We start from the raw sequence: 55243 nt of genomic DNA, 5'->3' as shown, positions 1-55243 counted from the left end.
CAGGCGGTCGCCCACGCGCAATCCGGAGGTGCGGATGTACTCCAGCGTGCGAGGCAGCAGATCGCGCTGGAGGCGCGAGGGGCCAGCGGAATCGGCAACGATTTCTTGCATATCCTTATGCTGCATCATATAGTCTCAAAAAACAATCCAGTCTTCGCTGACTACCCGGAACCGCACCATGTCCGATCGGCCCCTTGCCCGCTCTACCTCCTCGTCGCCTGTCCATCGATCGGAGGCGGCCCCGTCGGAGGCGCTTCACAGGCTCGATGCTGCCACCATGGCAGCCCGGGTGGCCAAACGGGAGCTGACCGCTGCGGCGCTGGTGGAGGCCGCGTTGGCGCGCATCGAAGAGGTGAATCCGGCGGTGAACGCCGTGGTCCGGCGGATGGACGACGAGGCGCGGCGGGCGGCCGAACTCGCGGACCGCGCAGCGGCCGACGGGCAGCCATTGGGGGCCCTGCATGGGGTGCCGGTGACGGTGAAGATCAACATCGATCAGCGGGGGCATCCCACCGACAACGGCACGGCGCTCTATCAGGACCTGGTCGCTGCCGCCGACAACCCCGTGGTTGCCAACCTGCGCGCAGCGGGGGCCATTGTCGTGGGCCGCACCAATGCGCCGGTGTACTCGATGCGCTGGTTCACCGACAACACGCTGCATGGCGCCACCTACAACCCCTGGCACCGCGAATACACGGTGGGCGGCTCCTCGGGTGGCGCCGCGGCGTCCGTGTCCAGCGGCATGGTTCCCATCGCCCATGGCAACGACATCGGCGGCTCGGTGCGCTATCCCGCCTTCTGCAATGGCCTGGTGGGCCTGCGGCCCTCGTACGGGCGCGTGCCTTCGTTCAACGCCACGGCCAAGGGAGCGGGCTCCGTGGCGTCTCAACTGATGGCGGTGCAGGGGCCCATCGCGCGGACCGTGCGGGACGTGGAGCTGGCATTCGCCGCGATGGCGGTGCCGCATATCGACGATCCCCGCACAGGGTCGATGCCTGCGCCGCTCCACCCCGCACCACGCCGGGCCGCAGTGCTCGCGCGCAGCGCCTGGCCCGACTGCCATCCCACCGCGGTTCGCGCGGTGGAACAGGCGGCGCAGGCGCTGGCCGCCGCCGGCTGGGACGTGGTGGAGGCGGTGCCGCCCGGCCTGGATGAACTCCACCGGATGTGGGCCGCCATCACCATCCCGGATCTCATGGGTGCGCTGGATCCCGTGCTTCCTGCGGCGGGCGATCCGAACATCGTGACGGCGGTCGCGTACTGGCGCCAGGCGCTCGGAGAGTTCACGGCCGCCGATGGCCTTGCCGCGGTCGCTCGACGGCATGGCCTGCTGCGGCAATGGCAGCGCTTTCTGGCCGAATGGCCGGTGATCGTGATGCCGACTTCGCTGCAGCCGCCCTTTGCCCGACTGGCGGATGTGGAGTCGCCCGCCATGGCGGCACAGGTCATGCGTGCACAGGCCCCGCTGCTGGCGATCTCGGTGCTGGGCCTGCCCGCGCTGTCGGTGCCCACCGGACTGGCGGGTGTCGATGCCGTGCACGGCCGCATCGACCTGCCCACCGGTGTGCAGCTGGTGGCCGCCCCGGGGCGCGAAGACCTGTGCTTTGCCGCCGGCTTCGTGATCGAAGCGGCCATGCCGCGGCTGTGCCCCATCGATCCGCGCTGAGCTGCCCCAGAGAGAGGCCTTGCACCATGCACAAGCGAACCGGGCACGGCGCCCAGCTGTCCTACTACGACATCGGCCGCACGGCCGTCCAGGTCTGCGCCGCCGACCCGCGCTTCTCGTACTGCGCCTACGTGCCCGAAAGCTATGACGAGCGCGGCACGGAGCGCCTGCGCCTGCTGGTGGTGGTGCATGGCACCCGCCGCGACAACGGCGCCTGCAGGGACGACTTCATCGACCTGGCCGAACGCCACCGGCTCCTGGTGCTGGCGCCGCTTTTTCCTGCCGGCATCACCTCGCCGCGCGAGCTGTCGAGCTACAAGCGGCTGCGTGGTGCGAGCGGTGAAGGGCCTGCGTACGACCTGGTCCTGCTGTCGATGATCGAGGAGGTGTCCCGCATCTACCGGCTCGACGCACGGCGTTTCCATCTCTTCGGCTTTTCGGGCGGCGGGCACTTTGCCCATCGCTTTCTCTATGCCCATCCGCAGCGGCTGGCCGCGGTGTCCATCGGTGCCCCGGGCATCGTGACGCTTCTGGATGCACAGACCCCCTGGCTGGCGGGCGTGGGCGACTTCGAGCGAATCTTCGGCAGGCCCCTCGATCTGGACGCCATCCGCAAAGTCGCGGTCCATATGGTCGTCGGTGGCGAGGACACCGAGACCTGGGAGATCGCGCTCTCGCCGCATCACCCGTGGTGGCAGCCGGCGTTCGATACCCACGGCCACAACCGACTCGAACGCATGGTGGCGCTGAAGACGAGTCTGCAGACGCAGGGCGTCGAGGTCCGCCACGACATCGTGGCCGGTGCGGATCACCAGCAGAAGCCATTGCTGCCGTCGGTGAAGGCCTTCTTCGCCAGCTGTCTCGGATCGCCCCCGTCGGACGGGTGACTGCCCGGCTGACGCCTCCTGTTGCTCTCTTCCACAGGTGCGTTGCCTGTGCCCATCCCCACCCCACCATAGGAACACGGACACCATGAAATCACCCATCTCGATCGGGCTTCGCTGCGTGCTGCTCGCCGCCAGCGTGTGGGTCGCGCTCGCGCCCGCTGCGGCCCGGGCGGCGGATGCCCCGAAGCGGGGCGGTACCTTGGTCATCGCCGTCAATGCCGATCCGCGCAGCCTGGAGCCCGGTATCAATCGCGACTCCAATTCGGACATCGTGGTGAATCACCTCTTCGAAGGCCTGGTCGGCTATCGGACCGATCTGAGCGTGGGGCCGGCGCTGGCGAGCAGTTGGTCGATCTCGCCGGACGGCCTGAGCTACACCTTCAAGCTGCGTGAAGGCGTGAGCTTCCACAACGGCGAGAAGCTGAGCTCGGCGGCCGTGAAGTGGAGCTGGGAGCGCAAGATGTCCCAGGCGAACTGGCTGTGCGCCCGCTTCTTCAATGGCCAGGCGGGCCTCAAGGTCGAGGCGGTCGAGACCCCCGATCCATCGACCGTCGTTTTCAGACTGGCGAAGCCTTCCGGGCTGTTCCTCACGCAACTGGCCAATGTGCAGTGCGGCGTGCTGGTCGCCAGCCCGGCGAGTGCAGGTGCCGATGGCAGCTGGACGCCGATCGGGACCGGGCCATTCAAGATGGGCACCTGGAAGCGCGGCGATGCCTTGAGCCTGAGCCGTTATGAAGGCTATGTTCCCTCCAGGGAGCCCGCCAGCGGCTATTCGGGGGCCCGCATCGCCTATGTGGATGCCGTGCGCTTCCAGGTGATCCCCGATGCCGATGCGGCTTCGGCAGCGGTGAAGACCGGTGCCGTGGACATCGTTCCGGATCTCGACTCGAGCAAGATGGCGGAGCTCAAGGCCGCTGGTGTCAAGGTGATGACGGCGCCTGGCCTGACCTGGTCGGCGCTGCTGATCCAGACCGACGATCCGCTGCTGAAGAACCAGAACCTCCGGCAGGCCATTGCCCACGGCATCGATCTGGCGCAGCTCACCGCCGTGCGCAGCAACGGCCTGGCCAAGCCCAACCCTTCGGGCGTCGCAGAGAGCATGCGGGCGTTCTCGCCGGAATTCCTCGAATGGCCCAAGTACGACCCCGCCGCCGCCGCGGCATTGATCCGCAAGGCGGGCTACAAGGGCGAGGTGATCAAGCTGCAGACCAACAAGCGCACGGTGGGCATGTACGACAGCGCCGTGATGATCCAGGCGATGCTCAGCGCCGTCGGGCTCAATGTGCAGCTCGAGGTGCTGGACTGGTCTGCGCAGCTCGACAACTATGTCAATGGCCGCTTTCAGCTGTCCTCCTTTGCGTTCTCGCCGCGTTTCGACCCGAGCCTGATGTATGCGGCGTTCGTTGCAGACAAGGCCACGGCCAAGTGGGCCCAGTGGGGCAGCCAGAGCGCTCGCGAGTTGCTGGAAGAGAGCTCGTCCATCACCGACCAGGACGCCCGGGCCGCCATCTTCCGTCGCATGCACGCGCAGATGCGCGTCGAGGTACCCATCATCGGCCTGTTCTACGCACCGACGGTCGAAGCGGTGGGGCGGTCCGTTCGCGGTTATCAGCCGTGGGCTTCTGGCCGCCCGCTGGCCTGGACGGCGTGGAAGGAGTAGGGGCGCCGGCTGCTCGCCGGCTCGAGGAGGAGAGCCGCCAACCCCAGCGGAAGAGCCAGCGGACTCACGGCGGCCACGCCGCCGGTCCGGCTACATCATCCGCGCATGCAGATTCCCCAGGATCCACAGCGTGCCGCCCACCATCAGCACGATGATCAGCGCGGTGAACAGGATCAGCTGCAGGTCGTCGCGCGTGGAGCGGCCCAGGCCGATGTGCAGGAAGAAGCGGAAGTGCACGGCCACCTGCACCAGCGCGGCTGCGCCGATGACGGCATAGGCGCGCAGCCCGGTGGCCCAGCCGCCGGCCACCAGCGCGAAGGGCAGGGCGGTCAGCAGCACCGAGATGACGAAGCCGCTGAGGTAGGCGCGCAGCTCGCGGCGCTTCTCCTGCCGCACGTCCTCGCCTTGCGCGAATGCCCGCCCGGCCTCACCGGCGTCGCGCGGGGCGTCCGAATCGGACGGGTGTCCGCTCATGCCAGGCCCCCCAGGTAGACGACCGAGAACAGGAAGATCCACACCACGTCCAGCATGTGCCAGAAAAGGCCCAGCCGCAGCAGGCGCAGCTTGACGGGCCGCTGCACGCCGAACACGCGCACCTGCACCATCATCACGCCGATCCAGAAGCACCCCAGGGCCACGTGCAGGCCATGGGTGCCCACGAGCGCGAAGAAGGACGACAGCCAGCCGCTGTGCTGCGGCACGGCACCCTCTGCCGCCAGATGCGCGGACTCGCGCAGCGACAGGCCCAGGAAGGCCAGCCCGAGCAGCAGCGTGAGCCCCAGCCACAGCTGGAGGCGGCGCACCGGCGCGCCGTACTTCATGGCGATGGAGGCCATGCCGAAGCTCAGGCTCGACAGCAGCAGCAGCGCGGTCTGCGCGCCGACGCTGCGCAGCTCCAGCACGTCGCGCGGGCCGGGGCCGCCATTCGTCGCGCCGAGCATGGCCGCGTAGGTCGCGAAGAGCAGGGCGAACAGCACCAGGTCGCTCATCAGGAAGATCCAGAAGCCGAAGACCGTCTCTTCCGCCTCGCGATGGGCCGGTGCGTCGGTCTGGCCGAGGTTGATGCCGGGATGCCGGCTGGGCGGCGCGGCGCTCATACGCCGGCCGCCTCGGCCATGCCGCGGTTGGCGGGGCTCGCCTCGGCCTCGCGGCCCGTGCACGGCAATGCGCGGGCGAAGGCGAGCCAGGCCTGGTCCTGCCGGCGCACCTCGGCGGCGGGGATGCGGTGCAGGGTGTCGGTGGCAAAGCTGCGCGCGACCACGGCCCCGACCGCCACGACGAGGCCCGCCACGGCCAGCCACCACATCCACCAGACCAGGCCGAAGCAGGCCGCCGCCAGCGCCACGCCCATCACCACGCCGGTGCCGGTGTTGCGGGGCATCTCGATGTCTTCGTAATCGCGCGTGAGCGGGTAGGCGGTGTCCGCGGCCTTGGCGGCATGGAAGGCGTCACGAGCGTGCACGACCGGCAGCACCGCATAGTTGTAGTGCGGCGCCGGACAGGGAATGGACCACTCCAGCGTGCGCGCATTCCAGGGGTCGCCGCCCGGCACGGCCAGGGCGGCGCGCTGGCGGACGGAGACGATCAGCCGCAGGCGATGCGGCCCCAGCCCTCGTGCAGCCGGAAGCCGAAGGCCTTGGGGAACCAGTAGGTGTAGGCAGCCAGCAGGCCGTAGAGCAGGCCGGGGATCAGCATGTTGTGGAAGTGCGCGACCAGGAACACCGAGTTGTGCACCTGGTAGTCGATGGCCGGGTTGGCCAGCAGCACGCCGGTGAGGCCGCCCATGACGAACAGCACCATGAAGGCCAGGGCATAGAGCATGGGCACCGACAGGCGCACCCGGCCGCGGAACATGGTGAGGATCCAGTCGAACACCTTCACGCCGGTGGGAATGCCGATGGCCATGGTGGCGATGCCGAACACGGCGTTGAGCTTGGCGCTCTGGCCCATGGTGAAGAAGTGGTGCACCCACACGGTGAACGAGAGCACGGCGATGCACATGGTGGCCGCGATCAGCGAGTCGTAGCCGTAGAGCACCTTGGACGAGAAGTTGGAGATGACCTGCGAATACACGCCGAAGGCCGGCAGGATGAGGATGTAGACCTCCGGATGCCCGAACAGCCAGAACAGATTGGCAAAGTTCATCATGTTGCCGCCGGCATCGTTGGTGAAGAAGTGCATGCCGGCGTAGCGGTCCAGCGCCAGCAGCCCGGTGGCCACGGTGAGCGGTGGCATGGCGAAGATCATCAGGATGGCGGTGCACAACGCCGTCCAGCAGAACAGCGGCATGCGCATCAGCGTCATGCCCGGGCAGCGCCGCTTGTAGACCGTGACCGCCACGTTGATGCCCGTCATGGTGGAGGCGATGGAGCCGAGCGTGACGGCCCAGATCCAGTAGTCCGGCCCCACGCCCGGGTTGAACGCGGCCTCGGTGTACGGCGGATAGCCGCTCCAGCCGCCGGTGGAGAACTTGCCGAGGACCAGCGACACCATCATCAGCCCGGCGCCGCCCGCCGTGAGCCACAGCGACATCGAATTGAGCAGCGGAAAGGACACGTCCCGCGCGCCCAGCTGCAGCGGCAGCACGAAGTTGATGAGGCCCGTCAGGAAGGGCATGGCCATGAAGAAGACCATGATCGAGCCGTGCGTAGAGAAGAGCTGGGCGAAATGCTCCGGCGGCAGAAAGCCGGGGCTGTCCAGGGCCACCGCCTGCTGCGCCCGCATCAGCGCGCCCTCGATCACGCCGCGCGACAGCATGACCAGCGACAGCACCACGTACATCATGCCGATCTTCTTGTGGTCCAGGCTGGTGAGCCATTCGCGCCAGAGCCAGCCCCAGCGGCCCAGCCAGGTGAGCAGGCCGGCGACGCCCAGGGCACCGAGCACGACGAGCGAGGCCGCGGCCGTGGCGATGGCACTGTAGAAAGGCAGGGCGTCGAAGGACAGGCGTCCCAGCACGACGCCCCACCAGCCGTCATGGATGGGCATGGGCCGCTCCGGTGTGAGGATGGGGAAGGGCCGGCCGCGATTGCGCGACCACGCCGTCGAAGAGGCCCGGCGGAACGGCCGAGAAGACGAGGCCCTGCGCCGGGTCGACGCCGAAGTGCCGTCGAAGGTCGGCGAGCTGGCCGGGCCGGGCCACGCGGGCATAGGCCGCGGCGTCGAGGGGCCGGCCTGCGGCGCGGGCCTGCACGATCCAGCGGGCGAAGTCCGCGGGCGGCATGGCGCGCGCCTGGAACTTCTGCGCCTGGAAGCCGCTGCCGTTGAACTGGGTGTTCTGGCCCAGCAGCACGCCGGGCCGGTCGGCCAGCAGGTTCAGCTCGGTCACCATGCCGGCCATGGCGTAGATCCGACTGCCCAGCGCGGGAATGGCGAAGGACTGCATCACGGTGCCACTGGTGAGGCGGAAGTGCACCGGCCGCCCCACCGGCAGCGGCAACACGCCGATGGCGGCCACCTGCTCCTGTGGATAGACGAACAGCCACTTGTCATCGAGGCCGATCACCTCGACCTCCAGCGGCGGCTGGCCCGACGCGATGGGTGCATAGGGGTCGAGCGCGACAGCCTTGCGGACGATGAGCGTCGCCAGGATGACGACCAGCAGCACCGGCACCCCCCCCAGCGCGATCTCGATCGGCCACGAGAACTTCCAGTCCGGTTGGCAGGCCGAGCGGCGCGCACTGCGCCGGTAGCGCCAGGCCATGACGGGCACGAGCAGGATGGCCGGCAGCACCACCACCATCATCCAGCCCGTGACCTCGAAGAAGAGATCGCGCTGCGTGGCGGCCACCGGCCCGTGTGGATGCAGGAAGCCGATGCTGCCGCAGCCCCCCAGCAGCAGCGCCAGGGCTGCCAGCACCGCGCGTCGAAGCGTGCCGGGCACGGCCAGTCGATGGCACCCAGGGCGCAGGCCCGCACGACCCTCTCGCCGTCTCTCCCGACTGCACCGCATCCAAAGGCGAAGTGCCATCGAAGGCAGTCTCCATCGCGCAGCTTCAGCACCAGCTCCTGACCGCACAGCCCTACCACTTCACCAGCGACGACCTGCTGTTCGAAGTCCACGCCATCCGCCACGCCGTTGCCCCGGAAGATCGCGGGCAGGCACGCACAGCGTTCTTTTCCAAGCCCCAGGCCTGCCTGCGCGCTTCGCCCCTGGTCAAGCAGTTCGGTTGGGGCCTCCACCATGACGCCGAATCGAAGGTCGCTGCCTACGACGTGGCCACCGAGGCCTACCGCGAACTGATCACGCGCAAGAACCTGAAGATCGTGGCCGGAATGCGCAATCACCGGGCCGCCGGGCTTCCTCGCCAGGGGGAACCCTCGGGACGTGAGGGCACGGACTCCTGCCCTGCGGGCGATAGCTCCACGCCGCGGCCAGGTTGAATCTTGCGCAGCACGCGCCGAAGGCAGTGTTTGCCTCGGCCGGCTTGTAGGCAAACGTTTCCATGGACGCAGCAATGTCGGGCCGGGCGCATGAAGACGCAGCGCCCGCCGGGTCAGCTTCAGGAAGCACCAGCCTGTGTCGGTCGCCCAGTGCATCGATTGATCTGCTGTCCTGGCTCCGGGCGGTCCAGCGAAGTACCGGGCTGGAGCCAGCGTGACACAAAAAAAGACCTGCGAGCGCAGGTCTTCATGGAGCTTGGAGTACCTCGCCCGGCTTACCAAGGGGAGGTGAGAGGGGGGATCACCTTGCAGCCGGGCAATGAGACATCAGCTCAGGTGTTTCCCGACAAGGCCGGTCATCTCGAACATCGTGACCTCGTCCTTCCCCATCACAGCCTTGAGCTTGGCGTCGCACAGGATGTTCCGCTTGTTGGCGGGGTTCTGTAGGTTGTTTGCCTTGATGTAGTCCCAGATCAACTTGGTGACTTGCGTGCGCGGCTGCGGCTGCGAGCCGATGATGGCCGCCAGTTCTGCGCTGGGGGTCATGGGACGTGCGAAGCCGCTCTTGGGTTCTGCCATTGGATTCCTTTGTAAAGGTCCAGAGTCTACGAAAGCCTGGCATGCCGACCTTGCGGGCATCGCTTGTGCGGCTGCAACTCGCGCGGCGTACCGGCCGGCTGCCGCTCTGCCATACCGCGGCCGACGGCTGCGCACCGCCCAGCCTGCGGCTTGCGACGGGTGAGGGAGGTGCTATCGTTTCCGGCCCATCCCCATCGCGCCTCCACGACCGACCATGCCTGTCGATGCCTCGTCCCGTCCCGCCGCGCCCGCGCCGCGCAAGCGGCCTGTCCGCAAGGCCACCGTGCCTGCGCCGTCGGTGGATGCGGAGACGGAGAACATGGACGCCGAAATGGACGAGGGCGCTGGCGGCGGCGGGGCGCGGATGACGCAGGCCGAGCGCCGCGCGCTGGCCGAGCGGCGCATCCTGGACGCGGCGCTGGAGCTGGTCGCGCGCCGGGGCTCGGTGCGCATGACGCTGGCCGAAGTGGGCGAGGCCGCCGGCTACAGCCGCGGCCTGCCGGCGCACCGCTTCGGCAACAAGGCCGGCCTGCTGCAGCGGGTGGTGCTCAACATCGGCGCGCGCTTCGAGGCCCGCCGGCTCGCGCTGCCGCAGCACCGCCCGGGGCTCGACGCGGTGCGCAGTCTGGTCTCCACCTATTTCGTCCGCGACGACACCCGCTGGATCGAGACGCGCGCCCTGCTGGTGATGATGACCGAGGGCTTCATGGAGGACTCGGAACTCAACCCCTACATCGGCGAATACATCCGCAGCAGCATCTCGCGCCTGGAGCAGCACATCCGCGACGGCATCGCGCTGGGCGAGATCCGCGCCGACATCGATCCGACCACCGCCGCCACGCTGCTGCTCGGCGCGCTACGCGGCGTGCTGCACCAGCGGCTGGTGCTGGGCGACCTGCGCCTGGACAAGGTGCGGGACCTCGCCCTGCAGATGGTCGACAGGACCCTGGCCGCGCATTGAGTGCGGTTGCACGGACTCAGCCGCCGCGCCCCGCCCGTGCGCGGGCCCAGTCGTCGGGCCCCCAGCCCAGCAGGTCTTCGGCGCCGGAAGTGCGCAGGTGCTGGCCGCCGTCGATGGCGATCATCTCGCCGTTGATGTAGGCGGCACTGTCGCTCACCAGGAAGGCGGCCAGCTCGGCCAGCTCCGGCGGCCGACCGACGCGGCCGAGCGGGTTGGCGGGATAAGGAGCGGCTGCCCCGGCACTTGGTGCCACATTGGCGAACGCCCGCCCCGCCGTCGGGTCGAGCGCCTGGCCGGCGCCCGCTGTCGGGAAGGGCCCGGGCGCGATGGCCACGCTGCGGATGCCGTGCGGGCCCCATTCCACGGCCAGGCTGCGCGTCATGGCCAGCAGCCCCGACTTGGCCATGGCCGAGGGCACGGTGAAGGCGCGGCCGGTGCGGGTGGAGGTCGAGAGGATGCTGAGCACCACGCCCGGGCGGCCGCCGTCGATCCAGCGTCGACCGGCCTGCAGCGTGCAGTACAGCGCGCCGTGCAGCGTCGGCCCCAGGATGGCGTCGGCCGCGCGGGCGCTCAGGCGTTCGGTCTGCGCGATGAAGGTGGCGGCGGCGTTGTTGACCAGCACGTCAAGCGGTCCCTGCTGCCATGCCGCATCGAACATCGCCTCGACGGCGGCCGCATCGCGCACATCGCAGGTCAGGGTCTGCACGCTGGCGCCATGGCGCGCCACGAGGCCGTCGCGCGCGGCGGCCAGCACCTCGGCTCGGCGGCCGGACAGCACCAGCTGTGCGCCCAGCGCCGCGAAGCGATCGGCCATGGCGAGCCCGAGGCCTGTGCCGCCACCGGTGATGAGGATGCGCCGTCCGCGCAGCAGTCCGTCTTGAAGCATGGGGGTTCCTTGGCCCGCGAGGCGGGCGTTGTGGCGGAAGAGGTGGGGGCGACGCGGGCAGCCGCCTCACCGGCCGCTGAACTTCGGCGGCCGGCGTTCGGACATGGCCTGCACACCTTCGCGGAAGTCCTCGCTGCGGAAGTGCGCGAACTGCATCTCGCTTTCGTGGGCCACGGCTTCACGCAGTTCCGGCAGCAGGTCGCGCCGGAGCGTGGCGCGGGTGGCCTGCACGGCGACGGGCGCCGACAGCGCGATCTCCTGCGCGAGTTCCAGGGCCGCGCCACGCACGGCCTCGGGCGTGTCGACCAGCGCATCGACGAGGCCCAACGCCTGTGCCTGCGTGCCGTCGATGCGTCGGCCGGTATAGAAGAGCAGGGCCGCCTGTTGCGGACCCACCAGCCGCGGCAGCGTGACCGACAGGCCGAAGCCCGGATGGAAGCCCAGCCGGTTGAAGTTGGCGCTGAAGCGCGCCTGCGGACAGCTCACGCGGAAGTCCGCCGCAAGGGCCAGGCCCAGCCCACCGCCGATGGCCGGCCCGTGCACGGCCGCCACGATGGGCTTGCCGGTGGCGTAGATGCGCAGCGCCTCGGCATAGATGGGGTTCAGCGCGCGCGGGCTGGGTGCCGCGGTGGCGTCGGTGTTGCCGCCGAAGTTGGCGCCGGCGCAGAAGGCCGTGCCTTGCGCCGCCAGCACGACGGCGCGGCAGTCAGCGTTGGCTTCCAGGTCTTCGAGCGCATCGGCGATGGCGGTGATCAGCGGCACGTCGAAGAAGTTGTGCGGCGGGCGGCGGATCTCGATGACGGCGACATGGCCGTCCATGTCGACGCCCAGGTCGGTGTAGCTGCGTGGGGGCATGAGGGTCTCGCTGGAATGAGGGGATGGAAGGGCGTGTTCAACCTGCCGCCGTCGCGGAGAACTGCCGCTGCGTCATCGCCGGCCAGAAGCCGGCCGCACGGGCGCGGATGGCCGCTGCGCCCAGTCGCTGCGCCCACCAGGCGTCGGCGCCGTAGGCCGCGCGCCAGGCCCACAGCCGGCGCGTGGCGAAGTGCAGCGCATGCTCGTGCGTGAAGCCGATGGCGCCCAGCACCTGGTGCGCAGTCGCGGCCACGCGTGTCGCTGCCTCGCCGCAGCGTACCTTGGCGGCGGCCACGCCGAAGTCGACACGCGCCGCGCGCTCCGCGTCGCCAAGCCGGAAGTCCAGCCCCGCCGCGCGCACCGCCATGCGGGCCGAGGCCACATCGCCCGCGGCCTGCGCCAGCATCTGCTGCAGCGCCTGGTTCTTGCCGATGGGCCGGCCGAACTGCACGCGGTCGTTGGCGTACTGGATGGCCTCGGCCAGCGCCCATTCCATGGCCCCGACCATCATGGCCGCATGCAGCAGGGCGGCCGTACTGCGCAGTGGCAGTGCGATGCCGAAGGCTTCGGCCGGGAGCACCGTGCGCACCGCGACGCCCGCGAGGCGCAGGCGGTCGGCGGGCAGGCCGGCGAGGTCCAGGTCGGGTTCGCAGGTGAGGTCGGCGGCATCCTTCAGGTCCACCACGGCGATGTCGCCCTGCGGCAGTTGCACGAGTGCCCAGGCGGCATGGCGGCCCCAGGGGACGGCAGGCGCCTCACCGCTCAGGTGGCGGCCATCGGCCGTCAGCGCCAGCGTCTGGCCCGGCCCGGCGTCGATCAGCGTGCCCGGCCCGGCCAGCGGCGCATGGCCTGCGCAGGCCAGCAGGGCCAAGCCAGCGGCCGTCTCGGCCAGCGGCAGCGGCACGCGGTGGCGACCCAGCTCTTCGAAGATCGGCAGCGCCTGGTCGGGGGTGAGGCCGAAGCCCTGCTCGCCCGCAGCCAGCGCAGCCGCGAAGCCGGCCTCTTCCACCTGCAGCCACAGGGCCTGCGGAAACCCGCCCGCCTCCACCTGCGTGTTGAGCGCGGCCCCGGCCGCATCGGCGAACAGGCGCGCGGCGCTGTCCTGGATCATCTGATGGTCGTTGTTCATCGCAGCCCCATTCCTTTTGCCAGCATGCCGCGGAGGATTTCGCGCGTACCGCCGCGCAGGGAGAAGGACGGCGTGGCCAGCACCAGGTGCCGCTGCACGCGCGCCAGGTCGCTCTCGGGCGGCATGCGGCCGCCGAAGAGTTCGTGCGCCAGGTCGGGCAGGCCCTGCTCCAGCAGGGCGCCCTGGTCCTTGACGGCCGCCGCCGCCAGGCCTGGGTTCTGCCCCTCGGCCAGCATGCCGGCCACGCCCAGCGACATCTGCCGCAGCGTGGCGTACTGCGCCGCCAGGCGGCCCAGCACCAGCTGGTGGTGCGGGTTGTCCGCATCGGCGGCGTCCAGCATCTCCAGCATGAGCTGCGTGCTGCTCATGTAGCGCTCGGGGCCCGAGCGCTCGAAGGTCAGCTCGGTCGTGACCTGGTGCCAGCCTTCGCCTTCGGCGCCGATCAGGTGGTGCGCGGGCACCGGCACATCGTCGAAGGTGACCTCGTTGAACTCGTGCTCGCCCAGCTGGTTGACGATGGGGCGGATGGTCAGGCCAGGGCTTCGCATGTCCACCAGGAACTGGGACATGCCGGCATGCCGGTCGGCGCTCGGCGGCGCGGTGCGCACCAGCGCGATCATGTAGTGCGCCTTGTGTGCGGCCGAGGTCCACACCTTGCGGCCGCTGATGCGCCAGCCGTCGCCATCGCGCACGGCCCGGGTGCGGATGGAGGCGAGGTCCGAGCCCGAATCGGGTTCGCTCATGCCGATGCAGAAGTGGCACTCGCCCCGCGCGATGCGCGGCAGCAGCTCGGGCGCCAGCACCTCGGGCGAATAGCGCATCAGCAGCGGGCCGCTCTGGCGGTCGGCCACCCAGTGGGCCGAGACGGGCGCGCCGGCGGCCAGCAGCTCTTCGAGCACCACGTAGCGCTCCAGCATCGAGCGCTCGCCCCCGCCGTAGCGGCGCGGCCAGGTCATGCCGATCCAGCCGCGTTGGCCAAGGGCGCGGCTGAACTCGGGGCTGTAGCCGGACCAGTTGCGCGCCCGCTCATGCGGCGGCAGGTCGCCGAGCGTCTGCGCGAGAAAGTCGCGCACCTCGGCGCGCAGCTGCTCGCAATCGGGCGGCAGTTCGGCCGGACGGATGTCCAGGGCTTGCATGGCTTGTCTCCTTCGAAGGTGCGTGCCGGGCAGGAGCGTCCGGGTCAACACCTAAAGCAACTTGCTTGTTGGTCAACAAATATAAGTGCTAGAGTCCGCCCAGGCAAGCGAGGTCCACCCCGGGCCTTCCCGGACTTGCGTGAATCCACATCTACACAGACGGAGACATCCCATGACCCTTGAACGTCGCGCCTTCCTGGCCGCGCTGGGCGCCATCGGCGCCAGCGGCGCACTGCTGGCGGCCAGCCCGGCCGCGCTGGCCCAGCCTGGCTTTCCCACCAAGCCGCTGCGCATCGTGGTGCCCTTCACCGCGGGCAGCGGCTCCGACTCTGACTCGCGCTTCTACGGCGACCTGCTGGGCAAGAAGCTGGGCCAGCCGGTGATCGTGGAGAACCGGCCCGGGGGTAGCGGTCTGATCGCGGTGCAGTCGGTCAAGTCGGCCCCGGCCGACGGCTACAGCATCCTCCTGGCCAGCAACTCGCCCATGTCGGTCAATCCGGCCGTGATGAAGAACCTGCCCTACGACCCGTTCAAGGACTTCAAGCCGCTGGTGGGCTCGGCCGTCGGCCCGGCCGCCTTCGTGGTGAAAGGCGATTCGGCCGCACACAGCATCCAGGACGTGGTGGCCGCCGCCAAGCGCGAAAAGCGGCCGATCGCAGTGGGCAACTATTCAGCGGGCTATCAACTGGTGGCCGCGTGGCTGGGCACGGCCTCGGGCGCGCAGATCAACCACATCAACTACAAGGGCGGCTCGCAGATGGTCACCGACGTGATCGGCGGCCAGCTGGAAGTGGCCATCGTCGACCCCTCGGCCTTTGTCGAGATGCAGAAGGAAGGCCGCATTCGCATGCTGGCTGTGACCGGCGCCAAGCGCATGGGCACGCTGCCTGCGGTGCCCACCATGATCGAGAGCGGCTTCGCTGACTTCGAGACCTACGTCTGGAGCTCCTTCTTCGTGCGCAGCGAGACGCCCGCCGACATCACCCAGAAGCTGATCGGCGCGTTGGCCGAAGTCATGGCACAGCCGGAGGCCGTGGCCTACCGCCAGCAGCGGGGCGCCGACTTCCTGGACCTCAAGGGCGACGAGATGCGCAAGTTCCAGCAGCGCGAGTACGAGCGCTTCAAGCGCGTGGCCGAAGCGGCCGGCCTGGTGCAGCAATGACGATGACCCGGCCGGTGGACGCCATGCGCGTGCCGGCCTTTTTTCTTTGGATCCCATGAAGCCTTCCGAGCAGAACTCTTCCTCCGCCAGCGGGCCGCTTGCGGGCCTGCGCGTCCTCGACCTCACCGCCGTGGTGCTCGGCCCGCTGGCCACCCAGATCCTGGGCGACCAGGGTGCGGACGTGATCAAGGTCGAAAGCCTGGAGGGCGACCTGATGCGGGCCAATGGCGTGTCGCGCCACCGCGGCATGAGCTCGATTTACCTCACCATCAACCGCAACAAGCGCTCGCTGGCGCTGGACCTCAAGCGGCCCGAGGGTGTGCAGGCGCTGCTGCGGCTGGCGGCCACGGCCGATGTGTTCGTCCACAACATGCGCGTGCCGGCCATCGAGCGGCTCGGACTGGGCTACGAGGCACTGCGCCGGGTCAAACCCGACATCGTCTACTGCGTGGCGACCGGCTACCAGGAAGGCGGCGCCTTCGCCGGCAAGCCGGTGTTCGACGACATCGTGCAGTCGGGCTGCGGCCTGGTGGACCTGAACCTGCGCGACGGCGCGCAGCCGCGCTACATGCCCACATTGGTGGCGGACAAGGCTGCGGGCCTGATGGTGGCGCAGGCCGTGACGGCCGCGCTGCTGCACCGTGCGCGCAGCGGCCAGGGCCAGTATGTGGAAGTGCCCATGTTCGAGGCGATGACCGCCTTCACGTTGGTCGAGCACCAGGGTGGCCATGCCTTCGAGCCGGCCACGGCGGAGCCCGGCTACGCGCGGGTGCTCAATGGCGGGCGGCGACCCATCGCCGTGCGCGACGGCCATGTGACGGTGCTGCCGTACTCACCGGCCCACTGGCAGGCGCTGTTCGAGCGCACCGGCCATGCGGCCCTGCTGCAGAAGTACGGCCCGATGGACCGCAGCCAGCTCAATGCCCGTGTGCGCGAGCTGTACGCCGACCTGGCCGCGGTGGTGGCGGACATGGACTGCGACACCTGCCTGGCACTGTGCGAAGCGCTGGACATCCCGGCCACGCGCATCTACGCGCTCGATGAGCTGCGCGAGCATCCCCAGTTGGTCAGCGTCGGCTTGTTCGAGACCCACGAGCATCCCACCGAGGGCCCCACCGTGCAGGTGCGGCCGCCCGTGCGCTTTGGCACGACGCCGGCACGCATCGCGCGCCTGGCGCCGACGCTGGGCGAGCATTCCGCCGAAGTGCTGCGCGAGGCGGGGCTGTCGACCGAGGAGATCGAATCGCTGGCGGCCGCGGGTGCCGTGAAGCAGGCCGCCTGAAGCCCCTACGGCGGCGGCGCCTATTCGGCGATCACGTTGGCCTTTTTGACCAGCGCCGCGTAACGCTCCTGTTCCGACTTCAGGAAGCGCGCGGCTTCCTCGGGACTGTTGAGGATCAACTGGTCGTCGCGCTTGGCGAAGCCGGCCTTCACCTCCGGATCGTTGAAGGCGATGACGAAGGCATCGTGCAGGCGCTTGACCTGCGCCGACGGCAGGCCCTTGGGCCCCACCGCCGCGAACCAGCCCGCGATGTCGATGCCCGGGAAGCCCTGCTCCGCGAGCGTCGGCACGTCGGGCAGGGCGCTGACGCGCTCCTTGCCCATCACGCCGATGGGCCGCAGCTGGCCGGCCTTGATCTGGCCCTGCACCGCGACGACCGCGGCCGCGCCCATCTCGACCTGGCCGCTCATCAGGTCGGTGATCATGGGGCCCATGCCCTTGTAGGGGATGTGGCGTGCGCTGCCACCCAGCTCGCTCACCGCGAGCTCGCCGGCCAGGTGGATGATGGTGCCGTTGCCTGAGGACGCGAAGTTGAGTTCGCCAGGCTTGCTCTTGAGCAGCGCCTGCAGCTCCCTGGCATTGCGTGCCGGCACCTTCGCCGGATTGACGACGAACACGAAGGGCGAGCCCCCGATCACCGTGATCGGCGTGATGTCGCCCAGGCTGTCGTAGGGCAGCTTGCGGAACACGCTGGGGTTGACGGCATGGTTGTTGGAGACCACTGCGATGGTGTTGCCGCCGGGCGCGGCCCGGACCGCTGCCTGCGTGCCGGTGATGCCGCCCGCGCCGGGCATGTTCTCGATGACCACCGGCTGGCCGCCCAGTGCCTTCGACAGCGCGACCTGGGCCGAGCGCAGGATCACGTCCACGCCCGAGCCGGCGCTCACCGGCAGGATGACGCGCAGCGGCGTGCTGCCCTGCGCATGGACGGCGCCGGCCAGGCCGAGCGCCACGGCCGCAGCGCCGCACGCCATGAGCGTGCGGCGGCGCAGCGCGGCGGGGCGTGCGGGCAGGAAGGGGCGGGCATTGGCGATCTTCATGGGTGTCTCCATCGTTCTGAATGCGATACGGGGGCAGGCCGCGGCGCAGCGCGCGCGGCCTTCTTCGAAGCTCAGGCTGCAGTGGCCTTGAGGGCGGACAGGATCTCCTCGCTGTGCTCACCCACGCGCGGCAACGGCATGCGCACGCCGGGCCGGCGGCCACCGAGGGTCAGGGGCAGCAGCACCACGTCGGTGGTGCCGCCGTCGTCGGTCACCATGGGCGCGAGGCCACCACTCTGGCGCAGGTGGGGATCGTCCACGAGTTGCTCGGGCCGCGCGATCGGCGCATAGGGAATTCCGGCGGCCTCCAGCCGCGGCGCCAACTCGTCCAGCCGGTGATCGGCCAGGATGACGCCCAGCTCGGCCAGCAGCTGTGGCCGCACGGCGACGCGGGCGGCGTTGTCGACGTACTCGGGCCGCAGGGTCAAGGCGGGGCAGTCCAGCACGCGGCACAGCGTGGCGAACTGCTTGTCGCTCACCGCGCCGATGAACAGCTGCTCGCCGCCGGCCAGGGTGAAGACGTCGTACACGCTCCAGGCGGAAACGCGCGACGGCATGGGCGGCGGTGCCTCGCCAGTCATCAGGTACTGCTGCATGTGCTGCGAGGACAGGAAGACGCAGTTCTCGAACAGCGCGCTCTGCACCTCCTGGCCGCGGCCGGTGCGTTCGCGCTCGCGCAACGCGGCCAGCACCCCGATGGCACCGAACATGCCGCCCATGATGTCGTTGACGCTGGTGCCGGCCCGCAGCGGCCGGCCCACCGGCCCCGTCATGTACGACAGGCCGCCCATCATCTGCACCACCTCGTCCAGCGCCAGGCGCTTCTCGTAGGGGCCGGGCAGGAAGCCCTTGTGGCTCACGTAGATCAGGCCCGGATGCCGCGCCGAGAGCGTGGCGTAGTCAAGACCGAGCTCCTGCATCAGGCCGGGGCGGAAGTTCTCCAGCACCACGTCGCAGGTGCCGATCAGCTCGGCGGCCGTCTGGCGGCCGGCCTCGGTCGTGATGTCGAGCACCACGCTCTTCTTGTTGCGGTTGAAGCTGCGGAAGAAGCCGATGCCCAGGCCGGGCAGGCGCCGCGTCTTGTCGCCGCCCGGCGGCTCGATCTTGATGACCTCGGCGCCCAGGTCGGCCAGGATCATCCCGCAGGTGGGGCCCATCACCATGTGGGTGAATTCGAGGACGCGCAGGCCGGTCAGCGGCAGGGCGGAAGAGTCGGGGGTCATGGGTGGTCGTTGCCTGTGTGAATGGAGTCAGCCCGGCTCGGCCACGGCTTGGAAGGTTTTCGGCAAGCCGGCGCGCCAGAGCGCACCGTGCATGGGCTCGCCCGCGATCCAGCCCGCCACCTGGGTGCGCAGCGCCAGCAGGGCCGGAAGGTCGAGCCCGGTGCGGATGCCCATGGCTTCGACCATGAAGGCCAGGTCTTCCGTGGCCGCGTTGCCGCTGGCGCCCGGCGCATGCGGGCAGCCGCCGATGCCGGCCAGCGAGGCGTCGAAGCGCTTCACGCCCAGCAGCAGCGCCGCATGCACATTGGCCAGGGCCAGGCCACGCGTGTCGTGGAAATGGCCGCAGCAGAAGCGATCGCCCGCGATGCGAAGCGCCTGCTCGAACAGCCGGCCGACCGAGGCCGGATCGGCATAACCGACCGTGTCGGCCAGACTGACGCGGTCGGCACCGGCGTCGAGCAGGGCCTGCATCAGCCGCAGCACCTCGGCGGGCTCGACGCGGCCCTGCAACGTGCAGCCGAAGGCCGTGCCCACGCCGCCTTCGATCAGCGTCTTGCGGCCCGAGGCGTCGCGCGCCGCGCGGATGCGGGCCAGTTCCGCCACCACCTCGTCGGGCGTCTTGCGCAGGTTGGCCAGGCTGTGGGCGTGGCTGGCCGACAGGGGCAGGATCATCAGATCGGCATCGCCCTCCAGCGCGCGCTCGGCACCGCGCAGGTTGGGCACCAGTACCGAGACGCGCAGGCCCGGCAAGGTCTTGGCGAAGGCCAGCACCTCGCCGGTGTCGGCCAGTTGCGGCATCAGCCGCGGCGGCACGAAGGAGCCCACCTCGATCTCGGTCTGGCCGGCCGCCACGGCCTGGCGCAGCCACTCGCACTTGGCGGCGGTGGGCACCATGGTGGCGATGCTCTGCAGCCCATCGCGCAGGCCGACCTCGCGGATCGTGACGTGGGAGGGGTAGGAATGCGGGGCCATGGGCGTCTGTGTGTGGCGGCTGTTGTCTCTGGCGGGCAATGTAGAAGTGCCTGAAGCGACGGTAAAGTGATGATTCTTCCGTCCAGGGTTTCCGACCCGGAAAGGCTGACCATGCCCGATCTCGACCTCACCACCCTGCGTCTCTTCGCCGCCGTGTGCGACCACCGCAACATGGCGCGCGCCGGTCAGCAGGAGCACCTGGGCCCTTCCGCGATCAGCAAGCGCCTGGCACAGCTGGAGGCGCAGGTGCAGGCGCCGCTGCTCGAACGGCACCGCCGGGGCGTGGTGCCCACCGCCGCCGGCGAGATCCTGCTGGAGCATGCGCGGGCCATGTTGGCGACGGCCGACCGCGTGGCCCGCGACATGAGCGCGTGGCGCCATGGCGTGAAGGGGCAGGTGCGGGTGTTGGCCTCGGTCTCGTCGATCTCGCAGCATCTGCCGGACGACATTGCGACCTTTCTGCAGCAGCCTGCGCACGCGCAGATCCGCGTGGACATCGAGGAGCGCACCAGCGCCAGCCTGGTACAGGCCTTGCGCGAAGGTCTGGCGCCGCTGGGTGTGTGCTGGGACGCGGCCGACCTCGAGGGCCTGCAGACGCTGCCCTACCGTGGCGACCAGCTGGCCGTGGCCGTGCCCCGCGGCCATCCCCTGGCGCGCCTGAAGCGCTGCAGCCTGGCGCAGACGCTGGCGCACGACCATGTGGGCCTGCCGGCCAACACGGCCGTGCACACGCTGCTCGCCCGTGCCGCGGCCATCATTGGCCGGCCGATCTACTACCGGGCCGTGGTCTCCACCTTCGATGCGTCGCTGCGCTGCGTGCAGGCCGGGCTGGGCGTGGCCGTGGTGCCGCGGGAGATCGTGGAGAACGCGCGTCCCGACGCGCGCCTGCGGGTGGTGCCGCTCACCGACGCATGGGCGCAGCGGCGCTTCGCGATCTGCTTTCGCGATGCCGCGCAGCTCTCACCGGCCGCACGGCTGCTCGCGGAGCATCTGGCTGCCGTGGCCGCAGCCGTCTAGCGCGCGCCGTCCTCCGCACGCCGCTTCATTTCCGGCGTCAGTGCCGTCGAACGGGAAGGCAAAGGCGCGGCACCTCGCGGGCCGCTGTGCTCGATATCCGCAATGAGCATCTTCATTTCGGCAATCTCCCGCACCTGCGCCTCGATGATTCCGTCGGCCAGCTTGCGCACCCGCGGGTCCGCGATTTGGGCACGACTGCTGGTCAGCACCGCGATGGAGTGATGCGGAACCATGGCCCGCATGTACGCCAGATCGTTGACGGTGGCCTGGGACCTGACCAGGCCCAGTCCCGCCATGAACAGCACGAAGGCGATGCCCATGACCGCCAGGTTCATCCGTCTGCTCGGGTACATGTTCCACATGAACGCCATCATGACGGCGGTCATGAGGCCGCCCATGATCAGTGCCATGAACACGCGGGTCCAACTGAACAGCACATGGTCGAATTGATAGGTGTTGAGATACATCGCGCCCCAACCCAGCACGGCCGATGTGGCCACCATCGCCCAGAAACGGCCGTAGCGGCCCGTCTTCATCAAAGGCATCTGGTGCTCGCGGCTTGGACTTTGCTCAGCATCTGGGCGCCCGGAGTTGGGCGGTGTTCGGATATCCATAACGGCCTCCAGCGCAAATGAGTGGATGCGACATGCGGGGCCAGCGTACGCCGCCCGATCACCGGCTTTCGTAGTCCCGCTCCTCATGCGCCGACGGACGTGGTGCGCAGGGGCATCTGGAAAGGCGCAATGGTGAAGGGCCCCGGTGCGGCAGTGGTGCCGCGCGTCGCCGAATGATTGCGGCCTGCCCGCCGTCCTGCAGATGCTGCCTCGCCTGACACGTGCTGCGCCGAGATGCAGCAACGGTTCAGCCGATGAAGCGCTTTCTCGACCTCTTCCCTCTGGTGCACGCCCTGATGGCCGTGGTGTTCGCGGTGGCGTCGCTGATGCTGCTGGTGATCGCGGCGCGCATCGGCTGGGATGCCTTCGGTGCCGGCCTGGACCGCGGCTCGGCCGCTTCCATCATCGAGGCGCTGGGCGTGCTGGCCTCGGCGGTGGTGGCGCTGCAGATCTCGCGCACCATCGCGGAAGAGGAGGTGGTGCGCGAAGCCCACATCAGCGGACCGACGCGGGTGCGCCGCTTCCTGTCGCGCTTTCTGGTCGTGCTGGTGGTGGCGCTCGCGGTCGAGGGGCTGGTGGCCGCCTTCAAGGCGCAAAGGGCGCCGGCAGACATGCTCTACGCCAGCGCCCTCGTCGTTGCCGTCGGCGTGCTGCTCGCGGGGTGGGGCGTCTTCATCCGCTACAACCGGGAGGCGGAAGAACTGGAGCCCGAGGCCATGGCCCAGGCCAAGCAGGAAGACGGCAAGGTCAGTTGAGGCCGGGCCTCAACCGGCGTTCTGCGTCGCGGCTGGCGCCTCGATGTCCACCTCGAAGTTCTCGAGGAAGCGGCTCACCATCATGTAGAAGCCGATCACGAGCGTCAGCTCGGCCACGAGGGCGGGCGAGAGTTGCTGGCACAGGGCGTCGAACATCGCGTCGGGTGCCTTGACGTGAGTCACCACCTGGTCGACGTAGTCCAGCACCATGCGCTCGGTGTCGTCGAGCGCACCCGTGTCGGCGCCGATTTCCAGGGCCGCCACCTTGTCGTCGGCCAGTCCCACGCTGCGCGCCACGCGCCGGTGCTGGTGCACTTCGTAGCTCGAACCGCACAGCAGGCCCACGCGCAGGATGGCGATCTCGCGCAGGCGCGAGTCCAGCCGGTTCTCGCGCAGGATGGCGCCGCCCAGCGCCAGGAAGCCCTCGGCCACCTTGCCGGCGTGCGGCAGCATGCGGTAGAGGTTGAGGGGTGGGCGCGAGCCGATCAGCTGGCGGTAGTTGTCGGAGGCTTGGTCGAGGTCGAAGTAGGGAACGCGGGCCATGGTGTGGTGTGGGGTTGAGCCGCATCGGCTGGCGGGCGGCCGATGCAATGGGCAGTGCGCGATGCGCAGTGGGCAGAGCGCTCAGCGGCTTTCGGCGCTGGTGCTGGCGATGAGCGACTTGTAGAGCGTGACCTCGTCGGTCATCATCTTCTGGATGGCGGGCATGTCGTCGAGCATGGGCTCGGAGCCATTCGCCCGCAGGAAGGCCGGATAGTCGGGGCCGTGGAGCACCCGCTTGACCGCGGTCATCAACTTCTCGGTGATGGGCGCCGGCGTCTCGTTGCGCACCAGGAAGACGTCCCAGCTGTAGTACGAGAAGTCGGGCACCCCGCTTTCGGCCACCGTGGGCACGTCCGGGTAGTTGGGATGGCGCGTGGTGCCCGTCACGGCCAGGGCGCGGATCTTGCCGGACTTGATCAGCTCCTGCGTGGCCGTGGCGTCGCCGTAGCCGATGTCGATTCGGCCGGCCGCCAGGTCGGGCAGCGAGGCCGGATAGCCCTTGTAGGGCACGTTGCGCAGCTTGATGCCGGCGAGGTTGGCCAGGCGCTGCGACGTGAGGTAGTAGCCGTCGGAATAGGTGCCGATGGTCAGCGGCTCGGGCTTGGCCTTGCCCACCTCGATCATCTGGCGGATGGTGGTGAATTTGGAGTCGGGTGGCACCGTCAGGATGGCCGGCGCGCGCAGCATGCCGCCGACCAGCTTGAAGTCCTTGAACGGGTCGTAGGGCAGGCTCTTGCCGTAGGCGACGGGGATGGTGATGCCCGACGAGCTGCCCACCAGCAGCGTGTAGCCATCGGCCGGCGCCAAGCGCACGGCCGAGAAGGCGATGACGCCATTGGCCCCGGGCCGGTTGTCGACCACCACCGGCTGGCCCAGTTCCTTGCCCAGCGCATCGGCGAAGTTGCGGGTGCTGGTGTCCAGCCCGTTGCCGGCCGGGAACATCAGGATGATCTTGAGCGGCCGGTCGGGAAAGGTGCCGATCTGGCTCTGCGCCTGGGCCTGAGCCGGCGTGGCGGCCAGCAGGCCGGCGCTGAGCAGCAGGCCAATGACAGCGCCCCATGCGCGGCGGCGGGGCGTGCGAGGAAGGTGCGTCATCGCGGAATCCTTTCGTGGGTTCAGTGCACAGGGCCCGAGGGCGGGTTGGCGGTGGGGGGCGCGTCGGCGGTCCGCATGGACGCCGACAGTGCGTCGTCGCCGGGCTCGAGCTCGATGTCCATCGACTGCAGAAAGCGCCCGACGCAAACGTAGAAGCTCGCCGTGAGCACCAGCTCCACCACGGCGGCATCGTCGAAGCCGCTCTGCTTGAGCTGCTCCAACGTGGCGTTCGAGGCGGCCGGGCCGCGCGTGACCTCATCGGCCAGCTGCAGCACGGCGCGTTGCGGGCCGTCGAACAGCGCCGATGCCTGCCAATCGGCGAGCGCATCGATCTGCGCCTGGCTCACGCCGGCTTCCAGCGCCATGGGCACATGGTGGGCCCATTCGTAGGCGGTGCCGGAGATCTGTGCCCCGCGCAGGATCAGCAGCTCGCGCAGCGGGCGGGGCGTGTGGGCGTTCTGCCGCAGCGGCCAGGCGAAGTCGAGCCAGCCGCGGAACATGGCCGGCGCCGTGGCCAGCACGCGGTAGAGATGTGGCATCGGAAAGTCCGGGCCGCGGGCCTGGCGCACTTCGTCGAAGAGGGCGGCGGCCTGCGGATCGGCCGGGTGTTCGGGGAGCAGGGGGATGCGGGGCATGGGGCTGGCTGGCGATGGGGCAGGGGTGAGCTCAGCCGGCTTTGGCCTCGCGCTCGTCGGGCTTCAGGCCCGGCGAGGGCGCCTTGCCGGCGGTGGCCCCGGCATCCACGGGCAGGATCACGCCCGTGACCCAGCGTGCCTCGTCGCTGGCCAGGTAGGCCACGGCCTGGCCCACATCCCAGCCCGAGCCTTCGGTCTGCAGCAGCGAGCGCATGCGCCGTTCCTCGCGCACCTCGGGCGTCATGCGGCCCGCGACCATGGGCGTGTAGACCATGCCGGGCGCCACGCAGTTGACGCGGATGCCCTCGGTGCCGTGGTGCGCGGCCATGGCACGCGTCATGTTGACCACCGCGCCCTTGGAGGTGGGATAGAGCAGGGCCGGCGTGCCGCCCATGAGCCCCGCCACCGACGCGATGTTGACGATGGCGCCGCGGCCCAGCTTGCGCATCTCGGGGATGGCATAGCGGGCCATCAGCATCATCGAGGTCACGTTGATGCGCAGTGCCCGGTCCCACTCGTCCAGGTCCAGGTCGACCGAACTGCCGCCGGGGCCGCCGATGCCGACGTTGTTGACCAGGATGTCGACGCGCCCCCAGGCCTCCACGGCCGTGGCCACGGCCTGGCGGCAGGCCTCGGCCTGGGCCACATCGCAGGCCAGCGTGATCGCCTGCCCGCCCTCGGCCGCGATGGTGCGCTCCGTCTCGCGCGCGGCATCGGATTGCAGGTCGAGCAGCAGCACGCGGGCGCCGCGGCGTGCCAGCAGGATGGCGGCCGCGCGGCCGTTGCCCACGTCGGCGGTGCGCGAGCCGGCGCCGGTCACGATGGCGACGCGGCCGTCCAGGCGGCTGCTTGCGGGTTGGGAATGGTCGGCGGCGCCGAAAGGGGTCGGAGTGGTGTTCACGCGGGACCTCGGGGCCGATGGCCCATGGAGTGATGGCCTCAGCGTAGGTCTGCGCGCAACCGCACAAGAAGAGCGTTTTCCCCAGGGTGAAACGTTTCACCACGAGGTGTATTTAGTACCGCTGCCCGGCCGGCGGATGTCTCAGGGGCGGGGGGTGCGTGCGCGGCGAAGGGGCAGGGTGGGGGCGGGCCCGGTCGACTCGCGCGCCACGAAGCGCGCGGGCGCCATGGCCTCGCGCGGCTGCGCGGGCGGTTCGCCGCGCATGCGCTTGAGTAGCATGTCCACGCCGGCCTCGGCCGCGATCTCGTGGTCGATGGCGATGCTGGTGATCGAGGGCCGGTGATGGCGGGCAAAGTCCGGGTCGCCCAGGCTCACGATGGACAGGTCGCGTGGCACCTGCAGGCCCAGCGCTTCGGCCGCGTTGAGCGCATCGGCCAGCACGCTGGTGCCGGGGGTGATCAGCGCCGTCGGCCGGTCGGCCGGGCGCAGCAGCCGCAGCACTTCGTCATAGGCCGGGCTGGTCGATGAGCCCAGCCGCACCACCCGCTCCGGTCGGAACGCCAGACCGGCGGATTCCAGCCCGGCCTTGAAGCCTTCGAGGCGTCGACGCATCGGCCGGTTGGGCACATCGGCGATGAGCAGGGCCACGTCGCGGTGCTGCAGCGCGGCCAGGTGCTGCACGGCGTCGTGCAGGCCGCGCAGGTGGTCGAACAGCACGCGGTCGTGCGCCACGTCCATGTCGCGGTCGAGGACGACCACGGGCAGGCCCAGCTTGTCCATCGTCTCCAGCAGGGCCGGATCGCGCTCGTGACCCGGCGCGACGATGGCGCCGTCCATGCGGCGGCTCTGGAACATCGACAGGATCTCGCGCTCGCGCTGCAGGTCGTTCAGGCTGTTGGCCAGCAGCACCATGTAGCCAGCCTTGTGCAGCTTGGTCTCGAAGGTCTGGTAGAGCCGCGCATAGAGCGGGTTGGCCACGTCGGTGAACATGCAGCCCACCGTGCGCGAACTGCGCGAGCGCAAGGCCTGCGCCGTCTGGTCGGGCGAATAGTCCAGCTCGCGCATGGCGCGCTCCACCCGCGCCCGCACTTCGTCGCCGACGTTGCCGGCCTTGTTGATGACCCGCGACACGCTGCCCAGCGACACGCCCGCGAACGCCGCCACGTCCTTGATGCTGGCGCGTTTGGCGTGGTGTTTCATGGGCGGGTGAGGGGCGCTGGAGCGGGCGGATTCTAGGGGTCGGCTCTGGGGCCGACGGCCGATGCCATCAGCGCGCTTCGCTGTCGGCGGCCAGGGCCAGTTCGGTCAGCTCGAACAGCAGCGGCACCAGCTTGCGCTCGATCTTCGAGGCGCTCATCTGCGCCGACGAACCGGCGCAGTTGAAGCTGAGGATGCCGTGCGCCGGCAAGTGCACCGCCCGCGCCACGCCCACCACGTCGGCCACCCACGAGGCCTGGCACCAGCCGTGCATCTGGTGGTGTTGCACGCCCGCTTCGATCTGCGCGCGCAAGGCGGCGCGGTCACCTGTGTGGCGCGCGACCAGGTGCTCGATCTGCGCGGACCGCGCCTGTGCCGGCATGCAGGCCAGCGCGGCCGTGCCGAGGGCGGTGTAGGTCATGGGAATGCGCACGCCCGGCGCAATGTGCATCAGCGTCTCGCGCCGCGCACGGCGGAAGGTGTCGACGTAGACCATGTCGTCGCCGTCGGGGGCGGCCAGGCTCACGCTCACGTTGTGGCGGTCGGCGGCCTCTTCCATGCGGGCCAGCACCTGCTGACGCACCGGTGCCATCGCCTGGAAGGTCGCAAAGCCCAGGCTGATGCAGGCCGCCGTGGGCGCATAGCCGCCCGCGCCCGGCAACTGCCGCAGCAGGCCTGCCTCGATCAGCGCCCCGGTCATGCGGCTGACCGTCGACGGCGCCAGCCCGCTCAGCTCCGCGAGGGCCCCGTTGGTCAGGACGGGAAAGCCGGGCCGGAAGGCCTTGAGCAGTGCCAGTCCGCGGCGCAGGGTCTGGTTGGTGGCGGTGTCGGTGTGGTCGACAGGCTTGCGAGGTCGCAAGGAGCAGCTCCTGGGTACGGGGTGCGAGCGGGAGTTTTCCATTCTATGGAAATGACTGGCGTGAGCCCGGTTGAGGAAGAAGGGGCTGCCGCCCATGATCGACAGCGGTCGGCAACAACAACGGAGACATCGTCATGCCCCAGCATTCCTTCACGCGCCGCCGATGGCTTGCACTGCTTGGCGGTGCTGGCCTCGCGGCCACCCAGGCGACGGGCGCCCTCGCGGCGACGGAGCCCTTCCCATCGCGCCCGCTCAAGCTCGTGGTGCCCTTTCCGCCGGGCAGCGGCACGGACATCGCGGCGCGGCACTTCGCGCGCCTGCTCGGGGAGATGTCGGGCCAGCCCGCCATCGTGGAGAACAAGCCGGGCGGCAATGGCTTCATCGCCGTGCAGATGGTGCTGAATGCGCCGGCCGATGGGCACACGGTGCTGCTCGGCAGCAACTCGACCCTGGCGACCAATGCCGCGGCCTTTCGCAAGCTGCCCTACGACCCGCTGGTCGACCTTGCGCCGATCTCGTTGCTGGTGGGCGCGCCCGTGATGCTGGTGGTGCCGCCGACCTCGCGTTACCGCAGCGTGGCCGATCTGGTGGCCGATGCCAGGCAGCGGCCCGGTGCGCTCAACTATGGCTCGGGCTCGATCTCGTACACGCTGTATGCGGAGTGGATGGACCAGCTTGCCGGCATCAAGGCCACGCCCATCAACTACAAGGGCTCGGGCGATGCCGGTGCCGCCGTCATGGCGGGCAACGTGGACTTCGCCATCGTCGACGCGAGCAGCACGGTCGAGCTCGTCAAGTCGGGCCGTGTGCGCGGGCTGATGCTCGCGGCGCCCCAGCGCTCGCCCCTGATGCCCGACGTGCCCAGCGCGCCCGAGGCCGGCCTGGCCGCCTTCGACGCCTTCACCTGGGTGGGCGCGGCCGTGGCCGCCAGGACGCCACCCGAGGCGACGCGGCGGCTCGCCGAACTGTTCACCCAGGCCGGGCGCAGCGACGAGACCCGCAAGTTCTACGAAGGCCAGCTAGTGAACATGCGGCTTTCCACGCCCGAGGACATGCGCCGCTACCAGGTCGAGGAGATCGCGCGCTGGAAGTCGCTGGTCAAGCTCACCGGCCTGGAACTGCAATAGGCCGGCCGTCATGCACCGATCCCCCGAATGCCATCACGGCGGCCCATTGCGCCGCATGGAGTCGAAGCGACATGAATGACGAGCTGTACCGCGGCATCTACACCCTGCCCAAGATCGAGCGTGTGGTCTTTGGCCGGCCGGCGGCCGAGGTGGTCGCGGCAGAGGCCGAGCGCCTGGGCGCTAAGCGCGTCTTCGTGCTGACCGCCGCGCTGTTGGCCGAACAGACGGACGTGCCCGCGCGCCTGGCCGTCGCACTGGGCGCGCGCCATGCGGCCACCTGGAGCGGCATCGCCGCCCATACCCCGCGCGACGACGTCATCGCCGCGGTGGAGGCCGCCCGGCGCGCCGAAGCCGACCTCCTGGTGGCGCTGGGTGGCGGCTCCGTCATCGACGCGGCCAAGGTGGTGGCGACCTGCCTGGCCAACGACGTCCGCACCGTGGACGACATGGACGCCCTGCGCAAGTCGCCCTCGCAGTCCATGACCGCGGCTGGCGCTGGCGTGCGCGCGCCGCAGTTGCCGCTGCTGGCGGTGCCCACCACCCTGGCGGGTGCCGAGTTCACGGCCTATGCCGGCGTCACGCATCCGCGGACGCGTCTGAAGGAGGTGTTTACCCATCCGCAGCAAGTGCCGCGCGTCGTCGTGCTCGATCCGTCGGTGACGCTGCCCACGCCGCAGGCGCTGTGGCTGTCGACCGGCGTCCGGGCGCTCGACCATGCCGTGGAGGACATCTGCTCCATCGACGCGCAGCCCTATTCGCAGGGCACGGCGCTGCAGGCCATCCGCCTGTTGACCCGCGCGTTGCCGGCCACCCATCACGACGCCGCCAATCTGCGCGCGCGGCTCGATGCGCAGGTGGCGGGCTGGCTCTCTACCGTGGGCTCGCAGGCCGGCGTCAACAAGGGCGCGAGCCATGGCATCGGCCACGCCCTGGGCGGCACGGGCGGCGTGCCGCACGGGCTCACGTCCTGCGTCCTCATGCCGCATGTGATGCGCTTCAACGAACCGGTGGTGCGCGAGCAGCACGCGATGATCAGTGAAGCCATGGGGCAGCCCGGCGTGCCTGCCTGGCAGGCGGTGGCGGCACTGATCGAAGGGCTGGGCCTGCCGCGCACGCTGCGCGAGGTGGGCCTGGACGACGACGAGGCCATCGAGGCCGTGGCGCAGGCCGCCATGCTCGACCCATGGATCCGCACCAATCCTCGGCCGATCGAGGGGGTGGAGACGGTGCGCATGCTGCTGGAAGCAGCGCGGGGGTAGGCCTGCCACGGCCCGACAGGGAGCGCAGTCAGCGGCGCGTGCCGGGCGCAGCGGCGGCGCGGGCCGTCACCGCCACGATCAGCCCGACCATGACGACCACCAGGCCCGCCGCTTCCGAGGCCGTCGGCACGTGCCCGAGCACGGGCCAGGCCATCAGCGCGGCCAGCCCTGGCGCCAGCGCAGGAAAGACGGCGGCGCGGCCCGGGCCCAGGAGCGACACCATCTTGGCGTAGGTGAAGAGGGTGCCCGCCCCAGCGAGGACGCCCTGCACCAGCACCTCGGTCCAGAAGACCTGCGACGCGACGCCCATCAGCCGTGCCGAGCCCACCCACCAGAAGTAGGCCGGCACATAGGTCGCGAGCGCCGACAGCGACACCACAGCCGTGGCCAACAGCGGATCGAGCCGGTGCCGGCGCAGCAGGATGCCGAAGGCCGCCCACAGGCTGCCCGCGGCCACGAACATCGCATCGCCCAGTGCCGCACGTGCGCTGAGGCTGGCGGCGTCCAGGCCGGACACCAGCACCAGGCCCACCAGCACCACGGCGATGCCGGCCACCTTGCGTCGGCCAAGGGCTTCGCCCAGCACCAGCGCGCCCAGCGCCATTCCCATCACGCTCATGGCCGTGAAGGGAAAGACCGCCGCATGGCTGACGGGCGCGAACTGCAGCGCCCCGAACATCAGCAGCCCGAAGGGCGTGCCGGCCAGCAGCGCGACCGCCGCCCATACCTGCCAGCGCTGGGTGAACTGGGTGGCGTCCCGGCGCCAGGCGCCGATCAGCACGGGCAGCATCAGCACACCGGCCACGCCGAAGCGCAGCACGGTGAGGTCGGGCGACTGCAGACCGCGGGCGATGCCCCAGCGGGCGAACACGGTGTAGAGCGCGCCGATGCCGGCGGCCAGCAGGCCCACCGCGATGCCGGCCACCAGTCGGGTCGGCGCGCCCGCGGCGGGCATCGGAAGAACAGGGCTGACGGCATTCATGGCGGGGCTCCTGGCGAAGTCTTGCGGCCAATGCCGCTCAGTCCGCAAGTGCCGGCGCGGCCGGAAAGTCCACCGGCACTTGCGTCGTGGCATGCAGGTAGTTGGTGACCGTCTTGTCGCCGATCGCGACGATGACATCGATCAGGTTCTCCTGCGTCCAGCCGGCGTCCAGGAAGTGCTGTACGCGGGCCGGGTCGGCATGGCCGCGCTCGATGGCGATGGCCTTCACCAGCTGTGCAAGCGCGTCCAGCCGGGCGTCGAAAGTCGCGCGACCGCGCCGGACTTCCAGGATCTGCTCGGGCGTGAAGCCCACCATGCCGCCGATGAGGGTGTGGGCCGCCAGGCAGTAGTCGCAGCGGTTGACCTGGCTGACGACCAGGTTGACCACCTCGCGAGCCTTGTCGGTGATGCTGCTGGGCGCGTTCTGAAAGGCCAGGTAGCTGCCCAGCGCGTGGTCGGACAAGGCCAGGGTGGCATACAGGTTGGGCACCTTGCCCAGGCGCTTGTGCAGCGTGTCGAACAGTGCCTGGTTGGGCCCAGAGACTTGATCGCGGGTGGGAACGGTGATGAGGGTCATGATGGGTCGGGCGGTGGGTGGAAGGGCGTCGTGAAGCGCGACGGACGAACTGTGATTGATGCCGTGCCTCCGCACTAGACAGGCTGCGGCACTAAGATCCAGTCCCCTCCAGAATGAATGGGAAATCGTCGTGGACCGACTTGCCGCCATGCAGACCTTCATCCGCGTCGTCGAGACGGGCAGCTTTTCGGCGGTGGCGCGCGAGCTGCAGGCCACGCAGAGCGCCGTGAGCAAGCAGGTGGCCGCGCTGGAGCGCAGCCTGGGCGCGCGGCTGCTGAGCCGCACCACGCGTTCATTGGCGCTGACCGAGGACGGCGAGCGCTACTTCGAGCAGGTACGTCGCCTGGTGGCCGAGATCGCCGAGGCCGAAGGCAGCCTGCGGAAGGGCGAGCAGCAACTCAGCGGCTGGCTGCGCGTGGCGGCCTCGGTGGGCTTCGGGCGCCTGAAACTGCTGCCGCTGGTCAACAGCTTCCTGGCTGCCAATCCGGCCGTGAAGATCGACCTGCGCCTCAACGATGGCTTCGTCGACCTGGTCGAGCAGGGCATCGACGTGGCGGTGCGCATCGGCGAACTGGCCGACAGCAGCCTGGTGGCCCGGCGCATCGGCACCAGCCGGCGCGCGCTGGTGGCCAGCCGCCAGTACCTGCGCTCGCTGCCCAGGGCGCTGCGCCAGCCGCGCGTGCCGGAAGACCTGCTGCAGCTCAACTGCATCGTCTACACGGAACTGGCCACGCAGAACGCCTGGACCTTCCATGCCGGGCCGGGCGCGCCGGTGCCGGCCGGCACGGCCGTGACCATCCGCGCCCAGGGCAGTCTTCAGACCAACAGCAGCGAGGTCATCCGGGCAGCGGTCCTGTCAGGCATGGGCGTCGGCTTCTCACCGACCTGGCTGTTCGAGGACGAGATGGCGCGCGGCGACCTGCAAGTGCTGCTGCTCGACTGGCCTGCGCCCGAGATCCCCGTGCATCTGGTCAGCCCGAGCCAGCGGCGGCAGTCGGCCAAGGTGAAGGCGTTTGCGGAGCATCTGGTGGCGGGTGGGGTGTGAGCGCTGCTGGCTCATCGGTACCAGTTGCCACGCACCCAGGCCCATCCACCGGCCTCCGGCCGCCAGACCCAGTGGCCCGGCACCCACACATGCTGTGGTGAGGGCGGCACGCCAATCTGTTCGATGATGACCGGCGGCATGGGTGGCACCGGCTGGCGCACCCATTGGCCGTGCTGCCAGAGCCAGTCGTTGCCGGCCCAGCGCCAGTGGCCCGGCACCCAGTTGAAGCCCGGGCCGGGCGGATTGCCGCGGTCCTCATGCACGGGCGCGGGCATGGCGCGCACGACCACATGCGGTGCGGGTGGCGGCGGTGGTGGCCGAACGATCACGGGCCGCTCTTCAACGACGGGAGTGACGCAGGCGCTGAGGCCTGCTGCCATGGCGGCCAGTGCAAGGCCGCCTGCAAGGGCGCGGCGCGCGGCCTGGGGGAATCGGTCGGTGAACGTCATGGCGGGGCTGTGTTTCTTCTTCGAGTCACCTTTGGAGGAGGAAGGAGCAGCATCGTCAGGGTGGGCTTGCACGGGCCTGACCGAGCGGGCCCATGAGGCCGGCACTTTGTATCGATCTCCATCCATGTAACCGTTGCACGGATGGCCCCGCCGCGCGGTGCTAGGTACCGGAGCGTGGCTTGACCCGGTACATCGACGTGTCGCTGCGGTGAAGAAGGGATGCGTTGGTGTCCCCGCTCATGGCCTCCGCAAGACCGATGCTCACCGACACACGCAGCCCCGCGGCAATCGACTCCCAGTCGAAGGATGTGATGGCAGAACGAACGCGCTCGCACACCTGCGCCGCACTGCCCGCCGTGGCGTTGGCGAACACGATGACGAACTCGTCGCCCGCCCAGCGCGCCGGCAGGTCGCGTTTGCGCAGCTGCGACGACATGATGCCGGCCACCGTCTTCAGGACACGGTCACCCACCTCGTGGGTGAAGCGGTCGTTGATCGACTTGAACTGGTCGATGTCGAGCAGCGCCACGGCCAGGGGCTGCCCGGCGGATGCGTGCAGCCGCAGCTCCTCATCCAGGACCTGCTCCAGATGTCGCCGATTGGCGATGCCCGTCAGTGCATCCTCCAGCGACCAGCGCTCGAACTGCCTGGACGCCACCAGCGCCTGCTGCAGGTGACGCTCGCTCTGCCTGGCACCGAGGCGCCAGGACACCAGCGCCTCCCGGTGGCTCAGGCTGTCCGCGACGACCCGTTGTTCGCGTTGCCGAAGGATTCGGTTCTCGCGCAACGCGTCTTCATGGCGACCCTGCAGTTCGAACACCTGGATCAGCAGCAGATGGGCACGGCAGGCCAACTGTTCGTGCTCGACGCTCAGGGCGAGATCGCGCATCCTTTCCAGTTCGAGCTGCGTGGCTGCCCAGTCCTGCCGTGCCCAGGCCATTTCGGCGGCACACCACCGTACGAAGGCATCGAGCCAGGTGACCGTCGTGCCCAGTGCACGGCGGGCTGCCTCGAACTCGGTCTGGGCCAGACCCGCGTCGCCTTGCCATGTGGCCAGCAGCGCGCACGAGGCCGGAGAAATCACGGCGCGGAAGGCCTGCAGCCCCGGCAGCAGCGCGAAGCCAATGCCGGCGCGCTCCAGCTCCCGGCACTCCGCCACCAGGCTTGCCAGACGCGCCAGGCTGCGCATCGCGCCGGTGTGGAAGCGTTCATCGATCAGGCGAGAGGCCTCGACCCACACCTGATTGATGCGCGGCTGAAAGACGCTGACCGCCGGTTCGCAGCGCCGCGCCGTCTCGACGGCAAGTTCCAGTGCCGCATCGCCCCGCTTGTGGTCGCCGCCCCAGGAGTAGGCCAGCCCCAGGGAGTTCAACGCGAGCACCGCGGGCGGCTGCGGTTGCTTGGTCTTGCACAGCTGCACGCTCAGCAAGGCGGCCTCGACCGCCTCGTCGTTGCGACCGAGCAGCATGCAGACATGCGCGAGCGTGGTCAGCGCGTTGGCCTCGCCTTGCGCGTCGCCCAGCTGTTCGAAGAGCTGCGCCGCCCTGCGGCTGGTGCCGCTCGCGCGGCGCAGGCGCGAATGGATGCGGTCGCAATGCGCGAGGCAGGCCAGCGCGCGGGCCTCGAGCCGGAGGTTGTCGCCATTGGCCGCGGACAGCGCGGCGGCGGCCAGGTCGTAGGCCTCGTGGACTTGGCCCTGGTCCAGGGCGGCGTACGCCGCCGCCAGGGCGCCGTCGGGGGTGTCGTCGGAGTCGCCGAGGATGATGTGGCGGGTCACGTTGCGCGGTCTTGTTGACGTGGGCCGCTGGCCACGCGGTTAGGCTGGGTCCGGCAGGGCGAGGGCGGCTGATCGGGTGGGAAGTCCGGTGGCAAGGCGTGCACCCTCTGATAACGGTGTGGGCCGTATCGTATCGGGCGGGGTTGCGGATGCCTGCAGGCACTGCCCTGACGTCGATCCGCTTTGCGATGCGCGTGAACATCACCGCGCGGAAGTCCAGCGAGCACTTTGCCCGCAGCCTGCCGTGACTGCAAGGCCAAAGGCAATGTGGTAGCAGGCTGCTTGAAGCGACGCACGAGCGTCTTCGGGGGGCTCGTGGTTGAAGTGTCTGCAGCGCAGGACGGGTCGGTCAGGCGGCAAGGACCCTTTCGCGTGACGGCTTTGGGCCCAGGTGTGCGGCAATCGCTTTAGTCACCGCTGAAAGATGAGCGGGCTTTCGATTCGCCGATCAACCCCGAGCGGCGCCTATGCAGCGGAAGCCGAGCTTCGGGCTATGCTCGCCGCCGGCCGCTGTCGGCCAAGAGCTGCCATTCACGGGATAGGCAAAAACCGGCCAAAAGTGGAACCTCCCAATGCGTCATTCAATCCTGCATGTGATCTTCGCCACGTTTCTTTCAATGTCGGCTCAAGCCTCTGGCGACCAGTATGCAGTTGATCTCGCCGGGCTCCACGGCGAAATCCGGCAGGTAGAGGCCATGAGAGATTTGTGCGCCAAAGACTTCCCTGCTAGTGCTGCAGCAAACAGTATTGCGGTTGAGGATTGGCGTGCGCGTAACGCTGCCGTGCTCGGCGAGATTGAAACCCGCTGGCAAAGGTTACTTGAACAGAAGGCCGGGGGCAGCGTCAGTCGGCGTGAGGCGCTAGATGCTTGGTCTAAAGAGCTCTACGAAAGCACCAAGAAAGATTTCTACATCCAATTGAGAAGGGGTGGCGAAGACGTGTATCGAGCCCGGTGTGAAGGTTTCCCTCGTTACCTGCAGACGGCCCAACGCATGCAACTTGGAGTCGCGTTTTCTGACACCCTTCGCCGTATTCGTCAAGCGCCAAAGTGAAGTTAGCTGTGTGGCACACGAGCGTCTGCATTCTGGCGGCGCGAATGTCTCTGATGGGCCCTAAGCTGTCTTTCGCGAATCCCCGGAGCGGCCATTCAGCACCTTCGGAATGGACATCACTTCGCTGACAGAACAGCTACTCGAGTTCCTTACCGAGCAGCAGAAACCGGGCCATCGCAGCCCAGGTGCATTGCTCCGACTCGGGCGCACCCTCGAACGCGGAGAGCCCAGCGTAGATGAATGAGGAGATATCAGCATTTTTCCAACCTAATGCGCCATCCACGTAGTACGTTGCAGAGTCTTCGGCTTCCAGAGCAGCGGCCCGTTCACGCTCCTTGGCGAGCGCGCGTGCGAAGACGATGAATGATGACTTGTCTTTAACCTCTGCAAAAAGCGTGTCTATGGACTTCGCGCGGAATTCAATACGAGCAATAGCGGCCTGCGCATCCGAAGCCAGCACCGACTCGCGGCTGGAGAGCAAGGGCTGCACAAACATGATTTCAGTCGGCAGTCCAGTGCAGGCCAAAGCTTGAACCGCGCTCCGGACAAGCAACAAATCATCTGAAGCCAGCCAGCGAATGGCCTCACGGCGGACAAGAGCAGATATGCCAGGCGTAACCTCTTCTTCGCCTTCAATCCATTGCTCGTAGTAATCCAGTCCGGTTGGAGCAGGCTCAAGGAAACGGCTGTAATGCTCTATCAGTCGCCGTGCTTTGTCTTCCGACGGAGGATTCATTGGACCTGTTAGTAAGGGAAGCCGAATGGCTGCTATTGACCGATTGCTGGAGTAGCTTAGAAAGGTTTAACGTTCAGGTGGGAAAGCATCTCATCAAGCTCCGCGTCCGTATGCCCGGTGCCATGCCCTGCCAAGTCCCAGTGCCAAATCGCCTGTACATCAGACGTCATGACGTCGGCATACAGGTCCACCGCAAGCCAGGCCAAGCTTGTCTTGTTGAGCCCGAACTGAAGGGCCACGGCTCGAAGCGCACTGGCTAGCCCTTCACGAGCAAGCTGCTCACGAACCAACGCACGCATTTCCTGGGTCGCCTCAAACACTTTGGCCTCCTTCAGGGTACTCCTTGAAGTTCCCCTTCTGTTCGGATTCTGCCCATGAAGCCGAAGGTCCGGTAGTGGCCGACAGTAGCCCTTGGTCGATGGGGCGAGAGGGCCAATAGGACATGCGGCACTCGTGAAAGCATACCTTTGAACCCTGATGTTTCTATTGCGCTTTGACCGAAGCTTTCGCGGCGGATTCGTAGCGGTCAATCGCAAGGCTGAGAGCGAGCGCACGGCGGAACGGCGCGGATCGCAGTTAAAGAGTTTTCGCCGTCGATGCGCTCCGCTTGAAACTTGACGGATGCCCCCTCGCGCAACCCTGCCAAGATTGCGGGATCTCGGACGCGAAAACGCAGAGTAGTGAATGGCAGATTCGCACTGGGCACTACCTTCAAACGTACGTAGGTCCGCGTTCCACCATCTTCCTGCGCCACCGAGCTAAAGGTAGCACGCGTCTCGACCGGCTCGACCACGAGAGCCATTGGAGCCGCCGACGTTGCCGATTCGCCTGCATGTTCCAGGGTCGCAGCCACCACTTGCTGCAGGAGGTGTCGTTGCGCACGACCGACGCTTCCATCGTCGTACTCTCCAGCGGTCATCACGACCACCAAGTCCAGGGAAGGAACGATGAACAGGCGTTGGCCGCCGTTGCCGAACGCCGCATGCCAGCGAACCTCCTTGCCGCGGACGAACACATTCCCGGACCACCAGTGGTGGCCGAACTCCTCGCCGTCCGGAGCGCAAGGAGAAAGCAGCGTCTGAACCCAAGCCTGTGGAACAACCTGCCTACCCTCCCACTCGCCCCCTTGGAGCATGAGTCGGCCGAACCGCGCGAGGTCCCGCGGGCGCAACCGCAGTCCCGTGAATGCCCGAGTGCGGCCATGCAAGTCACCTACCCACTCCCATTCAGTGATACCAAGCGGCGTGAACAGCCATCGATCCGCATAGTCTTTCAAACTGGAGCCGGTTTGCTCCTCCAGCAGCTGTCCCAGCACTGCGGAAAGTCCGCCGTTGTAGTTGAACAGCGCTCCGGGAGATGCCGCGAGCGGCCTATTGAACACGTATCGCGCGCGATCACCCCGCCAGAGAAGACCTCTCTCATCATTCGTCCAGCGGCTATAGCCGCCGGCTTCATCCCACGCCAAGCCACTGCGCATGCAAAGCATGTCTGCCACAGTGATGCGTTCGCGCCCGCCACTGCGCAGATCGTTGAGACCAGGCAAGAGATCAAGGACGGGGGTGGTGAGGGGAGGAGCGACGCGACCGCTCTCGGTAATGCCCCAAAGCGTCGCCACTACCGATTTAGTGATTGAACGGACGTCGTGGAGCTGGTCCTTGTCGAACTTGGTCCGACTCGCCCCGACGGCATAGGTAGATCGGTCTGGCCCGGATCGATAGGCGTCGACTACCAGCTTGCCGTGACGCTCGACCACGAGGCTGTGCCGATTGCGGGGGCTTCCGACGAACGTCCGCATCGCATCACAAAGCAGGTCGGGGTCGAATCCGCCATGAAGCGGACTTTGCTCAATACTCCAACCGTCTTGGCCTGATTGTGGCGCGCCACAGGACTCTGGCGCGGGCGCAGCCGATCCTGCAGAAGCGCAGCAGACGCTGAAGAACATGGCGAGGACGATCCGTCTCATGCGCAGGTCTCTCTACTCCAGCTGGGACCGGGCGAGTCCGCCGAACTTGTCTTCTGTCTACCAGGATTCGGCCGTTGCGAAGTTTGAACGTCTGCTTCTACCTGAATATTTCCCAATTGCGCGACCGACCGGTCGTGACCGACTGTAGCCTCTGGACGAAGTCGAGATAAGGGCCCGAAGCTTAGTGCCGGGCCTTGCCCAAAGCAGACATCGAACCTAAGCGTACAAGTGCCGGAAGAACACGCGCAGGGCAGCTTTCGACCGCGCTCCATCCGCCTGGTCATCGGGTCGAGGCGGCAGTTCGCAGGCGGCGTCGTACAGGTCTGCGAGGTGTTCGCTGCATCGCCGAACCGTCAGGGCGTCGTCGCCCCCAACGTAGGTGGCGCGCAAGTCAAACCGAGCAAACTCTTCGGCTTCTCGGAAGACGTACCCCAACTGCTGTGTTCGGAACTCCGCCTCAATGGCGGCGAAGGTCGCTTCTCTATCCACTATTTCCATCTGGTGCGTCCGATCTTGGCCGAGGCCCGTCGATTAGAGCGCGAACCACGATGGGCTACCTATTCTGAGCGGAGGGAATATCGAAGACATCGCCGTTTGTGGGTGTCGCAGACTCATGGTAGATGTCGTACAGGTACTGGGACAGCTCGGCGGGGGCCAAATCGGACGGGATCGAGAGGCCTGCTGGCCTTCGCTTGCCCTCGTTTCCCACCAAGTATGCAGTCCAGGCTTCCCCCACCCGCTCGACGGCAATAATTCGACCGAACACATTGAAGCGGCAGAGCATGGATTCGTTCCCTTCAAGCTGGCCAGCGGACACGGGCAACTTTTGGCCCGATTGTGATCCTCGAAGCAGCGGGTGGCACCTAAGAGAGATGCTGCGCTCCGCGCTGCAGCGCCGAAGCAACAGCAGGGATGCCCCTCCAGGGGGCACATACCGTCGTCGACCAAAGTGCTTTCAAAGCTCGGTTTGCTCCGATATTTCGAGCGCGTCATCTACATCGATGCCGAGATACCGCACGGTTGATTCGAGCTTGGAATGGCCGAGTAGAAGTTGCACGGCGCGGAGATTCTTGGTCCTGCGGTAGATGAGCGTCGCCTTGGTGCGACGTATGGAGTGCGTTCCGTAGTCTGCTGGATCAAGGCCGAGCCGTTCGACCCAATGATGCAGTATTCGGGCGTACTGGCGGGTGCCAAGATGAGGGGATCGGTGCAGCCGACTGGGGAACAGGAAGTCTTCGGATCTCAGGCACCTCGCCTTGATCCAGGACTGAAGTGCCTCGCGCGTGGCGGCCGTCATCTCAAACTGCACAGGACGCCGCGTTTTCTGCTGCATGACAACGGCACGCGAAGCGACTTGGTCGCCGTGGCAGACGTCGCGGACTTTGAGTGCGACGAGGTCACATCCGCGCAGCTTGCTGTCGATCCCGAGGTTGAGCAGCGCGAGTTCTCGTGTTCGATTCTCCATCTGAAGGCGTACGCGCAGCGCCCAAATATCTTTGGGCTTGAGCGGTGCCTTCTGACCGACGATCTTGCCCTTGTTCCAGGGTTCGCGGTTAACAACGGGGGCAGCGGCTTCCATGATGGTCTCCCATCGAGTGGATGGGTCATGAAGATGCTCCTTCCTGATGCTGCTGTCCACGAGTGACCATGTGGGCTGCATATGGTCTTGCAAGTGGCCAGCGTCCGTTCTTGATCGAAGCCGTCCTTCGTGGCTGGGCAGGCGAGCGACAGCAATCAGTCTGAAGCCGCCTTTCAACCACCACAATCAAAGCTTCCGGACAGTCCAACACGCTGTGCCCAGCGCCTACTTCTCCCTTCAGCTGATCGTCGCTGCGCATTACGCGGCCGCGGCAGGTGTGCCCTTCGAGGTCGCGGTCGTCCGCTGCACCAACCTCCGCCGCCGCCTGCATCTCTGGGGCCCAAGCGGCGCTGAACAATGGGCCAGCTATCTGGCCGAGTTGGGCCAGGTCCGCCATGACCCAGAGGCGCTGTTGTCGACCACACTCAGGTTCCATGAAGTGCGCCCTCCGCTTGCTCCCGCGCCAACGTTCGGATGCTTCTCATACGACAGCCCCAACGCCGCAGGCGTGCTGCGTATCCACTTCATGCCGCCGGAAGGCCTCGACGCCAGTCCGCTCGCCGCCGCAGCCGTCGATGCGCGCCGCCATGAACTGCGCGCGATGTTCCAGCACATCCGCAGCGCCCATCCTGAAGCACGGTCGGTCATGGGCGTCTCCTGGCTCTACAACCTCCAGGCCTATACGCGCTTGTTCCCACAGGCCTTCGTCAAATCCATCCAGCCCGTCAGCGGTCCGCTGCACCTGAACGGCAGCTCCACCTGGGGCCAGGTGCTCGACTGGCGCCAGCAGGTGAAGCCAGCCGCGCGTGACGAACTGCTGCGCCGGCTGGTCGACATGGACATCACCGCGCCCTGGCGCGTGTTTCCCTTGCAGGCCCAGGTGGCGACGTGCGGCGTGCAGCTGTTCCATGACGCCTTCACCTGAAGGTTGAGCGTGACCGGCTCCGTTTCCGCAGTCCCCGCTGCGCTGTTAAGCTGGCCCTCGTGACCGCCCCGCGCATCGCCTCCATCATCATTCGCCCCATTCCGGGGTGGGTGGGTTAGCGCGCGGCCCAGGTCGCCATCCGCAACCCGCCCGGTGAGGCGGGTTTTTTCTTTCTGTCTCCCGGGCCCTCGTCACAGGAGATCGAAATGAACCCGCCGCAAGTCCCGCCCCCCTCCGCGCCCCTTACTTCCGCCGCCACGCTGCACTTGGTCTGCGGCAAGATCGGCTCGGGCAAGTCGACGCTGACGCAGCGCCTGGCCTCTGCCCCCAACACCGTGCGCATCAGCGAGGACGATTGGCTGTCGCGGCTCTATCCGAACGATATCCACGTGCTCGCCGACTATGTGCGCTACGCGGGCCGCCTGCGCGACGCCATGAGCGGTCACATCGAATCGCTGCTGCGCAATGGCGTGTCGGTGGTGCTCGACTTTCCCGCCAACACGGTCGCCACCCGGGCCTGGGCGCGCGGCTTGTATGAGCGGGCAGGCGCCGCCCATGCCCTGCACCTGCTGGACGTGCCCGACGAGGTCTGCAAGGCCCGTCTTCGCGCCCGCAATGCGGCCGGGGACCACCCTTTCGAAACGAGCGACGCCGAGTTCGAGCAGATCTCCCGACATTTCGTACCGCCGACGGCGGACGAAGGCTTCAACGTGATCCGCCACGGCTGAGCGCCGCGGCGCATCCAGCCGCTTTTGCGTGCGGGGCCGAGCGGCCCGCGTGCCCGAGAGCTTCAGCCCGCCCGCGCGCCCAGCACTTCCGGATTGACGATGTTGCGCGGCTCCCCCCGAGCAAAGGCCACGATGTTGTCGAAGGCCGTGCCGAAGTAGTGCTCGTAGTTGTCGCGCTCCACGTACCCGATGTGCGGGGTGCACAGCGCATTGGGCAGGTCGAGCAGCGGATGGCCGCCTTGCAGCGGCTCCAGGTCCTGGTCGAAGACGTCCACCGCGGCAAAGCCCGGCCGCCCGGCGCGCAGGGCTTCGACCAGGGCGCCGTCCTCGATCAGCTCGGAGCGGCTGGTGTTGACCAGCACGGCGCCGGGCTTCATGCGGGCCAGGTCGGCGCGGGTGACGAGGCCCTGCGTCTGCGGCACCAGGCGCACATGCAGGCAGACGGCATCGCTTTCGGCAAAGAAGGCCTCGCGCGAGGGCGCCACGTCGAAACCGTCTGCCCGCGCCGCGGCGGTAGATGCTTCGCGGCCCCACACCCACACCTGCATGCCGAAGGCGCGGCCATAGCGGGCCACCTGGCTGCCGATGCGGCCATAGCTCCAGATGCCCAGCCACTGGCCAAAAAGCTGCTGGCCCAGGTGGCCCTGCCACTGGCCGGCGCGCAGGCGGTTGGCTTCGTCGACCAGATGCCGCCGGCTGGCCAGCAGCAGGGCCCAGGTCAGCTCGGCCGTCGCCGCACCCGAGCCGCGGCCGTCGGCCACGGCCACGCCGTGCGCGGTGCAGGCGGCCAGGTCCACATGGCCGGCCACCTTGCCGGTCTGGCTGATCAGCTTCAGCCGCGGCAGCCGCGACAGCAGCTCGGGGCCGACTCGGGTGCGCTCGCGCGTGAGCACCACGGCGTCGAAGTCCTGAAGGCGCTCGGCCAGCGCGGCCGGGTCGTGCAGGGTGTCGTGGAAGACGGTGACTTCGTGCCCGGCGAGCTTGCCGAAGCAGTCCAGCCCGCGCACGCAGTCCTGGTAGTCGTCGGGAATCGCGATGCGCATGATGGCCTTCAGTCGAGCTTGATGCCGAGTTCGGCAATGGTCTTGCGCCATTGCACCAGGTCCTTGCGGATGACCTCGCCGTATTCGGCTGGCGGCATGCCGCCGGGTTCGATGCCCTGCGCGCGGAACATGGCCTGCAGATCGGGCGCGGTCAGGGCGGCCTTGACCTCGCGGTACAGGGCATCGACCACCGGCGCGGGGGTGCCCGACTTCACCAGGAGCCCGTACCAGCCATGCACGTCGAAGCCCGGGTAGCCCTGCTCCGCGACGGTGGGCACCTGCGGCAGGCCGTCGAAGCGCTGGGCCGGTGCCACGGCCAGTGCGCGCAGCTTGCCGGCCTGGATCTGCCCGAGGGCCGTGCTCATGTCCAGGAACATGAACTGCACACGGCCGCCCAGCAGATCCTGCACGGCCGGGCCGGCGCCCCGGTAGGGCACATGCGTGGCCTGGATGCCCGCGCGCTGCGCGAACAGTGCGCCGGCCAGATGGGCGGAGGTGCCGATGCCCGACGACGCGTACGACAGGCTGCCGGGGTTGGCCTTGCCCATCTTCACCAGCCCCTGCAGGTCGGTGGCCGGAAAGTCGGGCTTGACGACCAGGGCATGGGGAATGAAGCCGACGATGGTGACCGGGCTGAAGTCCTTCAGGGTGTCGAAGGGGTAGTTCGGCATCAGCGCCGGGTTGGTCACCGCCAGGATCGACGGCATCACCAGCGTGTAGCCGTCGGCGGGGTTGCGCCCGATCTCGCTCATGCCGATCACGCCGCCGCCGCCCGGCTTGTTGTCGACGATGAAGGGCTGCCCCGTGGACTGGCCCATGGCCTTGGCGATGGCCCGGGCCATCAGGTCCGTGGGGCCGCCGGCCGCGAAGGGCACGACGATGCGCACCGGCTTGTTCGGGAAGGCGCCCTGGGCCCAGGCATTGGGCAAGACCGCGCCGAGGGCGGCGGCCTGAAGAAGCGCGCGGCGGCGAAGCCGAAGGGAGGTGGCAGTGGGGGTCATCGAAAGTCTCCGGGCCGAACCGGTTGCATGACCGGCTCGTGAATGGGAGGCAGCTTAGGCCAGCCCACGCCCCCCGCAAAGACCGACGTTCCACCTGCTGGAACGGCGCCAGGGCAGGCCGCCACCGGCGCCCGGCGCTCAGAGCCCCAGCACCTGCTTGGCCACGATGTTGCGCTGGATCTCGTTGCTGCCGCCGTAGATCGACATGGCGCGCCGCCAGAAGTAGTTGGCCGGGGCGCCGCGCAGGCTGGCATCCAGGCTGGCGAGGTCGCCCTCGCCATGGGCCAGGGCCGGGTCCAGCCGTTGCCCGAGCGGGCCGGCCGCCTCGAAGAGCAGTTCGGTCAGGCTCTGGCCGATCTCGGTGCCGCGGATCTTGAGGGCAGACGCCAGCCCGGCGCCGGGCGAGCTGCCGCTGCCCATGCTCGACAGCGCCCGCAGCGTGGTCATCTCCAGCGCCTTGAGTTGCGCCTCGATCCGCGCGAGCTTGGCGCGGAACAGCGGTTGCTCCACCAGCGGCCGGCCCCGGTCCTGCACCGCGGCGGCCATGCGTCGCAGGCGGCGCAGCGCAAAGGTCGAAAAGCCGATGTTCGAGTTCTCGACCCGCTCATGCTCCAGCAGGAACTTGGCGTAGCGCCAGCCCTGGCCTTCCTCGCCCACCAGGTTGGCCTTGGGGACCCGCACGTCGGTGAAGAACACGGCATTGAAGGAATGGGTGCCCTCCAGCATCGGAATGGGCTGCACCTCGATGCCCGGCGTGCGCATGTCGATCAGCAGGAAGGAGATGCCCTCCTGCTTGCGGCTTTCGCGCCGGGTGCGCACCAGGCAGAACATCCAGTCGGCATGGTGCGCGTACGAGGTCCAGATCTTCTGGCCATTGACCACGTAGTGGTCGCCCGCGTCGTCCGCCCGTGTGGCCAGCGAGGCCAGGTCCGAACCCGAGGCGGGTTCGGAATAGCCCTGGCACCACCACACCGTCGAATCGCGGATGCCCGGCAGGTGCTGCGCCTGTTGCTGCGCATTGCCGAAGTTATAGATCACCGGTCCGACCATGCGCGGCCCGAAGGGCTGGATCGTGGGGCAGTTCATCTGCCCGCTGATGGTCTCGAACAGGTAGCGCTGGATCACGCTCCAGCCCGGCCCGCCCTGCGACTCGGGCCAGGTGTAGGCATGCCAGCCGCGCCGGCCCAGGATCTGCTGCCAGCGCATGTAGTCGTCGCGCTCCAGGTGCAGGTCGTGCTCCACGCGCTGGGCAATGTCGGGCGGCAGGTGGCCGGCGATGAAGTCGCGCACCTCGTCGGCGAAGGCGCGCTCTTCGGGGGTGAATTCGAGTTCCATGGAATGTCTCCTTGTTGATCGGGGCGGCTGCGGCTGCGTGGATCAGGCCGCCTGCAGTTGGAACTGCACGCCGCCGACCGTGACCCGGCCTTCGCTGCAGGGCAGCCCGCGCGCGCGGGCGGCGGCCTCGATGGCCGGGACGTCGCGCGTGTGCAGCAGCAGGGCGGCCAGGCCTTCGCCGCGGCCGTCGCCCTCCCGCACGAAGCGCAGCGTGGCGTTGTCCAGCGCCAGATGGTCCTGCGCCAGCGGACGCTGGAGGATCTGCGACCAGCGGCGGGCCAGCGTCTGCGGCTCGGCCGACTGGAGCACGGCGCCGGCGATGCCGGTCACCCGCTGTGTGCGCACATGCGTCTGCCAGTGCGGCCCCGCCGGCCAATAGGGGCCGTCGAGCGCAGCGCCGCCCAGGGTGGTGTTGAGCTCCAGCAAGGCGCCGCCGGTGTCGCGCGGATGCAGCTGCATTCCTTCGTAGTCGCCCAGGGCCAGCGGCGCGGCCACGCGCACCCCCATGGCCGCCACATGGGTGCGCCAGCGCGAGAGGGCGTCGGTGTCCAGGATCACCATGTAGCCGCCATCGCCGCCCCGCCGATCCAGGTAGCGGCCGGCCGCCGTGTCGGCCCGGGTCGGCGCGACCACCTCGATGAACTGCTGGCCGAAGGGCATGAGCGCGTTGTGCAGCCCGAACTGGCCGACCTCGGGGTCGCGGTGGCAGACCTCCACGCCGAAGACGGCGCACAGGTCTTCCACCACGGGATCGAGTTCATTCGCCACCAGGCAGATCTGGCGCAGCCGCAGGAAGGCGCTGGCCTGCGCCGAGGCGGGCAGGGTAGGGGGCGTGAAAGGATGAACGGTCATGCTTTGTCTCCGATAAATCTGTTATAACAGATAAAAAGCGCGTTGAGGAATCGAGAAAAGGCAGACGGCGCGCATCCACACGGAGACATTTCCCATGACCTCGCTGGCCGGCCTGCGCGTCCTCGATCTCTCGCGCTTCATCGCCGGCCCCTATTGCGCCATGATGCTGGGCGACATGGGGGCCGAGGTGGTCAAGATCGAGCCGCCCGGCGAAGGGGAATACGCTCGGCAGGCCTTGCCCGCCGTCGAGGGCCAGAGCCTCTACACCTTCATCGTCAACCGCAACAAGAAGAGCCTGGCGCTGGATCTGCGCCATCCCGAGGGCCTGGCGACGCTGCGCGCGCTGATTGCCGAGGCCGACGTGCTGGTCGAGAACTTCCGCCCGGGCACCATGGAGAAGATGGGCCTGGGCTGGGAGGCAGTGCACGCCCTCAACCCACGCCTGGTCATGGCGCGCATCTCCGGCTTCGGGCAGGACGGGCCGCTCGCCAACAAGCAGTGCTTCGACGGCGTGGCCCAGGCCATGAGCGGCCTCATGGACATGACCGGCCAGCCCGAGGGGCCGCCCACCATGATCGGCTCCTTCATCTGCGACTACACCACGGGCATGTATGCCGCCCTGGGCATCCTGGCGGCGCTCAATGCGCGCCATGCCACAGGCCGTGGGCAGCTGGTCGACGTGTCGCTCCTCGAGAGTGCGCTGTCGATGCTGATGACGGCCATCCCGCAGCAGCTGCTCTTCGGCACCACCATGACGCGCGTGGGCAGTCGCGACCGCTTCGTCGCACCCTCCAACACCTTCGCGACCGGCGACGGTCGCCATGTGCTGCTGGTGGGGGGTGACGACAACATGTTTCCCCGCGTGCTGCGCGCCATGGAGCGCCCGGGCCTCATCGACGACCCGCGCTTCGCCACCATGGCCAGCCGACTGGCGCACCGCGATGCGGTGGAGGGCCTGGTGGCCGACTGGATGGCCGGGCTGGAGGCCGACGAGATCGTGCGGCGCCTGGAGGCGCAAGGCGTGCCCTGCGCCAAGATCGCCCGCATCGACGAAGTGGTCCACAACCCGCAGCTCGCCCATCGCGACGCGATCGTGCGCCTGCCCTTCGGCGGTACCGAGGTGCCGATGCAGGGCGTGACCATCCATCTGTCCGACACGCCGCTGGCCGTGCGCAGCGCATTGCCGCAGGTGGGCGCGCACAACGACGAGGTCCTGCGCCAGTGGCTGGGCTGGACCCCCGCGCAGGTCGACGCCCTGCGCCAGGCCGAAGCCCTTTGACGACGAAGGAGACATGATGACCACCGAATTGATCGAGCAGCTGGACGGCGGCGTGCTCACCCTGACGCTGAACCGGCCCGAGCGGCTGAATGCGCTTACGCCCAGCATGACCGACGCGCTGCTGGCCGCGTTGCGCCGTGCGGCCATCGACCCGCAGGTGCGCGCGGTGCTGCTGAAGGGCGCCGGCCGCGGCTTCTGCGCCGGTGGCGACGTGCAGGCCATGGCGGCGTCGGAAGGCGCCGAGGCCACGCTCGAAGCCCGCACCCACCAGCTGCGCGAGCACATGGAATGCGCACGCCTGCTGCACGAGATGCCCAAGCCCACGCTGGCCGTGGTGCGCGGCGCCTGCGCCGGGGCCGGCCTGTCGCTGGCCCTGGCCTGCGACCTGCTGGTGGCCGGCTCCACGCTCAAGATGACCTCGGCCTTCGCCAAGGTGGGGCTGTCGGGCGATTTCGGCAGCACCTACTTCCTCACGCAGCTGCTGGGTCCGCGTGCCCGGGCCTTCGCGCTGCTGTCGCCCGTGCTGCAGGCCGAGGAGGCCTTGCGAATGGGTCTGGTCACGCAGGTGGTGCCCGACGAGGCGCTCGATGACGAAGGGCAGCGGCTCGCACGCCAGCTGGCGGCCGGCCCCACCATCACCCTCGGCCACATCAAGTCCAACCTGAATGTGGCGGAGCAGGGCGCCACGCTGGCGCAGGCGCTGGACCACGAAGCCATCCGCCACATCCGCTGCGCCATGACGGAGGACCACCTCGAGGCCGCCCGGGCCTTCATGGACAAGCGTACCCCCGTCTTCCACAACCGCTGATGCGCCCGCTGGCGCCGGAGAAACCCATGGACAGCTTCTCGCTCAAGGACAAGACCGCCATCGTCACCGGCTCGTCGCGCGGCATCGGCCGCGCCATCGCGCTGGCCTTCGCCCGGGCCGGTGCGCGGGTCGTGATCACCAGCCGCAAGGCCGATGCCTGTGCCGCCGTGGTCGACCAGATCCGCACCGAAGGCGGCGAGGCCACGGCCATCGCCTGCAACATCTCGCGCAAGGACGAGGTGCTTGCGCTGGTGGACCAGACCGAATCGCACTACGGCAGCGTCGACGTGCTGGTCTGCAATGCGGCGGTCAACCCGTACTACGGGCCGATGTCCGGCATCACCGACGAAGCCTTCTCCAAGGTGATGGACGTGAACATCCGCTCCAACCTGTGGCTGGTCAACCGCGTGGCGCCGGGCATGGCGGCCAAGGGTGGCGGCAGCGTGGTGATCATCAGCTCCATCGCCGGCCTGACCGGCTCGCGCGTGCTGGGCGCCTATGCCATATCGAAAGCGGCGGACATGCAGCTCGCGCGCAACCTGGCGCTGGAGTGGGGCAAGCAGGGCATCCGCACCAACTGCATCGCGCCGGGCCTGATCAAGACCGACTTCGCCAAGGCGCTCTGGGACAACCCCGACACGCTGGCCGCCGCGCTCGCATCGAGCCCGCTGCACCGCATTGGCGAGCCGGAGGACATCGCCGGCGCCGCCCTGCTGCTGGCCTCCGAGGCCGGCCGCTTCATCACCGGCACCACGCTGGTCATCGACGGTGGCGCCACCGTCGGTGGCGAGGCCTGAAGCCGGCCCATCGCCCGCCCATCCAATACCGGAGCGACGCATGCCTTCGTACGACGACTTCCAGCAGATCGCCACCGCGGTGGACGACGGCGTCATGACCCTGACGCTCAACCGGCCCGAGCGCCTCAACGCCTGGACCGAGGCCATGGAGGCCGAGTTCCGCCGTGCCATCGAAGCCGCCGAGGCCGACACGGCGGTGCGGGCCATCGTGGTCACCGGCGCCGGCCGGGGCTTCTGCGCCGGGGCCGACATGGACATCCTCGAAGCCGGCACCCGCGGCACCGCGGCGGGCGACGCCACGGCCGCCGCACCCGCGGGCGGTGCGCAGGCGGCCGCGCCAGAGGGACTGGACCGCAACTACGCCTGGCGCTTCAGCTACCTGCTGAAGGTGCCCAAGCCCATCTTCGCGGCCATCAACGGGCCGGTGGCGGGCATCGGGCTGTGCATGGCGCTGTTCTGCGACTTCCGCTACATGGCCGAGGGGCAGAAGCTCACCACCGCCTTTGCCAAGCGCGGGCTGATCGCGGAGCACGGCGCCTCGTGGATGCTGCCTCGCATCGTCGGCCTCACCAACGCGCTCGATCTGCTGATGTCGGCCCGCACCCTGATGACGGACGAGGCCGAGCGCTTGGGCCTGGTGCGTGCGCGACCCGCCGACGGCTTCCTTGCCGCGGTGCAGGGCTTGGCGCGGGAGTGGACGCATGCGGCGTCGCCGCGCTCCATCGGCGTGATCAAGCGGCAGGTGTACGACGGGCTGTTCCAGGACCTGGACGCCGCCTGGCGGCGGGCCGACGCCGACATGGTGGCCTCGTTCGACAGCGAGGACTTCCAGGAGGGCGTCGCGCATTTCCTGGAGAAGCGCGCCCCGCGCTTCACCGGCCGTTGAGGCAGTGGACTTGTACGATATAACTTATTGCAAATGACTTTCGGCCCCGCCGCTGCAGCCATGGACGACGCGCCCCTGACCCGTGAAAGCCTCAACGGCCTGGCCTATGGCCGCCTGTGCCGCGACCTGAAGGCGGGGCGCTTCGCCCCGGGCGAGAAGCTCAAGCTGCGCGACCTCGCGGCCGAGATGGGCATCAGCCCGACGCCGGTGCGCGAGGCCTTTGCCAGGTTGATCTCCGAACAGGCGCTGGAGCAGGTCGGCCACCATTCGGTGCGCGTGCCGGTCATGTCGGCCATGCGCTTCGCCGAGGTGTGCGAGCTGCGGCTGATGCTCGAAGGGCGTGCGGCCGCGCATGCGGCGGCCCTGGCCGGCCCGGAGGACATCGCCCGCCTGGAGCAGCTGCACCGCGACATGGCCGCCCGCCATGAGGCGGCGGACTTCGCCGGCGAGCTGCTCGCCTCCGAGCGCTTCCACCTGGCGGTGTATGCGCTGGCGGGCAAGCCCGTGCTGCTGCGCATGATCGAAGGCCTGTGGCTGCAATGCGGGCCGCTGATGCGGGCACTGCAGACGCGGCCCATGGCCGAGCCGCGGCGCCAGCACCCGCACCAGCGCGTGCTGCGCGGCCTGCGCAAGGCGGATGCGGACACCGCGCGTGCCGGCATCGAGGAAGAGATCGAACGCACGATGGCCCCCATCCTGGCCTACCTGCACGAGCAGCAGGGAGCCACGGCGGGCGCCACGGTGGCCGCCGGCGCCTGATCGTCCCGGCGGCCGGACGTCCGGTCCGCGATGCGGCGGTGCTTTGCTGCGCCGCGCCATGCAGCCCCGGCATGCTTGCCCATGCCCAACATTCATCCGGCGCGCCTTGCGGTGGCGCTCTGCGCGGGTCATCATCCGGGAAGAAGCCGGAACCGCCCCGCGGTATCCGGTCGCATCGAATGATCCGGAGACAAGCCAGGATGATCGACTACCGCCACGGCGAGCGGCCGCTGCATGACTACCTGCGTCTGCATGCCCGCGCCACGCCCGACAAGCCCGCCATCGTCTGGTACGGCCGGCGCATCAGTTACGCCGAACTCGACGACCTGAGCGACCGCTTTGCCCAGAGCCTGCGCCAGCGCGGACTGTCGCAGGGCGACGTGCTGGTGCTGGTGCTCCACAACTGCCCGCAGTTCGTGATCGCCCACCTGGGTGCGCAGAAGCTGGGGGTGGTCGTCAGCGCCTGCAGTCCCCATGCCCGGCGGTACGAACTTGCGCATCAGTTCGCTGAACTCGACGTGCGGGCCGTGGTCGCCGGCGAGGAGGACCTGCCCACGGTCCATGAGTCCCGGCCTGGCGGGCGCGATTGCACCGTGTACGGGGTGCGGGCAGGCGACATGCTGCCTGGCGTGCTGGCCATGGACGTGCCCGCCTGCATCCGCCTGCCGGGCGAGCCCGCCAAGCCCTGGCCCGACGGCGTGGTCGATCTCATGGACGAGCTCGAGGCCATGCTGCCCTTCGAGCCTCTGGCCGACCTGGCCATGGACGAGGTGGCGCTCATGGCCTGCACCTCGGGCACGACGGGCCTGCCCAAGGCGGCCATGCTGGGCCATGACGTCGCGCTCTACAAGTCGGCCGCCACGTCGATCTGCTGGGGGCTGACAGCCGACGACGTGCTGCTGGCCGACGTGCCGCTTCACCACATCTCGGGCCTGCTGGCGGGGATGGGCGTGGTGCTCTACATGGGCGCCACGGTGGTGCTGCTGGGCCGCTTCGACGCCACCGCCGTGCTGCAGGCCATCGAGGCCTGCCGCGTGACGTGGTGGTACACCATGGCGCCCTCGCTGGAACTGGTCATGGGCGCCGACGACGCGCACACCTATGACGTGTCGTCCCTGCGCGGCACCGCCAGCACCAGCTTCGGCACCATCCTGACCCGTGCGCTCGCCGACCGCTGGCACCGATTCACCGGCGGTGCCCAGGTGTTCGAGGCAGGCTACGGCCTGAGCGAGACCCACAGCTCCGACGTGATGATGCCCGCCGACGCCGTGCGCTGGGGCACCAATGGAAGGCCGGTGCCCGGCACCGAGGTGCGCATCGTCGACCCCGACACCGGTCAGCCCCGGCCCTGCGGCGCCGTTGGCGAGATCCTGCTGCGCGGCCCCCTGCCCTTCAGAGGCTACTGGATGCGGCCTGAGGCCACGGCGGCCATGTTGCGCGACGGCTGGGTGCGCACGGGCGACATCGGCCGGCTTGACGAGGAGGGCTACCTCACCTTCGTGGGACGGCGCAAGGAGATGATCAAGGTCTGGAGCTACAGCGTCTTCCCCGAGGAGGTGGAGGCCATCCTGGCGACCCATCCCGACGTGCGCCAGGCCGCGGTGATCGGGCTGCCCGACCCGGACCGCGGCGAGGCGCTGCAGGCCTACGTGGTGCTCAAGGATCCGGCCGCGCGGCAGATCCGCGTTGATGGCTTCGGGCGTCACCGCGACCGCACGGATCAGGTGCTGATCGAGTGGTGCCAGGCGCACATGTCGCACTACAAGGTGCCACGCACCATCGTCTTTCGCGATGGCCTGCCCGCCGCCGACAACGGCAAGCTGCTGCGGCGCATGCTGCGCGAGCCCGGCTTCACTGCGCCGCGCGCCAGCGGCGCCTGAATCGCCGCCGGGGGCCGGCGACGCAGGGCGCAGGCCCCGCGGCGCCCGCGCTCAGGCGACCTTGGCGCGGTAGGGCCCGAGCTCCTGCTTGGCGACGGCGTTGGTGTGCACCTCGTCGGGGCCGTCGGCCACGCGCAGGTGGCGCGCGTAGGCCCAGAAGTTCACCAGCAGCGTGTCCTGGCTCAGCCCCATGGCGCCGAAGGCCTGCATGGCGTCGTCGATCACCTGGATGCAGTTGTTGGGCGCGATCACCTTGATCATGGCGATCTCCTTGGCCGCCACCTTGTTGCCCACGGTGTCCATGCGCCAGGCGGCGTGCAGCACCATCCAGCGGGTCTGGTCGATCAGCATGCGGCCCCGGGCGATGCGCTCGCGCCAGACGCCCTGGTCGGACAGCGGCTTTCCGAAGGCCACGCGCGAGACGGCGCGCTCGCACATCATCTCCAGCGCCGACTCGGCCATGCCGATCATGCGCATGCAGTGGTGGATGCGGCCCGGACCGAGCCGGCCCTGGGCGATCTCGAAACCGCGGCCCTCGCCCAGCAGCAGGTTGGAGGCCGGCACCCGCACGTTGTCGAAGATCACCTCCGGATGGCCGAAGGGCGCGTCGTAGTGGTTCACCAGCGCCATGTCGCGCACCACCGTGATGCCGGGCGTGTCGCGCGGCACGATGATCATCGACTGCTGGCGATGCCGGTCCGGGTTGTCGGGGTCGGTCTTGCCCATCAGGATGAACAGCTTGCAGCGCTCGTTCATCGCGCCGGTGATGTACCACTTGCGGCCGTCGATGACGTAGTCGTCGCCGTCGCGGCGGATGCGCGTCTCGATGTTGGTGGCGTCCGACGAGGCCACGGCCGGCTCGGTCATGGCGAAGGAGGAGCGGATCTCGCCGTCGAGCAGCGGCTGCAGCCAGCGGGCCTTCTGCGCCTCGTTGCCGTAGCGCGCGATCACCTCGGTGTTGCCGGTGTCGGGCGCGCTGCAGTTGAAGGCCTCGGCACTCCAATAGCGGCGGCCCATGATCTCGCACAGCGGCGCGTACTCGAGGTTGGTGAGGCCCGCGCCATGCTCGTCCTCGGGCAGGAACAAATTCCACAGGCCCGCGGCGCGCGCCTTTCGCTTGAGTTCCTCCATCAGCGGCAGGCCGGTGTAGGGGCCGCCCGTGCGCTCGGCGTTCATGAAGGAGGCATGCGCCTCCTGCGCATGGCGCTTCTCGTTCGGGTAGATGTGCTCGTCCATGAAGGCGAGCAGGCGGCGGCGCAGGTCCTGCACCTTGGGGCTGTGTTCGAAGTCCATGTGGTGTGTCTCGGTTGGAGCGGATGGAAGCGGGGGACGCGGGCGCGTTCAGTCCCAGGAGAACAGGCCCAGGCTCACCGCCACCAGCGCTGGCTTGTCCTGGCCTTCGATCTCCATGGTGTTCTCGCAGCGCAGCAGCGTCCAGCCGTCGTCGCGCGCCTCGGCGGCCAACAGGCGCATGTGGTTGCGCACCCGTGCGCCGGCCTGGACGGGCGACATGAAGCGCAGCTTGTCGAGCCCGTAGTTGACCGACTTCGTGGGCGACAGTCCTTCCAGCAGCTCGTAGCTGGTGATGGGCAGCAGCGACAGCGTGAGGAAGCCGTGGGCGATGGGCGCGCCGAACGGGCTTTCGCGCGTGGCGCGCGCCACGTCGATGTGGATCCATTGCCGGTCGCCGGTGCAGTCGGCAAAGGCGTCGATGCGCGACTGGGGCACATCGACCCATGACGAGGTGCCGATGGACTGGCCGACAAAGTCGTGGAGGTTGGCGCGGGTGAGGGCGGTCATGCGGGTGCGGAGAAAGCCGAAGGGAGTGCACCGATGGTGCCGTGCCGGGCGGCGTCGCGCAGCCCCGTGGCATGCAGTGTTTTCATCGGAGCGATTCAAAGTGCTGATGCGCTGCGTCGCACGGGCGACTGAACATCGGCCCGCCGGCCCCTTGGGCACGGCCCATGCCCGATCCCAACACCCGACCAGGAGACATCCCATGAGCGGCAGCTACGAGATTCAGGACGGCGTCGCCGTCATCACCATGGACACGCCGCCCGTCAACAGCCTGGGCCTGGCCAACCGTCGCTTCATCGCCGAATCGGTTGCACGCGCCGGCAGCGATCCGCAGGTGAAGGCCATGGTGCTCACCGGCCGGGGTCGCGCCTTCTGCGGCGGGGCGGACATCCGCGAGTTCAACCGGCCCGAGGCGACCATGGCGCCGGACCTGGTCGACGTCATCGACTTCATCGAGCGCAGCGACAAGCCCATCGTCGCGGCCGTGCACCGCGTGGCCATGGGCGGCGGGCTGGAGCTGGCCATGGGCTGCCACTACCGCCTGGTACAGCGGGGCACGCAGGTCTCGCTGCCCGAGGTGCGCATCGGCATCCTGCCCGGTGCGAGCGGCACGCAGCGGCTGCCCCGCCTCATCGGGCTGGAGCCGGCCCTGAACATGATCGTGACCGGCGAGACGGTGATGAGCGAGGACCTGGCCCGGCTGCCGGGACAGCGCCTGATCGACGAACTGGTGGACGCCGACGTGGTCGGCGCTGCGGTGGCCTTCGCGCGGCAGCACGCCGCGGTGCGCCCGCTGCCGCGCGTGCGCGAGCTGCAGGTGGTGCATCCGGCGCCCGAGGCCTATCTGCAGTTCGCACGCACCCAGGTGGCCGGGGCGTCGCGCCACTTCCCGGCGCCGCTGCTGTGCCTGGATTGCGTCGCCCAGTCGGTGCGCCTGCCCTTCGACGAGGCGCTGGCCTTCGAGCGCCGCGGCGTGACCGAGCTGGTGTGGACGGCCGAGTCGGCGGCGCTGCGCAACATCTTCTTCGGCGAGCGCGCGGCCGCCAAGATCGCCGACGTGCCCGACGACACGCCCCAGCGCCCCGTCAAGACGGTGGGCGTGATCGGCGCCGGCACCATGGGCGGCGGCATCAGCATGAACTTCCTGAATGCCGGCATCCCGGTGACCAT

56 protein-coding genes and 1 pseudogene (1 of these 57 cut by a window edge) are annotated in these 55243 nt (G+C 68.8%); 22 read left to right on the top strand and 35 right to left on the bottom strand.

The window, feature by feature from the left end; all coding sequences use genetic code 11:
- Positions 1 to 111 carry the 5' end (the start) of a GntR family transcriptional regulator gene (locus tag DFR41_RS25585; protein WP_017761710.1) on the bottom strand. It extends 789 nt beyond the left edge of the window, so 111 of the gene's 900 nt are visible here — the first part of the coding sequence; the start codon lies at positions 109 to 111; its stop codon lies beyond the left edge, outside the window.
- A gap of 67 nt (positions 112 to 178) precedes the next feature.
- Here DFR41_RS25585 and DFR41_RS25580 point away from each other — a divergent pair, with 67 nt between their 5' ends.
- The 3 genes from DFR41_RS25580 (at position 179) to DFR41_RS25570 (ending at position 4213) form a co-directional block, all read left to right on the top strand.
- The gene (locus DFR41_RS25580; protein WP_114804821.1) at positions 179 to 1666 is read left to right on the top strand and encodes an amidase; all 1488 of its coding nucleotides are present in this window, start codon (positions 179 to 181) and stop codon (positions 1664 to 1666) included.
- A 26-nt stretch (positions 1667 to 1692) separates the two neighbouring features.
- Positions 1693 to 2553 (top strand): PHB depolymerase family esterase, encoded by an 861-nt coding sequence (locus DFR41_RS25575; RefSeq protein ID WP_114804820.1) that lies wholly within the window; start codon positions 1693 to 1695, stop codon positions 2551 to 2553.
- An 85-nt stretch (positions 2554 to 2638) separates the two neighbouring features.
- Positions 2639 to 4213 (top strand): ABC transporter substrate-binding protein, encoded by a 1575-nt coding sequence (locus DFR41_RS25570; protein WP_114804819.1) that lies wholly within the window; start codon positions 2639 to 2641, stop codon positions 4211 to 4213.
- Between the two features lie 90 nt (positions 4214 to 4303).
- On the opposite strand, the gene cyoD is transcribed toward DFR41_RS25570, so the two are convergent.
- From cyoD to DFR41_RS25550, 4 genes and pseudogenes are all read right to left on the bottom strand, one after another.
- Positions 4304 to 4687 (bottom strand): cytochrome o ubiquinol oxidase subunit IV, encoded by a 384-nt coding sequence (gene cyoD / locus DFR41_RS25565; RefSeq protein WP_114804818.1) that lies wholly within the window; start codon positions 4685 to 4687, stop codon positions 4304 to 4306.
- Entirely contained in the window at positions 4684 to 5310 is a 627-nt protein-coding gene (locus DFR41_RS25560; protein WP_114804817.1) for a cytochrome c oxidase subunit 3, read from the bottom strand. Before DFR41_RS25560 ends, cyoD begins: the two co-directional genes overlap by 4 nt.
- A pseudogene (locus DFR41_RS25555) lies at positions 5307 to 7171 on the bottom strand (cbb3-type cytochrome c oxidase subunit I). Before DFR41_RS25555 ends, DFR41_RS25560 begins: the two are co-directional and overlap by 4 nt.
- Positions 7172 to 7187: 16 nt before the next feature.
- A complete protein-coding gene (locus tag DFR41_RS25550; protein ID WP_211322666.1) occupies positions 7188 to 8096 on the bottom strand; it encodes a ubiquinol oxidase subunit II in 909 nt (302 codons plus the stop codon).
- Here DFR41_RS25550 and DFR41_RS25545 point away from each other — a divergent pair.
- Positions 8012 to 8596 carry a DUF6157 family protein gene (locus tag DFR41_RS25545; protein WP_280525171.1) on the top strand — a complete coding sequence of 195 codons (585 nt, stop codon included), beginning with the start codon at positions 8012 to 8014 and terminating at the stop codon, positions 8594 to 8596. The two genes, DFR41_RS25550 and DFR41_RS25545, sit on opposite strands and share 85 nt — an antisense overlap.
- Before the next feature lie 327 nt (positions 8597 to 8923).
- On the opposite strand, the gene DFR41_RS25540 is transcribed toward DFR41_RS25545, so the two are convergent.
- Positions 8924 to 9175 carry an SWIB/MDM2 domain-containing protein gene (locus tag DFR41_RS25540; RefSeq protein ID WP_017759560.1) on the bottom strand — a complete coding sequence of 84 codons (252 nt, stop codon included), beginning with the start codon at positions 9173 to 9175 and terminating at the stop codon, positions 8924 to 8926.
- Positions 9176 to 9389: 214 nt separating this feature from the next.
- On the opposite strand from DFR41_RS25540, the gene DFR41_RS25535 reads away from it, so the two are divergent.
- Entirely contained in the window at positions 9390 to 10136 is a 747-nt protein-coding gene (locus DFR41_RS25535) for a TetR/AcrR family transcriptional regulator (RefSeq protein WP_114804815.1), read from the top strand.
- Between the two features lie 16 nt (positions 10137 to 10152).
- Here the strand turns inward: DFR41_RS25535 and DFR41_RS25530 are convergent, their stop codons facing one another.
- The 4 genes from DFR41_RS25530 to DFR41_RS25515 form a co-directional block, all read right to left on the bottom strand.
- A complete protein-coding gene (locus DFR41_RS25530; RefSeq protein ID WP_114804814.1) occupies positions 10153 to 11022 on the bottom strand; it encodes an SDR family oxidoreductase in 870 nt (289 codons plus the stop codon).
- A 66-nt stretch (positions 11023 to 11088) separates the two neighbouring features.
- Positions 11089 to 11877, bottom strand: coding sequence for an enoyl-CoA hydratase/isomerase family protein (locus DFR41_RS25525; RefSeq protein ID WP_114804813.1), 789 nt, complete (start codon positions 11875 to 11877; stop codon positions 11089 to 11091).
- Between the two features lie 37 nt (positions 11878 to 11914).
- Positions 11915 to 13006: an acyl-CoA dehydrogenase family protein gene (locus DFR41_RS25520; RefSeq protein ID WP_114804812.1), complete on the bottom strand. Its 1092-nt coding sequence runs from the start codon at positions 13004 to 13006 to the stop codon at positions 11915 to 11917.
- Positions 13003 to 14142: an acyl-CoA dehydrogenase family protein gene (locus tag DFR41_RS25515; RefSeq protein ID WP_017758421.1), complete on the bottom strand. Its 1140-nt coding sequence runs from the start codon at positions 14140 to 14142 to the stop codon at positions 13003 to 13005. Before DFR41_RS25515 ends, DFR41_RS25520 begins: the two co-directional genes overlap by 4 nt.
- A gap of 172 nt (positions 14143 to 14314) precedes the next feature.
- Here DFR41_RS25515 and DFR41_RS25510 point away from each other — a divergent pair, with 172 nt between their 5' ends.
- Both DFR41_RS25510 and DFR41_RS25505 read left to right on the top strand, forming a co-directional pair.
- A complete protein-coding gene (locus tag DFR41_RS25510) occupies positions 14315 to 15304 on the top strand; it encodes a Bug family tripartite tricarboxylate transporter substrate binding protein (protein WP_114804811.1) in 990 nt (329 codons plus the stop codon).
- A 55-nt stretch (positions 15305 to 15359) separates the two neighbouring features.
- Positions 15360 to 16586 carry a CaiB/BaiF CoA transferase family protein gene (locus DFR41_RS25505; RefSeq protein WP_114804810.1) on the top strand — a complete coding sequence of 409 codons (1227 nt, stop codon included), beginning with the start codon at positions 15360 to 15362 and terminating at the stop codon, positions 16584 to 16586.
- 20 nt (positions 16587 to 16606) lie between these two features.
- Here DFR41_RS25505 and DFR41_RS25500 read toward each other — a convergent pair whose 3' ends face one another.
- The 3 genes from DFR41_RS25500 to DFR41_RS25490 form a co-directional block, all read right to left on the bottom strand.
- Positions 16607 to 17626, bottom strand: a complete 1020-nt coding sequence (locus tag DFR41_RS25500) for a Bug family tripartite tricarboxylate transporter substrate binding protein (RefSeq protein ID WP_114804809.1) — start codon at positions 17624 to 17626, stop codon at positions 16607 to 16609.
- Between the two features lie 71 nt (positions 17627 to 17697).
- A complete protein-coding gene (locus DFR41_RS25495; RefSeq protein WP_114804808.1) occupies positions 17698 to 18849 on the bottom strand; it encodes a CaiB/BaiF CoA transferase family protein in 1152 nt (383 codons plus the stop codon).
- A gap of 27 nt (positions 18850 to 18876) precedes the next feature.
- Positions 18877 to 19821 (bottom strand): hydroxymethylglutaryl-CoA lyase, encoded by a 945-nt coding sequence (locus DFR41_RS25490; RefSeq protein WP_114804807.1) that lies wholly within the window; start codon positions 19819 to 19821, stop codon positions 18877 to 18879.
- 111 nt (positions 19822 to 19932) lie between these two features.
- On the opposite strand from DFR41_RS25490, the gene DFR41_RS25485 reads away from it, so the two are divergent.
- Complete coding sequence (locus DFR41_RS25485; protein WP_017759633.1) at positions 19933 to 20838, top strand: LysR family transcriptional regulator; 906 nt, start codon at positions 19933 to 19935, stop codon at positions 20836 to 20838.
- Here DFR41_RS25485 and DFR41_RS25480 read toward each other — a convergent pair.
- Positions 20835 to 21374, bottom strand: a complete 540-nt coding sequence (locus tag DFR41_RS25480) for a DUF305 domain-containing protein (RefSeq protein ID WP_114804806.1) — start codon at positions 21372 to 21374, stop codon at positions 20835 to 20837. The genes DFR41_RS25485 and DFR41_RS25480 overlap by 4 nt on opposite strands.
- 332 nt (positions 21375 to 21706) lie before the next feature.
- Between DFR41_RS25480 and DFR41_RS25475 the strand changes: the two genes are divergently transcribed.
- Positions 21707 to 22207, top strand: a complete 501-nt coding sequence (locus DFR41_RS25475) for a hypothetical protein (RefSeq protein ID WP_017759635.1) — start codon at positions 21707 to 21709, stop codon at positions 22205 to 22207.
- A 9-nt stretch (positions 22208 to 22216) separates the two neighbouring features.
- Here the strand turns inward: DFR41_RS25475 and DFR41_RS25470 are convergent, their stop codons facing one another.
- The 6 genes from DFR41_RS25470 to DFR41_RS25445 all read right to left on the bottom strand — a co-directional run bounded on the left by DFR41_RS25470 (position 22217) and on the right by DFR41_RS25445 (position 27437).
- On the bottom strand, positions 22217 to 22750 hold the full coding sequence (locus DFR41_RS25470; protein WP_114804805.1) for a carboxymuconolactone decarboxylase family protein: 534 nt from the start codon (positions 22748 to 22750) through the stop codon (positions 22217 to 22219).
- An 81-nt stretch (positions 22751 to 22831) separates the two neighbouring features.
- Positions 22832 to 23845: a tripartite tricarboxylate transporter substrate binding protein gene (locus tag DFR41_RS25465; protein ID WP_114804804.1), complete on the bottom strand. Its 1014-nt coding sequence runs from the start codon at positions 23843 to 23845 to the stop codon at positions 22832 to 22834.
- Positions 23846 to 23865: 20 nt separating this feature from the next.
- Positions 23866 to 24480 (bottom strand): carboxymuconolactone decarboxylase family protein, encoded by a 615-nt coding sequence (locus DFR41_RS25460; protein WP_114804803.1) that lies wholly within the window; start codon positions 24478 to 24480, stop codon positions 23866 to 23868.
- A gap of 31 nt (positions 24481 to 24511) precedes the next feature.
- On the bottom strand, positions 24512 to 25381 hold the full coding sequence (locus tag DFR41_RS25455) for an SDR family NAD(P)-dependent oxidoreductase (RefSeq protein ID WP_114804802.1): 870 nt from the start codon (positions 25379 to 25381) through the stop codon (positions 24512 to 24514).
- 141 nt (positions 25382 to 25522) lie between these two features.
- Entirely contained in the window at positions 25523 to 26581 is a 1059-nt protein-coding gene (locus tag DFR41_RS25450) for a LacI family DNA-binding transcriptional regulator (RefSeq protein WP_114804801.1), read from the bottom strand.
- A gap of 67 nt (positions 26582 to 26648) precedes the next feature.
- Positions 26649 to 27437, bottom strand: coding sequence for an IclR family transcriptional regulator (locus DFR41_RS25445; protein WP_170159470.1), 789 nt, complete (start codon positions 27435 to 27437; stop codon positions 26649 to 26651).
- Positions 27438 to 27571: 134 nt separating this feature from the next.
- Between DFR41_RS25445 and DFR41_RS25440 the strand changes: the two genes are divergently transcribed.
- On the top strand, positions 27572 to 28564 hold the full coding sequence (locus DFR41_RS25440; protein WP_114804799.1) for a Bug family tripartite tricarboxylate transporter substrate binding protein: 993 nt from the start codon (positions 27572 to 27574) through the stop codon (positions 28562 to 28564).
- Between the two features lie 71 nt (positions 28565 to 28635).
- The gene (locus DFR41_RS25435; protein WP_114804798.1) at positions 28636 to 29823 is read left to right on the top strand and encodes an iron-containing alcohol dehydrogenase; all 1188 of its coding nucleotides are present in this window, start codon (positions 28636 to 28638) and stop codon (positions 29821 to 29823) included.
- Between the two features lie 28 nt (positions 29824 to 29851).
- Here DFR41_RS25435 and DFR41_RS25430 read toward each other — a convergent pair whose 3' ends face one another.
- Entirely contained in the window at positions 29852 to 30805 is a 954-nt protein-coding gene (locus tag DFR41_RS25430) for a DMT family transporter (protein ID WP_170159469.1), read from the bottom strand.
- A 37-nt stretch (positions 30806 to 30842) separates the two neighbouring features.
- Complete coding sequence (locus tag DFR41_RS25425) at positions 30843 to 31382, bottom strand: carboxymuconolactone decarboxylase family protein (RefSeq protein ID WP_114804796.1); 540 nt, start codon at positions 31380 to 31382, stop codon at positions 30843 to 30845.
- Positions 31383 to 31512: 130 nt separating this feature from the next.
- On the opposite strand from DFR41_RS25425, the gene DFR41_RS25420 reads away from it, so the two are divergent.
- Complete coding sequence (locus DFR41_RS25420) at positions 31513 to 32427, top strand: LysR family transcriptional regulator (protein WP_114804795.1); 915 nt, start codon at positions 31513 to 31515, stop codon at positions 32425 to 32427.
- An 11-nt stretch (positions 32428 to 32438) separates the two neighbouring features.
- Here DFR41_RS25420 and DFR41_RS25415 read toward each other — a convergent pair whose 3' ends face one another.
- Entirely contained in the window at positions 32439 to 32876 is a 438-nt protein-coding gene (locus DFR41_RS25415; RefSeq protein WP_244917877.1) for a hypothetical protein, read from the bottom strand.
- 160 nt (positions 32877 to 33036) lie between these two features.
- The gene (locus DFR41_RS25410; protein WP_114804794.1) at positions 33037 to 34653 is read right to left on the bottom strand and encodes a GGDEF domain-containing protein; all 1617 of its coding nucleotides are present in this window, start codon (positions 34651 to 34653) and stop codon (positions 33037 to 33039) included.
- A gap of 572 nt (positions 34654 to 35225) precedes the next feature.
- Between DFR41_RS25410 and DFR41_RS27570 the strand changes: the two genes are divergently transcribed.
- Positions 35226 to 35705, top strand: coding sequence for a hypothetical protein (locus DFR41_RS27570; RefSeq protein WP_147284435.1), 480 nt, complete (start codon positions 35226 to 35228; stop codon positions 35703 to 35705).
- A 136-nt stretch (positions 35706 to 35841) separates the two neighbouring features.
- Here DFR41_RS27570 and DFR41_RS27565 read toward each other — a convergent pair whose 3' ends face one another.
- The 5 genes from DFR41_RS27565 to DFR41_RS25380 form a co-directional block, all read right to left on the bottom strand.
- A complete protein-coding gene (locus tag DFR41_RS27565) occupies positions 35842 to 36441 on the bottom strand; it encodes a hypothetical protein (protein ID WP_147284434.1) in 600 nt (199 codons plus the stop codon).
- Positions 36442 to 36497: 56 nt separating this feature from the next.
- The gene (locus DFR41_RS25400) at positions 36498 to 36761 is read right to left on the bottom strand and encodes a hypothetical protein (RefSeq protein ID WP_114804792.1); all 264 of its coding nucleotides are present in this window, start codon (positions 36759 to 36761) and stop codon (positions 36498 to 36500) included.
- Between the two features lie 206 nt (positions 36762 to 36967).
- Positions 36968 to 38404, bottom strand: a complete 1437-nt coding sequence (locus DFR41_RS25395) for a serine hydrolase (protein ID WP_114804791.1) — start codon at positions 38402 to 38404, stop codon at positions 36968 to 36970.
- A gap of 553 nt (positions 38405 to 38957) precedes the next feature.
- Positions 38958 to 39188 carry a DUF7661 family protein gene (locus tag DFR41_RS28135; protein ID WP_114804789.1) on the bottom strand — a complete coding sequence of 77 codons (231 nt, stop codon included), beginning with the start codon at positions 39186 to 39188 and terminating at the stop codon, positions 38958 to 38960.
- Positions 39189 to 39359: 171 nt separating this feature from the next.
- Positions 39360 to 39983, bottom strand: a complete 624-nt coding sequence (locus tag DFR41_RS25380) for a tyrosine-type recombinase/integrase (RefSeq protein ID WP_114804860.1) — start codon at positions 39981 to 39983, stop codon at positions 39360 to 39362.
- 214 nt (positions 39984 to 40197) lie between these two features.
- Here DFR41_RS25380 and DFR41_RS25375 point away from each other — a divergent pair, with 214 nt between their 5' ends.
- Positions 40198 to 40908: a hypothetical protein gene (locus DFR41_RS25375; RefSeq protein WP_114804788.1), complete on the top strand. Its 711-nt coding sequence runs from the start codon at positions 40198 to 40200 to the stop codon at positions 40906 to 40908.
- A gap of 206 nt (positions 40909 to 41114) precedes the next feature.
- Positions 41115 to 41636, top strand: a complete 522-nt coding sequence (locus DFR41_RS25370; RefSeq protein ID WP_114804787.1) for a P-loop nucleotide/nucleoside kinase family protein — start codon at positions 41115 to 41117, stop codon at positions 41634 to 41636.
- 62 nt (positions 41637 to 41698) lie between these two features.
- Here DFR41_RS25370 and DFR41_RS25365 read toward each other — a convergent pair whose 3' ends face one another.
- The 4 genes from DFR41_RS25365 to DFR41_RS25350 form a co-directional block, all read right to left on the bottom strand.
- Positions 41699 to 42679, bottom strand: a complete 981-nt coding sequence (locus tag DFR41_RS25365) for a D-2-hydroxyacid dehydrogenase family protein (RefSeq protein WP_114804786.1) — start codon at positions 42677 to 42679, stop codon at positions 41699 to 41701.
- A gap of 8 nt (positions 42680 to 42687) precedes the next feature.
- Positions 42688 to 43680: a Bug family tripartite tricarboxylate transporter substrate binding protein gene (locus DFR41_RS25360; RefSeq protein ID WP_114804785.1), complete on the bottom strand. Its 993-nt coding sequence runs from the start codon at positions 43678 to 43680 to the stop codon at positions 42688 to 42690.
- A 138-nt stretch (positions 43681 to 43818) separates the two neighbouring features.
- Positions 43819 to 45015, bottom strand: a complete 1197-nt coding sequence (locus DFR41_RS25355; protein ID WP_114804784.1) for an acyl-CoA dehydrogenase family protein — start codon at positions 45013 to 45015, stop codon at positions 43819 to 43821.
- A gap of 42 nt (positions 45016 to 45057) precedes the next feature.
- Complete coding sequence (locus DFR41_RS25350) at positions 45058 to 45867, bottom strand: VOC family protein (RefSeq protein ID WP_114804783.1); 810 nt, start codon at positions 45865 to 45867, stop codon at positions 45058 to 45060.
- 94 nt (positions 45868 to 45961) lie between these two features.
- Between DFR41_RS25350 and DFR41_RS25345 the strand changes: the two genes are divergently transcribed.
- The 6 genes from DFR41_RS25345 to DFR41_RS25320 all read left to right on the top strand — a co-directional run bounded on the left by DFR41_RS25345 (position 45962) and on the right by DFR41_RS25320 (position 52276).
- A complete protein-coding gene (locus DFR41_RS25345) occupies positions 45962 to 47146 on the top strand; it encodes a CaiB/BaiF CoA transferase family protein (protein ID WP_114804782.1) in 1185 nt (394 codons plus the stop codon).
- A gap of 16 nt (positions 47147 to 47162) precedes the next feature.
- Complete coding sequence (locus DFR41_RS25340; RefSeq protein WP_114804781.1) at positions 47163 to 47954, top strand: enoyl-CoA hydratase; 792 nt, start codon at positions 47163 to 47165, stop codon at positions 47952 to 47954.
- Between the two features lie 26 nt (positions 47955 to 47980).
- A complete protein-coding gene (locus DFR41_RS25335; RefSeq protein WP_114804859.1) occupies positions 47981 to 48751 on the top strand; it encodes an SDR family NAD(P)-dependent oxidoreductase in 771 nt (256 codons plus the stop codon).
- A gap of 40 nt (positions 48752 to 48791) precedes the next feature.
- Positions 48792 to 49637, top strand: coding sequence for an enoyl-CoA hydratase-related protein (locus DFR41_RS25330; RefSeq protein WP_114804780.1), 846 nt, complete (start codon positions 48792 to 48794; stop codon positions 49635 to 49637).
- Positions 49638 to 49670: 33 nt separating this feature from the next.
- The gene (locus tag DFR41_RS25325) at positions 49671 to 50396 is read left to right on the top strand and encodes a GntR family transcriptional regulator (protein WP_114804779.1); all 726 of its coding nucleotides are present in this window, start codon (positions 49671 to 49673) and stop codon (positions 50394 to 50396) included.
- 200 nt (positions 50397 to 50596) lie between these two features.
- On the top strand, positions 50597 to 52276 hold the full coding sequence (locus tag DFR41_RS25320) for an AMP-binding protein (RefSeq protein WP_114804778.1): 1680 nt from the start codon (positions 50597 to 50599) through the stop codon (positions 52274 to 52276).
- A 51-nt stretch (positions 52277 to 52327) separates the two neighbouring features.
- On the opposite strand, the gene DFR41_RS25315 is transcribed toward DFR41_RS25320, so the two are convergent.
- Positions 52328 to 53569 carry an acyl-CoA dehydrogenase family protein gene (locus DFR41_RS25315; RefSeq protein WP_114804777.1) on the bottom strand — a complete coding sequence of 414 codons (1242 nt, stop codon included), beginning with the start codon at positions 53567 to 53569 and terminating at the stop codon, positions 52328 to 52330.
- 48 nt (positions 53570 to 53617) lie between these two features.
- Positions 53618 to 54076 (bottom strand): MaoC family dehydratase, encoded by a 459-nt coding sequence (locus DFR41_RS25310; RefSeq protein ID WP_114804776.1) that lies wholly within the window; start codon positions 54074 to 54076, stop codon positions 53618 to 53620.
- Positions 54077 to 54275: 199 nt separating this feature from the next.
- Between DFR41_RS25310 and DFR41_RS25305 the strand changes: the two genes are divergently transcribed.
- The coding region (locus DFR41_RS25305; RefSeq protein WP_211322663.1) for an enoyl-CoA hydratase-related protein at positions 54276 to 55243 on the top strand (968 nt) is incomplete at its 3' end.

Source organism: Pseudacidovorax intermedius, from assembly GCF_003350475.1.
In the GTDB taxonomy this organism is placed as follows: Bacteria; Pseudomonadota; Gammaproteobacteria; order Burkholderiales; family Burkholderiaceae_C; genus Xenophilus; species Xenophilus intermedius.
The sequence above is the reverse complement of the archived record's forward strand: the minus strand, read 5'-3'. Positions and strand labels throughout refer to the sequence as shown.

Coding starts and splice junctions, on each gene's coding strand:
- DFR41_RS25580 (WP_114804821.1), top strand. CDS start 179: ATGTCCGATCGGCCCCTTGCCCGCTCTACCTCCTCGTCGCCTGTCCAT.
- DFR41_RS25575 (WP_114804820.1), top strand. CDS start 1,693: ATGCACAAGCGAACCGGGCACGGCGCCCAGCTGTCCTACTACGACATC.
- DFR41_RS25570 (WP_114804819.1), top strand. CDS start 2,639: ATGAAATCACCCATCTCGATCGGGCTTCGCTGCGTGCTGCTCGCCGCC.
- cyoD (WP_114804818.1), bottom strand. CDS start 4,687: ATGAGCGGACACCCGTCCGATTCGGACGCCCCGCGCGACGCCGGTGAG.
- DFR41_RS25560 (WP_114804817.1), bottom strand. CDS start 5,310: ATGAGCGCCGCGCCGCCCAGCCGGCATCCCGGCATCAACCTCGGCCAG.
- DFR41_RS25540 (WP_017759560.1), bottom strand. CDS start 9,175: ATGGCAGAACCCAAGAGCGGCTTCGCACGTCCCATGACCCCCAGCGCA.
- DFR41_RS25535 (WP_114804815.1), top strand. CDS start 9,390: ATGCCTGTCGATGCCTCGTCCCGTCCCGCCGCGCCCGCGCCGCGCAAG.
- DFR41_RS25530 (WP_114804814.1), bottom strand. CDS start 11,022: ATGCTTCAAGACGGACTGCTGCGCGGACGGCGCATCCTCATCACCGGT.
- DFR41_RS25525 (WP_114804813.1), bottom strand. CDS start 11,877: ATGCCCCCACGCAGCTACACCGACCTGGGCGTCGACATGGACGGCCAT.
- DFR41_RS25520 (WP_114804812.1), bottom strand. CDS start 13,006: ATGAACAACGACCATCAGATGATCCAGGACAGCGCCGCGCGCCTGTTC.
- DFR41_RS25515 (WP_017758421.1), bottom strand. CDS start 14,142: ATGCAAGCCCTGGACATCCGTCCGGCCGAACTGCCGCCCGATTGCGAG.
- DFR41_RS25510 (WP_114804811.1), top strand. CDS start 14,315: ATGACCCTTGAACGTCGCGCCTTCCTGGCCGCGCTGGGCGCCATCGGC.
- DFR41_RS25505 (WP_114804810.1), top strand. CDS start 15,360: ATGAAGCCTTCCGAGCAGAACTCTTCCTCCGCCAGCGGGCCGCTTGCG.
- DFR41_RS25500 (WP_114804809.1), bottom strand. CDS start 17,626: ATGAAGATCGCCAATGCCCGCCCCTTCCTGCCCGCACGCCCCGCCGCG.
- DFR41_RS25495 (WP_114804808.1), bottom strand. CDS start 18,849: ATGACCCCCGACTCTTCCGCCCTGCCGCTGACCGGCCTGCGCGTCCTC.
- DFR41_RS25490 (WP_114804807.1), bottom strand. CDS start 19,821: ATGGCCCCGCATTCCTACCCCTCCCACGTCACGATCCGCGAGGTCGGC.
- DFR41_RS25485 (WP_017759633.1), top strand. CDS start 19,933: ATGCCCGATCTCGACCTCACCACCCTGCGTCTCTTCGCCGCCGTGTGC.
- DFR41_RS25480 (WP_114804806.1), bottom strand. CDS start 21,374: ATGAAGACGGGCCGCTACGGCCGTTTCTGGGCGATGGTGGCCACATCG.
- DFR41_RS25475 (WP_017759635.1), top strand. CDS start 21,707: ATGAAGCGCTTTCTCGACCTCTTCCCTCTGGTGCACGCCCTGATGGCC.
- DFR41_RS25470 (WP_114804805.1), bottom strand. CDS start 22,750: ATGGCCCGCGTTCCCTACTTCGACCTCGACCAAGCCTCCGACAACTAC.
- DFR41_RS25465 (WP_114804804.1), bottom strand. CDS start 23,845: ATGACGCACCTTCCTCGCACGCCCCGCCGCCGCGCATGGGGCGCTGTC.
- DFR41_RS25460 (WP_114804803.1), bottom strand. CDS start 24,480: ATGCCCCGCATCCCCCTGCTCCCCGAACACCCGGCCGATCCGCAGGCC.
- DFR41_RS25450 (WP_114804801.1), bottom strand. CDS start 26,581: ATGAAACACCACGCCAAACGCGCCAGCATCAAGGACGTGGCGGCGTTC.
- DFR41_RS25440 (WP_114804799.1), top strand. CDS start 27,572: ATGCCCCAGCATTCCTTCACGCGCCGCCGATGGCTTGCACTGCTTGGC.
- DFR41_RS25435 (WP_114804798.1), top strand. CDS start 28,636: ATGAATGACGAGCTGTACCGCGGCATCTACACCCTGCCCAAGATCGAG.
- DFR41_RS25430 (WP_170159469.1), bottom strand. CDS start 30,805: ATGAATGCCGTCAGCCCTGTTCTTCCGATGCCCGCCGCGGGCGCGCCG.
- DFR41_RS25425 (WP_114804796.1), bottom strand. CDS start 31,382: ATGACCCTCATCACCGTTCCCACCCGCGATCAAGTCTCTGGGCCCAAC.
- DFR41_RS25415 (WP_244917877.1), bottom strand. CDS start 32,876: ATGACGTTCACCGACCGATTCCCCCAGGCCGCGCGCCGCGCCCTTGCA.
- DFR41_RS27570 (WP_147284435.1), top strand. CDS start 35,226: ATGCGTCATTCAATCCTGCATGTGATCTTCGCCACGTTTCTTTCAATG.
- DFR41_RS27565 (WP_147284434.1), bottom strand. CDS start 36,441: ATGAATCCTCCGTCGGAAGACAAAGCACGGCGACTGATAGAGCATTAC.
- DFR41_RS25395 (WP_114804791.1), bottom strand. CDS start 38,404: ATGAGACGGATCGTCCTCGCCATGTTCTTCAGCGTCTGCTGCGCTTCT.
- DFR41_RS28135 (WP_114804789.1), bottom strand. CDS start 39,188: ATGCTCTGCCGCTTCAATGTGTTCGGTCGAATTATTGCCGTCGAGCGG.
- DFR41_RS25380 (WP_114804860.1), bottom strand. CDS start 39,983: ATGGAAGCCGCTGCCCCCGTTGTTAACCGCGAACCCTGGAACAAGGGC.
- DFR41_RS25370 (WP_114804787.1), top strand. CDS start 41,115: ATGAACCCGCCGCAAGTCCCGCCCCCCTCCGCGCCCCTTACTTCCGCC.
- DFR41_RS25365 (WP_114804786.1), bottom strand. CDS start 42,679: ATGCGCATCGCGATTCCCGACGACTACCAGGACTGCGTGCGCGGGCTG.
- DFR41_RS25360 (WP_114804785.1), bottom strand. CDS start 43,680: ATGACCCCCACTGCCACCTCCCTTCGGCTTCGCCGCCGCGCGCTTCTT.
- DFR41_RS25355 (WP_114804784.1), bottom strand. CDS start 45,015: ATGGAACTCGAATTCACCCCCGAAGAGCGCGCCTTCGCCGACGAGGTG.
- DFR41_RS25350 (WP_114804783.1), bottom strand. CDS start 45,867: ATGACCGTTCATCCTTTCACGCCCCCTACCCTGCCCGCCTCGGCGCAG.
- DFR41_RS25345 (WP_114804782.1), top strand. CDS start 45,962: ATGACCTCGCTGGCCGGCCTGCGCGTCCTCGATCTCTCGCGCTTCATC.
- DFR41_RS25340 (WP_114804781.1), top strand. CDS start 47,163: ATGACCACCGAATTGATCGAGCAGCTGGACGGCGGCGTGCTCACCCTG.
- DFR41_RS25335 (WP_114804859.1), top strand. CDS start 47,981: ATGGACAGCTTCTCGCTCAAGGACAAGACCGCCATCGTCACCGGCTCG.
- DFR41_RS25330 (WP_114804780.1), top strand. CDS start 48,792: ATGCCTTCGTACGACGACTTCCAGCAGATCGCCACCGCGGTGGACGAC.
- DFR41_RS25325 (WP_114804779.1), top strand. CDS start 49,671: ATGACTTTCGGCCCCGCCGCTGCAGCCATGGACGACGCGCCCCTGACC.
- DFR41_RS25320 (WP_114804778.1), top strand. CDS start 50,597: ATGATCGACTACCGCCACGGCGAGCGGCCGCTGCATGACTACCTGCGT.
- DFR41_RS25315 (WP_114804777.1), bottom strand. CDS start 53,569: ATGGACTTCGAACACAGCCCCAAGGTGCAGGACCTGCGCCGCCGCCTG.
- DFR41_RS25310 (WP_114804776.1), bottom strand. CDS start 54,076: ATGACCGCCCTCACCCGCGCCAACCTCCACGACTTTGTCGGCCAGTCC.